Annotated in this window: 58 protein-coding genes, 2 riboswitches and 1 other annotated feature (1 of these 61 running past the window's edge); of the genes, 17 read left to right on the top strand and 41 right to left on the bottom strand. The window is 38.5% G+C overall.

All coding sequences use genetic code 11. From position 1 onward, the window contains the following. Positions 1–443: the 5' end (the start) of a 1-phosphofructokinase gene (gene pfkB / locus FRX52_RS04925; protein ID WP_146496071.1), read on the bottom strand. Its footprint begins 469 nt before the window's first position; the window shows 443 of its 912 coding nt (coding positions 1–443); its start codon is at positions 441–443; its stop codon lies off the left edge, out of view. Next, entirely contained in the window at positions 440–1,183 is a 744-nt protein-coding gene (locus tag FRX52_RS04920) for a DeoR/GlpR family DNA-binding transcription regulator (RefSeq protein WP_146496069.1), read from the bottom strand. The genes pfkB and FRX52_RS04920 overlap by 4 nt, the downstream gene beginning before the upstream one ends. A gap of 239 nt (positions 1,184–1,422) precedes the next feature. Then, positions 1,423–1,512: riboswitch (glycine riboswitch) on the top strand. A gap of 104 nt (positions 1,513–1,616) precedes the next feature. Here FRX52_RS04920 and FRX52_RS04915 point away from each other — a divergent pair. Further along, complete coding sequence (locus FRX52_RS04915) at positions 1,617–2,939, top strand: sodium:alanine symporter family protein (RefSeq protein WP_146538711.1); 1,323 nt, start codon at positions 1,617–1,619, stop codon at positions 2,937–2,939. 40 nt (positions 2,940–2,979) lie between these two features. Here the strand turns inward: FRX52_RS04915 and FRX52_RS04910 are convergent, their stop codons facing one another. Then, positions 2,980–3,564 (bottom strand): TetR/AcrR family transcriptional regulator, encoded by a 585-nt coding sequence (locus FRX52_RS04910; protein ID WP_146538710.1) that lies wholly within the window; start codon positions 3,562–3,564, stop codon positions 2,980–2,982. Between the two features lie 99 nt (positions 3,565–3,663). Between FRX52_RS04910 and FRX52_RS04905 the strand changes: the two genes are divergently transcribed. Further along, complete coding sequence (locus FRX52_RS04905) at positions 3,664–4,287, top strand: HXXEE domain-containing protein (protein WP_146538709.1); 624 nt, start codon at positions 3,664–3,666, stop codon at positions 4,285–4,287. 46 nt (positions 4,288–4,333) lie between these two features. Here the strand turns inward: FRX52_RS04905 and ftsX are convergent, their stop codons facing one another. From ftsX to FRX52_RS04875, 6 genes are all read right to left on the bottom strand, one after another. Beyond that, positions 4,334–5,245, bottom strand: a complete 912-nt coding sequence (ftsX, locus tag FRX52_RS04900; protein ID WP_146538708.1) for a permease-like cell division protein FtsX — start codon at positions 5,243–5,245, stop codon at positions 4,334–4,336. Beyond that, a complete protein-coding gene (ftsE, locus tag FRX52_RS04895) occupies positions 5,238–5,930 on the bottom strand; it encodes a cell division ATP-binding protein FtsE (RefSeq protein ID WP_146461553.1) in 693 nt (230 codons plus the stop codon). The genes ftsX and ftsE overlap by 8 nt, the downstream gene beginning before the upstream one ends. 12 nt (positions 5,931–5,942) lie before the next feature. After that, a protein-coding gene (gene prfB, locus FRX52_RS04890) for a peptide chain release factor 2 (RefSeq protein WP_146538707.1) occupies positions 5,943–7,038 on the bottom strand; the annotation gives its coding sequence in 2 pieces (ribosomal slippage) (positions 5,943–6,965 and positions 6,967–7,038; 1,095 coding nt in all). Between the two features lie 48 nt (positions 7,039–7,086). Further along, positions 7,087–8,211: a tRNA epoxyqueuosine(34) reductase QueG gene (queG, locus tag FRX52_RS04885; protein ID WP_146538706.1), complete on the bottom strand. Its 1,125-nt coding sequence runs from the start codon at positions 8,209–8,211 to the stop codon at positions 7,087–7,089. A 103-nt stretch (positions 8,212–8,314) separates the two neighbouring features. After that, complete coding sequence (locus tag FRX52_RS04880) at positions 8,315–10,999, bottom strand: cation-translocating P-type ATPase (RefSeq protein ID WP_146496057.1); 2,685 nt, start codon at positions 10,997–10,999, stop codon at positions 8,315–8,317. A 215-nt stretch (positions 11,000–11,214) separates the two neighbouring features. Further along, the gene (locus tag FRX52_RS04875) at positions 11,215–11,598 is read right to left on the bottom strand and encodes a DUF1934 domain-containing protein (RefSeq protein WP_146538705.1); all 384 of its coding nucleotides are present in this window, start codon (positions 11,596–11,598) and stop codon (positions 11,215–11,217) included. 88 nt (positions 11,599–11,686) lie between these two features. Between FRX52_RS04875 and FRX52_RS04870 the strand changes: the two genes are divergently transcribed. The 5 genes from FRX52_RS04870 (at position 11,687) to FRX52_RS04850 (ending at position 17,555) form a co-directional block, all read left to right on the top strand. Further along, positions 11,687–12,973, top strand: a complete 1,287-nt coding sequence (locus tag FRX52_RS04870; RefSeq protein ID WP_146538704.1) for an HD domain-containing protein — start codon at positions 11,687–11,689, stop codon at positions 12,971–12,973. Between the two features lie 83 nt (positions 12,974–13,056). Next, entirely contained in the window at positions 13,057–13,866 is an 810-nt protein-coding gene (gene yidA, locus FRX52_RS04865; RefSeq protein ID WP_146538703.1) for a sugar-phosphatase, read from the top strand. 1 nt (position 13,867) lies between these two features. Further along, positions 13,868–15,085, top strand: coding sequence for an aminoacyltransferase (locus tag FRX52_RS04860; RefSeq protein WP_146538731.1), 1,218 nt, complete (start codon positions 13,868–13,870; stop codon positions 15,083–15,085). Then, entirely contained in the window at positions 15,085–16,320 is a 1,236-nt protein-coding gene (locus FRX52_RS04855; protein ID WP_146538702.1) for an aminoacyltransferase, read from the top strand. Before FRX52_RS04860 ends, FRX52_RS04855 begins: the two co-directional genes overlap by 1 nt. 5 nt (positions 16,321–16,325) lie before the next feature. Next, positions 16,326–17,555, top strand: coding sequence for an aminoacyltransferase (locus FRX52_RS04850; protein ID WP_146538701.1), 1,230 nt, complete (start codon positions 16,326–16,328; stop codon positions 17,553–17,555). 31 nt (positions 17,556–17,586) lie between these two features. Here FRX52_RS04850 and tpiA read toward each other — a convergent pair whose 3' ends face one another. The 8 genes from tpiA to FRX52_RS04810 all read right to left on the bottom strand — a co-directional run bounded on the left by tpiA (position 17,587) and on the right by FRX52_RS04810 (position 23,294). Further along, positions 17,587–18,345: a triose-phosphate isomerase gene (gene tpiA, locus FRX52_RS04845; RefSeq protein ID WP_146538700.1), complete on the bottom strand. Its 759-nt coding sequence runs from the start codon at positions 18,343–18,345 to the stop codon at positions 17,587–17,589. A 94-nt stretch (positions 18,346–18,439) separates the two neighbouring features. Then, positions 18,440–19,105: an amino acid ABC transporter permease gene (locus FRX52_RS04840; protein ID WP_146538699.1), complete on the bottom strand. Its 666-nt coding sequence runs from the start codon at positions 19,103–19,105 to the stop codon at positions 18,440–18,442. A 10-nt stretch (positions 19,106–19,115) separates the two neighbouring features. Then, complete coding sequence (locus FRX52_RS04835) at positions 19,116–20,582, bottom strand: amidase (RefSeq protein WP_398586902.1); 1,467 nt, start codon at positions 20,580–20,582, stop codon at positions 19,116–19,118. 92 nt (positions 20,583–20,674) lie between these two features. Beyond that, positions 20,675–21,034, bottom strand: coding sequence for a 50S ribosomal protein L20 (rplT, locus tag FRX52_RS04830; protein ID WP_146496046.1), 360 nt, complete (start codon positions 21,032–21,034; stop codon positions 20,675–20,677). A gap of 48 nt (positions 21,035–21,082) precedes the next feature. Further along, positions 21,083–21,283 (bottom strand): 50S ribosomal protein L35, encoded by a 201-nt coding sequence (gene rpmI, locus FRX52_RS04825; RefSeq protein ID WP_003025048.1) that lies wholly within the window; start codon positions 21,281–21,283, stop codon positions 21,083–21,085. Positions 21,284–21,319: 36 nt separating this feature from the next. Beyond that, the gene (gene infC, locus FRX52_RS04820) at positions 21,320–21,850 is read right to left on the bottom strand and encodes a translation initiation factor IF-3 (protein ID WP_146461575.1); all 531 of its coding nucleotides are present in this window, start codon (positions 21,848–21,850) and stop codon (positions 21,320–21,322) included. A 14-nt stretch (positions 21,851–21,864) separates the two neighbouring features. Then, positions 21,865–21,991 (bottom strand) — a sequence feature (ribosomal protein L20 leader region). Positions 21,992–22,014: 23 nt separating this feature from the next. Further along, on the bottom strand, positions 22,015–22,695 hold the full coding sequence (gene cmk, locus FRX52_RS04815) for a (d)CMP kinase (protein WP_146538698.1): 681 nt from the start codon (positions 22,693–22,695) through the stop codon (positions 22,015–22,017). Positions 22,696–22,703: 8 nt separating this feature from the next. Continuing rightward, on the bottom strand, positions 22,704–23,294 hold the full coding sequence (locus FRX52_RS04810) for an SAG1386/EF1546 family surface-associated protein (protein ID WP_146538697.1): 591 nt from the start codon (positions 23,292–23,294) through the stop codon (positions 22,704–22,706). A 42-nt stretch (positions 23,295–23,336) separates the two neighbouring features. On the opposite strand from FRX52_RS04810, the gene FRX52_RS04805 reads away from it, so the two are divergent. Beyond that, positions 23,337–23,531, top strand: a complete 195-nt coding sequence (locus FRX52_RS04805; RefSeq protein ID WP_146496038.1) for a ferredoxin — start codon at positions 23,337–23,339, stop codon at positions 23,529–23,531. Here FRX52_RS04805 and FRX52_RS04800 read toward each other — a convergent pair. From FRX52_RS04800 to purB, 4 genes are all read right to left on the bottom strand, one after another. Continuing rightward, complete coding sequence (locus FRX52_RS04800; RefSeq protein ID WP_146496036.1) at positions 23,521–24,006, bottom strand: EbsA family protein; 486 nt, start codon at positions 24,004–24,006, stop codon at positions 23,521–23,523. The two genes, FRX52_RS04805 and FRX52_RS04800, sit on opposite strands and share 11 nt — an antisense overlap. A 39-nt stretch (positions 24,007–24,045) precedes the next feature. After that, entirely contained in the window at positions 24,046–25,284 is a 1,239-nt protein-coding gene (gene pepT / locus FRX52_RS04795) for a peptidase T (RefSeq protein ID WP_146538696.1), read from the bottom strand. A 121-nt stretch (positions 25,285–25,405) separates the two neighbouring features. Continuing rightward, positions 25,406–29,155 (bottom strand): SH3 domain-containing protein, encoded by a 3,750-nt coding sequence (locus FRX52_RS04790; RefSeq protein WP_146538695.1) that lies wholly within the window; start codon positions 29,153–29,155, stop codon positions 25,406–25,408. A 156-nt stretch (positions 29,156–29,311) separates the two neighbouring features. After that, positions 29,312–30,613, bottom strand: coding sequence for an adenylosuccinate lyase (purB, locus tag FRX52_RS04785; RefSeq protein ID WP_146496030.1), 1,302 nt, complete (start codon positions 30,611–30,613; stop codon positions 29,312–29,314). A gap of 246 nt (positions 30,614–30,859) precedes the next feature. On the opposite strand from purB, the gene FRX52_RS04780 reads away from it, so the two are divergent. After that, entirely contained in the window at positions 30,860–31,492 is a 633-nt protein-coding gene (locus tag FRX52_RS04780; protein WP_146496028.1) for a DUF3862 domain-containing protein, read from the top strand. 153 nt (positions 31,493–31,645) lie between these two features. Here FRX52_RS04780 and tuf read toward each other — a convergent pair whose 3' ends face one another. Further along, complete coding sequence (gene tuf / locus FRX52_RS04775) at positions 31,646–32,842, bottom strand: elongation factor Tu (RefSeq protein WP_146461598.1); 1,197 nt, start codon at positions 32,840–32,842, stop codon at positions 31,646–31,648. 292 nt (positions 32,843–33,134) lie between these two features. On the opposite strand from tuf, the gene FRX52_RS04770 reads away from it, so the two are divergent. After that, positions 33,135–35,321 (top strand): LTA synthase family protein, encoded by a 2,187-nt coding sequence (locus FRX52_RS04770; RefSeq protein ID WP_146538694.1) that lies wholly within the window; start codon positions 33,135–33,137, stop codon positions 35,319–35,321. Positions 35,322–35,400: 79 nt separating this feature from the next. On the opposite strand, the gene deoD is transcribed toward FRX52_RS04770, so the two are convergent. From deoD to FRX52_RS04725, 9 genes are all read right to left on the bottom strand, one after another. Next, positions 35,401–36,111 (bottom strand): purine-nucleoside phosphorylase, encoded by a 711-nt coding sequence (deoD, locus tag FRX52_RS04765; protein WP_146496024.1) that lies wholly within the window; start codon positions 36,109–36,111, stop codon positions 35,401–35,403. Between the two features lie 2 nt (positions 36,112–36,113). Next, entirely contained in the window at positions 36,114–37,349 is a 1,236-nt protein-coding gene (locus tag FRX52_RS04760) for a chloride channel protein (protein ID WP_186603353.1), read from the bottom strand. Positions 37,350–37,351: 2 nt separating this feature from the next. Then, positions 37,352–38,161, bottom strand: a complete 810-nt coding sequence (locus FRX52_RS04755; RefSeq protein WP_146496020.1) for a purine-nucleoside phosphorylase — start codon at positions 38,159–38,161, stop codon at positions 37,352–37,354. A gap of 20 nt (positions 38,162–38,181) precedes the next feature. Then, entirely contained in the window at positions 38,182–39,393 is a 1,212-nt protein-coding gene (locus FRX52_RS04750; RefSeq protein WP_146538692.1) for a phosphopentomutase, read from the bottom strand. Positions 39,394–39,410: 17 nt separating this feature from the next. Continuing rightward, complete coding sequence (gene rpiA / locus FRX52_RS04745) at positions 39,411–40,091, bottom strand: ribose-5-phosphate isomerase RpiA (protein WP_146496015.1); 681 nt, start codon at positions 40,089–40,091, stop codon at positions 39,411–39,413. Between the two features lie 99 nt (positions 40,092–40,190). After that, positions 40,191–41,486 carry a cell division peptidoglycan polymerase FtsW gene (gene ftsW / locus FRX52_RS04740; RefSeq protein WP_146538691.1) on the bottom strand — a complete coding sequence of 432 codons (1,296 nt, stop codon included), beginning with the start codon at positions 41,484–41,486 and terminating at the stop codon, positions 40,191–40,193. A gap of 104 nt (positions 41,487–41,590) precedes the next feature. Further along, complete coding sequence (ppc, locus tag FRX52_RS04735; protein ID WP_146538690.1) at positions 41,591–44,287, bottom strand: phosphoenolpyruvate carboxylase; 2,697 nt, start codon at positions 44,285–44,287, stop codon at positions 41,591–41,593. A gap of 88 nt (positions 44,288–44,375) precedes the next feature. Further along, a complete protein-coding gene (locus FRX52_RS04730) occupies positions 44,376–44,768 on the bottom strand; it encodes a DUF4430 domain-containing protein (protein ID WP_146538689.1) in 393 nt (130 codons plus the stop codon). Continuing rightward, positions 44,752–45,243 carry an ECF transporter S component gene (locus tag FRX52_RS04725; RefSeq protein WP_146538688.1) on the bottom strand — a complete coding sequence of 164 codons (492 nt, stop codon included), beginning with the start codon at positions 45,241–45,243 and terminating at the stop codon, positions 44,752–44,754. The genes FRX52_RS04730 and FRX52_RS04725 overlap by 17 nt, the downstream gene beginning before the upstream one ends. 147 nt (positions 45,244–45,390) lie before the next feature. Here FRX52_RS04725 and FRX52_RS04720 point away from each other — a divergent pair, with 147 nt between their 5' ends. The 6 genes from FRX52_RS04720 (at position 45,391) to lysS (ending at position 50,690) form a co-directional block, all read left to right on the top strand. Further along, entirely contained in the window at positions 45,391–46,239 is an 849-nt protein-coding gene (locus tag FRX52_RS04720) for a glycoside hydrolase family 25 protein (protein ID WP_146538687.1), read from the top strand. Positions 46,240–46,334: 95 nt separating this feature from the next. Next, positions 46,335–46,437, top strand: a riboswitch (TPP riboswitch). Between the two features lie 31 nt (positions 46,438–46,468). Further along, positions 46,469–47,005 carry an energy-coupled thiamine transporter ThiT gene (thiT, locus tag FRX52_RS04715; protein ID WP_146538686.1) on the top strand — a complete coding sequence of 179 codons (537 nt, stop codon included), beginning with the start codon at positions 46,469–46,471 and terminating at the stop codon, positions 47,003–47,005. A 65-nt stretch (positions 47,006–47,070) separates the two neighbouring features. Further along, on the top strand, positions 47,071–47,913 hold the full coding sequence (locus FRX52_RS04710) for a DUF368 domain-containing protein (RefSeq protein ID WP_146538685.1): 843 nt from the start codon (positions 47,071–47,073) through the stop codon (positions 47,911–47,913). After that, on the top strand, positions 47,910–48,392 hold the full coding sequence (locus FRX52_RS04705; protein WP_146538684.1) for an aminoacyl-tRNA deacylase: 483 nt from the start codon (positions 47,910–47,912) through the stop codon (positions 48,390–48,392). The genes FRX52_RS04710 and FRX52_RS04705 overlap by 4 nt, the downstream gene beginning before the upstream one ends. 25 nt (positions 48,393–48,417) lie before the next feature. Then, positions 48,418–49,065, top strand: coding sequence for a histidine phosphatase family protein (locus FRX52_RS04700; RefSeq protein ID WP_146538683.1), 648 nt, complete (start codon positions 48,418–48,420; stop codon positions 49,063–49,065). Between the two features lie 137 nt (positions 49,066–49,202). Next, on the top strand, positions 49,203–50,690 hold the full coding sequence (gene lysS / locus FRX52_RS04695) for a lysine--tRNA ligase (protein WP_146538682.1): 1,488 nt from the start codon (positions 49,203–49,205) through the stop codon (positions 50,688–50,690). A 181-nt stretch (positions 50,691–50,871) separates the two neighbouring features. On the opposite strand, the gene FRX52_RS04690 is transcribed toward lysS, so the two are convergent. Further along, positions 50,872–51,090: a YdbC family protein gene (locus FRX52_RS04690; RefSeq protein WP_146461632.1), complete on the bottom strand. Its 219-nt coding sequence runs from the start codon at positions 51,088–51,090 to the stop codon at positions 50,872–50,874. A 131-nt stretch (positions 51,091–51,221) separates the two neighbouring features. Here FRX52_RS04690 and FRX52_RS04685 point away from each other — a divergent pair, with 131 nt between their 5' ends. Then, the gene (locus FRX52_RS04685) at positions 51,222–51,509 is read left to right on the top strand and encodes a DUF3270 family protein (protein WP_146495991.1); all 288 of its coding nucleotides are present in this window, start codon (positions 51,222–51,224) and stop codon (positions 51,507–51,509) included. Positions 51,510–51,527: 18 nt separating this feature from the next. Here the strand turns inward: FRX52_RS04685 and FRX52_RS04680 are convergent, their stop codons facing one another. The 9 genes from FRX52_RS04680 to FRX52_RS05550 form a co-directional block, all read right to left on the bottom strand. Further along, positions 51,528–51,869: a YtxH domain-containing protein gene (locus FRX52_RS04680; protein WP_146538681.1), complete on the bottom strand. Its 342-nt coding sequence runs from the start codon at positions 51,867–51,869 to the stop codon at positions 51,528–51,530. A gap of 26 nt (positions 51,870–51,895) precedes the next feature. Then, on the bottom strand, positions 51,896–52,300 hold the full coding sequence (locus tag FRX52_RS04675; protein WP_146538680.1) for a DUF948 domain-containing protein: 405 nt from the start codon (positions 52,298–52,300) through the stop codon (positions 51,896–51,898). Between the two features lie 12 nt (positions 52,301–52,312). Then, positions 52,313–53,086, bottom strand: coding sequence for a prolipoprotein diacylglyceryl transferase (lgt, locus tag FRX52_RS04670; RefSeq protein WP_146538679.1), 774 nt, complete (start codon positions 53,084–53,086; stop codon positions 52,313–52,315). Then, positions 53,079–54,014, bottom strand: coding sequence for an HPr(Ser) kinase/phosphatase (hprK, locus tag FRX52_RS04665; RefSeq protein WP_146538678.1), 936 nt, complete (start codon positions 54,012–54,014; stop codon positions 53,079–53,081). Before hprK ends, lgt begins: the two co-directional genes overlap by 8 nt. Positions 54,015–54,125: 111 nt before the next feature. Then, a complete protein-coding gene (locus tag FRX52_RS04660; RefSeq protein ID WP_146495981.1) occupies positions 54,126–54,377 on the bottom strand; it encodes a PspC domain-containing protein in 252 nt (83 codons plus the stop codon). A gap of 67 nt (positions 54,378–54,444) precedes the next feature. Further along, positions 54,445–54,888 carry a SprT family protein gene (locus FRX52_RS04655; RefSeq protein ID WP_146538677.1) on the bottom strand — a complete coding sequence of 148 codons (444 nt, stop codon included), beginning with the start codon at positions 54,886–54,888 and terminating at the stop codon, positions 54,445–54,447. Beyond that, on the bottom strand, positions 54,875–57,001 hold the full coding sequence (locus FRX52_RS04650) for a Tex family protein (RefSeq protein ID WP_186603349.1): 2,127 nt from the start codon (positions 56,999–57,001) through the stop codon (positions 54,875–54,877). The genes FRX52_RS04655 and FRX52_RS04650 overlap by 14 nt, the downstream gene beginning before the upstream one ends. A 152-nt stretch (positions 57,002–57,153) precedes the next feature. Next, positions 57,154–57,390: a hypothetical protein gene (locus FRX52_RS04645; protein WP_146538675.1), complete on the bottom strand. Its 237-nt coding sequence runs from the start codon at positions 57,388–57,390 to the stop codon at positions 57,154–57,156. Positions 57,391–57,569: 179 nt separating this feature from the next. Beyond that, the coding region (locus tag FRX52_RS05550; RefSeq protein WP_146538674.1) for an LPXTG cell wall anchor domain-containing protein at positions 57,570–57,671 on the bottom strand (102 nt) is incomplete at its 5' end.

Genomic DNA, 57,671 nt, shown 5'->3' with positions numbered 1-57,671 from the left:
ATGAGTTGCTTATAGACTTCATTACCTAGATTTGCTGGTGCAGAACCAGCAAAAACAACCACATCATCAGCTGTTAATTGAGATAATTTCTCTTCTAACGCAGCCAACTGTTCTGATCTGATAACTGGCCCTGCTCCGTTAATTTCAGTTTCTTCGTCAGCCTTAACTTTGACATTGATACGAGTGTCTTGGTCAACCCAGACAAAATCCGTTTGGATTTTCTCAGACAAAAGTCCGTCTTCAACAAAGCGACCAGTGAAACCTCCGATAAAACCTGTCGCCGTATTGTCAACCCCTAAGCGTTGCAAGATGCGACTAACATTGATTCCTTTTCCTCCAGCAAATTTATCGTCACTAATCATGCGGTTCACACCACCTAATGCTAACTGTTCTAGACGAACGATAAAATCGATGGACGGGTTAAGTGTTACTGTATAAATCATGCTTCAATAACTCTTGTTTTCTCCTTTAATTTTTGTACAAACGAAACAGAACTCCGATTGGTAATCACAGTTGCTTCCTCAACTGTAGCAACCTTAACAAAATAAGTTTGATCCAACTTAGACGAATCAACCAAAATGTAACTTTCCTGACTGTTTTTAATAACCGCCGTTTTAATAGAGGCCTCTGACAAGTCTGGTGTGGTGAAATAAGAGTCATTCACCCCATTCATGCCTAAAAAAGCCTTGTCAAAATTTAGCTGATTGATTTGTTCAACCGACATGCTGCCAATATTGGCATTGGTTGTTGGTTTAACCATACCACCAATCATCATGGTTTCAATACCTTTTTCCACCAACTTACTAGCATGTTGAATGGAATTGGTCACCACGGTCAGCTTGAGTTCAGGAAGGGCTTCAATCAAACAATTTGTTGTTGTGCCAGCATCAACAAAAATAACGTCACCTTCATTCACCAAGCCGGACGCCAAAAGAGCCAACTCTTTTTTATCTTGAATGTTTTTGACAGATTTCTGTTGATTGCTTAATTCCTCTTGCAAGCTAGGTAGGCGTTCCGCTCCTCCATGAATTCGTCTGAGCAACTTATCTGCCGCTAATTCTTCCAAATCACGTCTAACTGTTGATTCAGAGGTATTAAGCAGACAAACCAAAGTTTCTAAACTAACCACACCTTCTTGGTGAATTTTGTCTATAATCAATCGTTTTCGCTCTGATTTTAAGATAAAACCACCTCCTACTGCAATCGTTTACAATTTTATTATACCCTTTTTTCTATCATTGTCAAGCAAATTCTTTCAAAAACAATCATTTTTTGAAACCTATTGACAGAAAATCTATTTTGAAGTAAAATAATTCATAAATTAAATAAACCGATTGACGAAATCAGGAAAGCAAGACTACGGTCTTCACCCAAGGAGTAAAACTCTCAGGTGTCTTACTTGTAAGATAAAGACTGATTTACTGACGGACTTCTGGAGAGACCGATTTTACGGCACCGAAGGGGCAAGGCATTGATGCTCAATCTCTCAGGTAAAAGGACAGAAGAAAAAACAAAAATGACTGTGTGAGTCTTTTTGTCTTTCTTTTTGTTGTTTCCAGAAGGCTGTCTTAACGGACAGTCTTTTTTGTCAATCACTTTAGAAAAGGAGCTTATACATGCTTGCATTTTTTACAACTATTGATGATTTGGTGTGGGGAGTCCCTCTTCTCGCCTTACTGGTTGGAACAGGCATCTACCTAACTATCCGTTTGGGCTTATTACAAATCATTCATCTGCCACACGCCTTCAAGCTAATTTTTACTGAAGATGAGGGAGAGGGAGATATTTCAAGTTTTGCCGCATTAGCAACTGCTCTTGCTGCAACGGTTGGAACTGGGAATATTGTTGGTGTTGCAACTGCTATCACTGCTGGTGGACCTGGGGCTTTATTTTGGATGTGGGTTGCTGCCTTCTTTGGCATGGCAACCAAGTATGCCGAAGGGCTACTTGCCATCAAATATCGCACAACCGACCAAAATGGCGAAATTTCCGGTGGGCCAATGTACTACATTCTTCATGGTATGGGACAAAAATGGAAACCCCTTGCTCAATTCTTTTCTCTAGCAGGTATCTTAGTGGCACTTTTTGGAACGGGAACCTTTGCACAAATTAACTCGATTACCGCTTCGTTGGAAAATAGCTTTAATTTTGCACCACAAGTGACCAGTATCGTGATTGCTATTATCACTGCTATCATTATCTTTGGTGGGATTCAATCCATTTCAAAAATTTCTGAAAAAATTGTGCCATTTATGGCGATTATCTACATTTTAGCTAGTCTTTGTGTTATTTTAATCAATATTGACAAACTCCTGCCAACCTTGACTCTCGTCTTTCAATCTGCCTTCACTTCAACAGCTGCTATTGGTGGTTTTGCTGGAGCAACCATAAAAGATGCCATTCAAAAAGGGATTGCACGTGGTGTTTTCTCAAACGAATCTGGTTTGGGATCTGCTCCGATTGCTGCAGCTGCCGCTAAGACAAATGAACCCGTCGAACAAGGTTTGATTTCAATGACAGGTACCTTTATTGATACCCTTATCATTTGTACTATGACTGGACTGGCTATCTTGGTGACAGGTCAATGGTCTGGTCAACTAAATGGTGCTGCTCTTACTCAAGCAGCTTTTGCTTCTGTTTTTGGTGTCTGGGGAAGTTACGCCTTGACTTTCTGTTTGATTCTATTTGCTTTTACAACCATTTTAGGTTGGTCTTACTATGGCGAACGTTGTTTTGAGTTTCTCTTTGGTACTAAAGGCATCCCAGCCTACCGAATCTTTTTTGTTCTAATGGTTGCTTTAGGTGGCTTTTTACAATTAGAGCTAGTCTGGGTTTTGGCAGACATTTTCAATGGTCTGATGGCCCTACCAAACCTAATCGCTCTCTTAGCCCTATCACCAGTTATTATTAAAGAAACTAAAAAATATTTCCGTAAATAAAGTAAAAAATCACTTCTAACTAATGTTTCGAAGTGGTTTTTTATTTTTCTTGCGACTTAGCCAAATCTACTAAGGTCATTATGATGGCTTTTCCAATCTTAGAATGAGACAATGTTAATAACTTAAATGGCTTGTCTTTCATCTCTTGACTTCCCAAAACAGCCACCAGACCTGTAAATATAAAATTCACTTGTAGCCTTTCTTCTATTGATAAACGCTCCTCACAAATCCCAAAAGCCTTAAACCAAGCATCTTTTAATAAGTCCTTGACCAATTGATTTAAATATAACGAGTCATTTCTAGCATAGAGCATAATGTGTTGAGAAGACGTTAAAAGTGCTTCATCCAGATTTGCAAAATTTTCTTCTTTTTTGAGAGAATCCAATAATAACATAGGAAACTGTTTGGCCACGTCATTGTTAGTTAATTTCAGAAAAATCTTTTGTGCCAAATCATAACTATCGGCATAATGATAGTAAAAAGAATTACGATTAACACCCGACTCTTGCGAGATACGAAGAACCGTTATATCTGAATAAGGCATTATTTCAAGTAAATCCAAAAAAGCTTTTTCAATTTTTGTGGTTGCTAGGTCATCTTTTTCTGATTTTTTAGGCCTTGCCATCGCTATCTCCTTTAATTAGACATTTTACTTAGCATTGTCTGTTTTATTATAGTTAAAAAACATTTATAATACAACTATCAATCATTTAGGAGAACTTTTATGAAAAAAATCGTAAACAATTGGCATTATCTTTCCGTCTATCTTTCTGGTATCAGTGCGTTAGCCTTCCTTTTTCCACTTAATACTAGTCAAGTTTGTTTAGTAACAGCTATTATTTTTCTCTTTCTACATTTCTTTGAGGAATTTGGTTTTCCAGGTGGCTTTCCTTTAATGGGGATGAAAGTCATGATGAATAGTGATGAGATGGATTATACCAAGTGGAATTGTAATAATCTTAATTCCATGTTTGGAAATTGGAGTTTTCTATTTTTAGTTTACATCCTGCCCCTGCTTTTCCCAAACTTTAGTTTTCTTACGCTGTCTGCCATGCTATTTTTATTTGCCGAAGTTATTATGCACTTTCTTATCTTTCCGATAAAATTGAAAACCATTTATAATGCTGGACTAGTGACAAGTGTTGGCATGGGAATCATCGGTATCTATTATTTTACAACTGTCTTTCAAGCAAACGTATTGACTTGGTTTGACTACGTTCTTGCAGTCGCTTGGTTTATTTTTGTCTTTCTCTTTTCTTTCCGTTCAAAACTTTATTGGCAATTAGGGCAAAAATCTGGCTATGACTTAACTGAACAAACGGCATACGGTGCCAATTTCAAGGCTTAAAATCAACACATCATCAATAATAAAAAAAGCCCTAAGGCTTTTTTTATTATTTTTTCAAATAGCGTCCCATAGCTAGTAAAGAACCAAATGAACCAATCAAGATACCAAGCAAGGTCAAGCCAAGAATCAAGCTAAGGCTAAACATGGTTGGCGGATAAAGGCTAAGACCTGAAGCTGCCAAGCCACCTTGCAAATAATTATAAACAACTTGGTATAAAAAGAAAGTCAATAAAGCTGGCAAAACACTCCCGATTAAGCCAATCCATGCTCCTTCAAAGAAAAAAGGACCACGAATGTAAGAATTTTTTGCTCCAACTAAACGCATGATTTCAATATCACGACGACGTGACATGATAGTTATTTTAATCACATTAGAAATTAAAATAATCGCTACCAGCACTAAAATACCTGCGCCAACTAAGCCCCATAAGCGAACCATCTTAGAAATACCTAGTAATTTTTCCGTATCAAGACCGCCATAGTTAACTTCATCAATACCTGAAATGCCTTGAATCTGTTCAGCAATAGACTTGAGCTGGTCTGCTGAATCAACTTCTACCACATAAACATCAGATAAGACATTGCCTTCAACGGTATCCCATTCATCACCCAAGGTCGCCTTGAGTTGTTCCAACTGCTCATCCTTACTAGAAAAGGTAACTGATTTAACTCCAGAAATAGCTGTCATCTGATTATAAACTTGATGATAGTTAGGATTGGGTTGGGTCTTGCCCTCACCGTCAGTAATATTTTCTTGGGTTTCTGTGGAATCAACTGCTAGATAGGCATTGATGGTTAGGTTATTTTGCACACCTGTTGCCAAGCGTTCTACATTGAGTAAGACTGCTAAGAAAAGTCCAACTAGGGTTAAGGTCACTGCCACTGAAGTGGTAGCAAAAAAGGTTGACCAGCCATTACGCTTCAAACTTTTCAAGGATTCAAATAAACTTTTAATCATGATAACCGTAATCTCCTTCCTCTTGATCACGGACAATGCGGCCTTCTTCAAGGGCAATAACCCGATGACGCATGGTATTAACAATCTGACTATTGTGAGTTGCCATAATCACGGTTGTCCCATGAAGATTGATTTTTTCTAGCAACTTCATGATTTCCCAAGCGATTTCTGGATCCAAGTTACCTGTTGGCTCATCAGCAATCAGAACTTTAGGGTTATTGACAATGGCGCGTGCAATCGCCACACGTTGTTGCTCACCACCTGATAACTGCCTTGGAAAAGAGCGTTGTTTATGTTTCAAACCGACCATTTCAAGTACCTCAGGGACTCGCTTTTTAATTTCCTTGCGACTCTTACCAATAACTTCCATGGCAAACGCAACATTTTCATAAACTGTTTTTTGAGATAGTAACTTATAATCTTGAAACACAACACCTAGACTGCGACGTAATACAGGGATTTCTTTTTTCTTCATCTTGGTCAAATCAAAACGAGCCACACGCAAACGCCCCTTAGTCACTTTTTCTTCCCGATAAAGCAGTTTTAAGAGGGTTGATTTTCCTGCGCCTGATGGACCCACGAGATAAACAAATTCACCCAAACCAATGGTCAAATCCAAACCTCGCAAAACGGTATTGGCACGACTGTATTTTTTCGTCACGCCTTTCATTTCAATAATTGCCATTTATTTTCCTTTCTATTCCATTCGCCATTTCAAATAGCTATCAATAAAACCATCCAAATCACCGTCCATGACCTTATCCACTTGAGCCACTTCAAAACTAGTTCGATGATCCTTAACCATGGTATAAGGCGTAAAGACATAGGAACGAATTTGACTTCCCCAAGTAATTTCTTTTTTATCACCTTTAAGGGCGTTCACTTCTTGAGCCTTTTTCTCTTGTTCAAGTTGATAGAGTTTGGCCTGCAACATTTTCATGGCACGGTCACGATTACCATACTGGGTACGGTCAACAGTTGAAGCCACAACAATTCCTGTTGGAATATGGGTTAAACGCACACCTGTTGATACCTTGTTGACATTCTGACCTCCGGCACCACCTGAGCGAAAGGTATCCATTTTTACTTCGTCATCACGGATTTCCACTTCAATGGTATCATCCAATTCTGGCATGACTTCAACTGACGCAAATGAGGTATGACGACGCTTGGCTGAATCAAAAGGAGAAATTCTTACCAAGCGATGCACACCCATTTCAGACTTGAGTAAACCATAAGCATTTGGCCCTTCAAACGATAGGGTAACACTCTTGATCCCTGCTTCCTCACCAGCTTGATAATCTAAAACATCGACCTTGAAACCTTTGGCATTACCAAAACGAGTGTACATCCTAAGTAGCATATCACCCCAATCTTGTGCTTCAGTCCCTCCAGAACCTGGGTGGATTTCCAAGATTGCATTGTTACTATCGTAAGGTTCTGATAATAAAAGCGTCATCTCATAGCTAGTCATCATCTGTTCCAGTTGTGTCAAGTTGTTGCTCAATTCTTCCAGTAAACTCTCGTCTTCTGCCACCAACTCCTGTAACACTGTCACATCATCCAGTAAACTAGCCATGTCATGATAGGTCTGATAGGTCTGTTTTAGATCATTTAGTTCTTGTGACACCTTTTGAGCAGCTAAATTATCATTCCAAAAATCTGGTGCTGACATTTGATTTTCTAGCTGAGCAATGTCTTCTTCCAAAGCCTCTAAGTCAAAGAGACCTCCCAAAGCTAGCTAGCTTTTCTTCGTAGGCTTGTATTTTTTGGCGAATTTCTGCCATATCCATCTTTCTTACCTCGCTAAATTAAAGTCTATTTATTGTATCATATTTGGTCTAAACCTGCCATTTTTTGAGCAAGAGCTCACGTTCAGTCATGATGTCTTGATTATCCGAGGATACTTCTAAAATTACCTCAATCAAATCTGGACTTGGTTTTTTAACAATCTCCCCCAAAGCCCAAATGGCTGTCGCTGCATGAATAGGATTTTGCTTTTTCTCAATAATTTCTAGCAATTTAATAATAGCAGAGCGGTCATGAGCATTGGCAAGGGCAATAATGGCATTACGTTGCAAAATATTTTTCCCTCGCCAAGCACCTGCAATCATACCAAATTTTTCCTTGAAAGTCTTATTACTCAACTCCAAAAAGGGAATCAATTCAGGGTGGGCAATGTCAGGGTCTATATCACTGGCCAAAGGATTGTTAATACCTTTATTATAAGGGCAGCAAATCTGACAAATGTCACAACCATAAATAACCGTCTTGATTTTCTTACGAAATTCCAAGTCCATCATGCCCTTGTCCTGCGTTTGAAAACTCAAACAACGCTTGGCATTCATCGTGCCGTCACCATTCAAACAAGAGGTCGGACAGGCATCCAAACAACGCCTACAATCCCCACAATCATAATCAACAGGCTGATCGGGTTCAATTTCCAAATTGGTAATCAATTCGCCCAAATACATGTAAGAACCATATTCTTTGGAAATGACCAGTCCATTTTTACCAATAAAGCCAATTCCCGCCCGTCTAGCCACTGCCGTATCTACCAAAGCTCCTGTATCCACCATAGCCCTATGTTCTAAGGGGAAGTCTGCACACAACTCCTCAATACCAGTAGCCAAACGTTTTAACTTATCCTGTAATACATGATGATAGTCCAACCCCCAACTATTGGGCGTGAACTTACCACGCTTATAATCCGATTTTTGTGGAGCAATAGGAAGTTTATTAGGATAAGCTACTGCAATCGAAATAATCGTTTTGGCACTTTCCAAAGATAATTTAGGATCCAACCGTTCTTCAATATTCTTATGTTCAAAACCAGAATTCGTACCATTTTCATAGGCCATACGGAGTGATTTTTCTAAATAAGAAAAATCATCTGCCGTCGTAAAACCAATTTTTGAAATGCCAATTTCCTTAGCTAAACGTTGAATTTCTTCCTTGATGTTCATACTATCTATCTTAAAGGAAAAAAGTAGAAGTTTCAAGACGTGATAGCTATTTTTAATAAGAAAAACCCTCGGCAAAAATGTTCGAGAGTTTTTGGGTTAATCACTAAATCGCATTTTTATCCAAACCAACTTTACGTTGATAAAACTTAACCAATTCAACAATCACAATCATCATAGAACCAGCCACCAAAACAACTAGCCATTGTGTCAAACTTAAAGTCGTCACATGGAAGTAGTTCTTAAAGCCTGGAATCACAAGAGTAGCCGCCAAAAGAAGTCCTGCGATAACAATTGACCAGTTGAAGAGACGATTCTTGAATGGACCAACAGTTAAGATTGATTGATAAACTGACTTAACATTATAAGCATGGAAGAGTTGGATTGAACCAAGTGTTGCATAAGCCATCGTTAAGGCATCTGCATGAATTTCTTGATAAGTGCTATGCTCTGGGAATTTCAAAGCAAAAGCATAGACACCAAGTACAAGGATGGTTTGTAAAATACCTTGATACAAGATTGACGTCATGACACCACCTGAGAAGAAGCTTGACTTACGTCCACGAGGTTTATGACTCATGACACCAGGTTCTGCTGGCTCAACCCCAAGGGCAATGGCTGGTAGGGTATCTGTTACCAAGTTAATCCACAATAAATGAACTGGTGCCAAGACATCCCAACCAAATAGTGTTGCAAAGAAGATGGTGAATACTTCTGCCATGTTAGCTGACAAGAGGTATTGAATGGTTTTTTGAATGTTAGAGAAGACTTTACGTCCTTCTTCAACTGCCACGATAATCGTTGCAAAGTTATCATCAGCAAGAACCATATCTGAAGCACCTTTTGATACTTCTGTTCCTGTAATCCCCATACCGATACCAATATCTGCTGTTTTCAGAGATGGCGCATCATTAACACCATCACCTGTCATGGCAACAATCTTACCATCATTTTGCCATGCCTTAACGATACGCACCTTATGTTCTGGTGACACACGCGCATAAACAGAATATTGTTTGAAGACTTTTTGGAATTCTTCATCCGTCAATTCGTTCAATTCAGCACCAGTAAAGACATGGTCTTCCTTGTCATTTGGATCAATAATTCCTAAACGTTTAGCAATGGCTTCTGCCGTATCTTGATGGTCACCTGTAATCATAATTGGGCGAATGCCTGCTTCTTTAGCGACACGAACGGCTTCTGCCGCTTCTGGACGCTCAGGGTCAATCATACCAACCAAGCCAGCAAAGACCAGGTCATTTTCAACGATACTTGTTTCAAGTGTTGGTACACTATCCACATACTTGTAAGCCATCATCAAGACACGAAGGGCTTGTTTGGCCATTGATTTATTGATAGCTAGGATAGCTTCTTTATCTTCTGCTGTAATTTCACGAACTTGACCGTTTGATTCGATATGACGAACACGTTTCAACAACTGGTCAGGAGCACCCTTAACTGCAACAAAGAATTGATTATCCGCTTGCTTATGGATGGTTGACATCAATTTACGGGTTGAGTCAAATGGTAGCTCTGCCACACGTGGTTCATCTTTTAAAATGTCACGCACATCAAAATTATGATCTAGACCAAATTGAACCAAGGCAGTTTCTGTTGGGTCACCGATTAACTTGCCATTTGGATCAACCTTGGTATCATTAGCAAAGTTCATCACACGCAAGGTGTTGTTATCAAGAGCTAAATCAGCACTTGATGGCAACAATTCACCATTAGTATAGATTTTTTCAACTGTCATCTGATTCATGGTTAAGGTACCCGTTTTATCAGAAGCAATAATTTCTGTCGCCCCAAGGGTTTCAACTGCTGGTAATTTACGAATAATCGCATTACGTTTCGCTAAAACTTGTGTACCAAGCGATAAGACCACAGTAACAATAGCTGGCAGACCTTCTGGAATAGCTGCTACAGCAAGGGCGACCGCAGTCAATAAACTTTTAAGGGGAGCTGTTCCTTGGACAAAGACCCCAACTGCAAACGTCACAACGGCAATACCAAGCACCAAATAGGTCAAGATTTTAGAAAGCTGATGAAGATTTTGTTTCAATGGTGTATCGGTTTCATCGGCATTTTGCAACATGGTCGCAATATGACCAACCTCAGTAAACATACCTGTGTTGGTAACTACACCAATCCCACGACCATAAGTGACGTTAGAGTTTTGGTAGGCCATGTTAACACGATCGCCAACACCAGCATCGTCTGCAATAATAGCTTCGTGGAATTTATCAACTGGAACAGATTCACCAGTCAATGCCGCTTCTTCAATCTTCAATGAATTTGATTCCAACAAACGCATGTCAGCAGGAACAACATCCCCTGCCTCCAACATCACCACATCTCCTGGCACCAATTTTTTAGAATCCACTTCAACAACATGACCGTCACGACGGACACGAGCAAGAGGACTCGACATCGATTTAAGGGCATTGATCGCTTCTTCCGCCTTACCTTCTTGATAGACACCAAAAGCAGCATTCAAGATAACCACAGCCATGATGATAACTGAGTCAGCCCATTCCTCACCATGTGAGGCAATTAAAGAAAGAACCGCCGCTGCAATCAAAATGATGATCATCAAATCCTTGAATTGATCAAGGAATTTAGCCAAGAAGGAACGTTTTTCTCCCTCTGCCAACTCATTACGACCATATTCTTCCAAGCGTTTTTGTGCTTCAGCATTGGTCAAACCGTCCTTGGTTACCCCCAAGGATTTCAAAACATCGTCTTGATGTTTCGTATAAAACAATTCTTTATTTTGCTCTTTAGACAAAATAAAACTCCTCTCTAGCGATCTTTTTCATAAGAAAAAGACCTGTTTGTTTTCTAAACAAGTCTTGCTGTTTAAGACAAGGCCGGAAATTTCTTTCGGCTTGACGACCTTGTCACGGTAATACCGTCGCTACTCCCTTGATTTCCCTTTTATTTTACACGAAAAAAAGAGATTTCACAAGGATTTTACGCTCATTTCCTTAAATAAACTAAGAACTAGCTCCAGCTAATCTGTAACGTGTAAGAGGCAAAGACCTGGTTTGCTTCTTCATTTGGTAATAAATCATAGGTCACACGCAAACTGTTCTCAGATCGATCAAAAGACTTGGTTAGGGTCACCAGTTGTTGTAACCCCATTGGTGTAGGAACACTTGCTAAAGCATAGGCACCATTTACAAATCGCATAATGGTATTGGGGTGACCAAAACGTGTCATAACCATTTCTTGATTCTGGCATTTAATCACCACTTTTTCTGCTTCTTCATTTTGGTAAATCAGATATAGCCAATCATTTTTTTCAGTCACAATCACGTCATGCTCCTCACGAATCAGTTCGATTTGACCATCTAAATCAATCTTATTTTTTATCTCAATCTTCATTCTTGTTCCCTTCTTCTTAGTTCATTTTATCAAGATTTTACCCATCTTTCAAGCTTAGAATAAAGGCATTTTTTGGTATAATAAAAATATGAAAGAAAAAATATTTAGAGACCCCATCCACAATCAAATTGTGGTCGATCATCCTGTTGTCTATGATCTAATTAACACACCAGAATTTCAGCGTTTAAGACGAATTAAACAACTTGGCACCACTGGTTTTACCTTTCACGGTGGGGAACATAGCCGCTTTTCTCATTGTCTTGGTGTCTATCATTTAGCCAGACAAGTGACACGCACCTTTAGTGAAAATTATACTGAGCATTGGCAGGCAGACGACAACCTGTTGACAATGGTGGCTGCCCTTCTTCATGATCTTGGTCATGGCCCCTATTCACACACTTTTGAGGGACTTTTTGCTACCGATCATGAACAATTTACTCAGGAAATCATCACTAGTCCCACCACAGCAATCAACCAAATCTTAACCAAGGTGGCACCCAATTTTCCTGATAAGGTTGCTAGTGTGATCAATCATACCTATCCAAATAAACAGGTCATTCAACTCATTTCTAGTCAGATTGACTGTGATCGTATGGATTATCTTCTTCGTGATTCTTACATGACTGGGGTTCAATACGGTCAATTCGATTTGACTAGAATTTTAAGTAGCCTACGACCTCTCGATTCTGGTCTTGTTTTTACCAAAGGTGGCTACCATGCCGTTGAAGATTATCTTATTAGTCGCTACCAAATGTACATGCAGGTCTATTTCCACCCAGCCAGTCGTGCTATGGAGGTTTTGTTAAAAAATCTACTGAAACGAGCTCAGGTGCTCTACCCTACACACCAAAATTTTTTCCGTAAAGAATCACCCAAACTCATTCCATTTTTTGATAAAACTTATACGCTTAAAGACTACCTTAAATTAGATGACAGTATTCTCAACACTTATATCCAGTCCTGGATGGACTCCACCGACCCTATCTTGTCTGATTTGTCGCAACGTTTTATCAATCGCAGAGTTCTAAAATCGGTAACCTTTGCTGAAAAAGACGAACCAGTCATCCAACAACTACGACAAGAAATCGCTGCTATTGGCTTTGATCCTGCTTATTATACTGCCATCAATAGCAGTTTTGACCTTCCCTATGACATTTATCGCCCAGAAAGTAACAAGCCAAGAACCCAGATTGACATCTTACAAGATGACAACAGCCTACTGGAATTATCACAAAAATCACCCTTGGTGGCTAGTTTAATGGGAACATTTCATGGCGATCGTCGGTTTTACTTTCCAAAAGAAATGCTTTTTGCAGAAGACCTCTTTGCTAGCCATAAAGAAAGATTTTTACAACTATTAGCTTCATTAAACTAGGCAGTTAGCTGCCAAGCATGACAAATGATGATAATTTTAGTAAGATAGTAGTTGGAATTTTTATCAATATTAAAGGAAATATTATGTCAGTCAAACTTATCGCCGTTGACATTGACGGCACGCTACTTACTAGCCAACGACAAATCACACCTGAGGTGTTTCAGGCGGTTCAAGAAGCAAAAGCTGCTGGTATCAAGGTTGTGATTACTACCGGCAGACCCATTGCTGGAGTTACTAAGCTTTTAGAAGACCTAAACCTAACCGATACTGGTGATTATGTGATTACATTTAATGGTGCCTTGGTGCAGGATGTCGCTAATGGACAAGACTTGGTCAAAGAAACCTTGAGCTATCAAGATTACTTGGCTTTGGAATACCTAGCTCGTCAGTTAGGCGTCCACATGCACGCCATTACTAAAGATGGTATCTATACTGCCAATCGAGATATTGGCAAATATACCATTCATGAAGCTCAGTTGGTCAATATGCCTGTTTTTTATCGGACACCTGAAGAGATGAAGGACAAGGAAATTGTCAAAATCATGTTTATTGATGAGCCAGAGCTACTGGATCAAGCCATTTCACAAATCCCAAGTGATTTTTATGAGCAATATACCTTGGTCAAATCGCAACCTTTCTATCTTGAAGTGGTGGCTAAAACAGTTAGCAAGGGAAATGCCATTATCCATTTGGCAGAACAATTAGGTTTTGATATGACCGAAACCATGGCGATTGGCGATGAGGAAAATGATCGTGCCATGCTAGAAGTCGTTGCTCATCCTGTTGTTATGGAAAATGGCAATCCAGAAATCAAGAAAATTGCCAAACACATTACCAAATCAAACGATGAGTCAGGCGTTGCTTACGCCATTAGAAAGTGGGCACTTAAATAATATGTTCAGCTATAAAATTGGAATTTCCCAAGACGAACACGATACCTTCGTCCAAAATCATCCCCAAGCCAATCTACTTCAAAGTTCAAAATGGGCTAAGATTAAGGACAACTGGGGCAATCAACGAGTCGGCTTTTATCGCAATCAAGAACTGGTTGCTTCTGCCTCGATTCTAATTAGAAAACTTCCTCTTGGTTTTACCATGCTCTATATTCCAAGAGGACCAATTATGGATTATAATGATGAAGAATTGGTTAGTTTTGTTTTCAAATCCCTAAAAGCATTTGGAAGCAAACAACGGGCTATTTTTATCAAATTTGATCCCAATCTTCATTTACGAACCAATCAAATTGGGCAAGATCCTCAAGAAAAAAACGATGCTCAAAAGCAAATCGCCTTATTGCAAGCCAAGGGAGCTCGATGGACTGGTTTAACCACCGACATCTCAGATAACATTCAGCCTCGTTTCCAAGCCAATCTCTATGCTGACCATTATGATTTAGCGGATTTCCATAAAAAAACAAAGCAAATCATTCGTGTGGCACAAAACAAGGGAGTGACAATTCAATTTGGTCATCTCAATTTGGTAGAAGATTTTACTGAATTGATGAAAAAAACGGAAACTCGCAAACAAATCCATTTGCGTAACAAGGATTATTACACTAAACTCCTTGAAACCTATGGTGAACAAGCCTATATCACCATGGCTTTTCTCAATCTTACTGAAAAACAAGAACAGTTCAGTTCAGAATTGGCTAAGGCTCAGGCAACCTTTGCTGAATTTACCGAAAACACTCACAAAAACAAGGTCAAAAATACTCAAAATGAAATCAATCGTCTGCAAAAAGAACTTGATTTTATTCAAACAGAACTTGAAAAAGGACGTTCAATGGCGCCGCTTGCAGCAACCTTGTCATTGAATTTTGGACCAACATCTGAAAATCTTTATGCTGGAATGGATGAGATTTTCCGTAGCTACAATGCTCCCCTACTGACTTGGCACCAAACGGCTCAACACGCCTTTGACATGGGCATCACTTGGCAGAATATGGGAGGGGTGGAAAATGATCTCTCTGGTGGCCTATATAACTTTAAATCAAAACTAAATCCAACCATTGAAGAATTTATCGGCGAGTTCAATTTACCAATCAATCCTGTTCTCTATCGACTCTTCATGTTGGCCTACGCTGGACGTAAAAAATTAAGGAAGAAAAACTAATGACACTAAAAACTCTCAGCAAAGAGCAATTTCTAGACCATGTTAGTCAAGTTAAGGAAAAATCCTTTCTTCAAAGCTCTGAAATGGCAGATTTGCTAACGAAACGAGGTTACAACACCAGTTTTATTGGTTTAGAAAAAAAAGGGCAAATTGTGGTATCTGCTCTTCTTTACAGTCTTCCAATGACTGGTGGACTGCACTTAGAAATCAATGGCGGCCCTGTCTGCAACGTAACGGATGATTTACCAGAATTTTATCAAGAACTTAAAAATTACGCTAAACAACAAGGGGCTTTAGAATTAGTTGTTAAACCCTATCAAACTTATCAAACCTTTGACAGCCAAGGTCAAGCAACTAGCCAAGAGCATACTGAGTTTATTCAACAATTAACTGATTTGGGTTATACTCATGATGGCTTAAAAACAGGCTATCCTAGTGGTGAACCTGATTGGCACTATGTCAAAGATTTAACAGGTCTCACGACAGAAAATCTAACAGCTTCTTTTAGTAAAAAAGGACGACCACTAATTAAGAAAGCTAATAGTTTTGGAATTAAAATTCGTCCACTTAAACGTGAAGAACTGCAAATCTTCAAAGATATTACTGCTTCGACGTCTGATCGACGCGAATATACTGATAAATCTTTGGACTATTATCAAGATTTCTATGATAGTTTCAAGGAAAACTGTGAATTTATGGTAGCCAGCCTCAATTTTCAAGATTATCAAGATAATCTCAATCTAGAAGCTGCAGAAATTCAAACTAGGTTAGAACGTATCGAACAAGAACTAAGTCAAAATCCTGATTCTGCTAAGAAGAAAAAAGAACGACAACAAGTCATCAAACAAGTGGATACCCTAGCCATTCGTCAACAAGAAGCTCAAGACTTCATTGATAAGTATGGTGACCAAGATGTCATCATGGCAGCCAGCCTGTTTATCTACACTCCTCAAGAAACCGTCTATCTTTTTAGCGGTTCTTATACAGAATTCAACAAATTTTATGCACCAGCAGTCCTACAAGAATATGTGATGCTGGAAAGTTTGAAACGAAACATCTCTTTCTACAATTTCCTGGGAATTACAGGTGAATTTGACCATTCAGACGGTGTCCTTCGTTTCAAACAAAATTTTAATGGCCACATTGTTCGTAAAATGGGAACCTTCCGATACTATCCAAATCCTTACAAATACAAGCTCATTCAGCTTGTCAAACGACTACTCAATAGAAAGTAATTGTCATGTATTTAGAACTGCTCACACCTCAGCAATTTGACCAGTTTCATCAAACGGTAACTGAAGCCAATTTTGAACAAAATAGCCAAATGATGTCTTTGTTAGAAAAGCGAGGCTATCAAGTAAAAGCCATTGGCTTATTTGATAACAAACAAACGATTCAAGTAGCTGCTATTTTATTTGGCTTACCGGTTGCTGGTGGCTTGCGTATGGAGATCCATTATGGGCCTATTTATAAGGAAAAAGAATTTCTTCTTCCTTTTCTCAATCAACTAAAACTATTTGCCAAAAAAGAAGGCATTATTGAATTAGAAATCAAACCCTATGATACCTATCAATATTTTGATGACCAAGGTCAGCCACTAGAAACAGCAAACGATGATTTGGTGGAGCTTTATCAAAAAGCTGGTTATCACTACGGTGGACTCACTAAGGGATTTGAAACCAGTGATTGGCACTATATTAAAAATTTAAATGGGCTAACACCTGACACACTTCTCAAATCCTTTAGCAAAAAAGGACGACCACTCGTTAAAAAAGCACAAACCTTCGGTATTAAACTACGAGCCCTCAACCGTGAAGAACTGCCACTTTTTAAGGAAATTGTCGATACGACTTCTGATCGACGTGGTTATGTCGCTAAAAGTCTTGATTATTATGAATATTTTTATGATGGCTTTGGCTCCAATTGTGAATTTATGGTCGCTAGTCTTAACTTTCAAGATTATTTAGCCAATCTCCAAGAAGATCAAGACACACTGCAAAAGAAAATTGAAAAATTAGAAAATGATTTGCTTACAAATCCTAATTCTGAGAAAAAACAAAACCAATTGCGTGAGTTAAAAAGTCAATTTGATACCTTTACCGTCCGAAAAAAGGAAGCTGCCGACTTTATTGACAAATATGGCAACCAAGATGTTCTCCTAGCTGGTAGTCTTTTTGTCTATACCCCACAAGAGTCTATCTACCTCTTTAGTGGCTCTTATACCGAATTCAACAAATTTTATGCACCTGCCCTTTTACAAGAGTATGTCATGCTCCAAAGTATCAAGCGTGGTATCACCCGTTACAATTTACTCGGTTTTTCTGGAGATTTTTCAGGTGAGGACGGTGTTCTTCGTTTCAAACAAAATTTCAACGGTCACATTGAACGTAAACCTGGAAGTTTTTACTACTACCCTCGTCCCTTGAAATATAAGTTTATCCAAATGATTAAAAAAGTTTTGAAACGCTAAAAAAAGAACTGGTTATCCAGTTCTTTTTTAATTACTTAACTGCTGCCAATAATTCAAGGAAGCTAGCTGGTTCAAGTGAGGCACCACCTACAAGAGCACCGTCAACATCTGGACAAGCCATGTACTCAGCGATGTTAGCAGGGTTTACTGAACCACCGTATTGAACACGAACCTTGTCAGCCACTTCTTGACCAAAATCAGCTGCAACCACATCACGCACTGCTTTACACATTGTTTGTGCATCATCCTTAGTAGCTGATTTACCAGTACCGATAGCCCAAATTGGCTCATAAGCAATCACTGATGCTGCAACTTGCTCTGCTGTCAAACCTTTAAGGGCTGCTGATACTTGAGCACCAACAAATTCTACCGCTTTACCTGCTTCATAGGTTTCAAGCGACTCACCACAACAGATGATTGGTGTCAAACCATTGCGGAAAATCGCATGAGCTTTTTTGTTGATGTCTTCATCTGTTTCATGGAAGTAATCACGACGCTCTGAGTGACCGATGATTACATAGTCTGCACCAAGATCAGCCAAAACTTTTGGACTTGTTTCACCAGTGAACGCACCAGCATCTTCAAAATAACAGTTTTGAGCAGCAACTTTCAATTGACTACCCATTGCTTGGAATTTAACACCGTTAAGCAAAACAGGTGAAGCTCCGATAACAGATTCTACCACTTCTTCTGATGGCAATTGATCTTTCACTTCTTCTACAAAAGCCATAGCTTCTTGAACATTCTTGTTCATTTTCCAGTTACCAGCAATAATTGGTTTACGTGACATTTCACATACCTCTTCTATTTTTATTTACATTCTCTATTTTATCATAAATTTAACAGACTTGAAAGTTTTTTCTCAAACTCTAGGTGATGAGATACTAAGAACGATCTAATTTTAATCGTTTTTCTAAAATGCCTTGACCACATTCTAATAAGAAACTCAAAGACCAGTAAATGATAGCGACTAGGATATACATAGACATATAATCCCATTTGGAACCACCGATAATCTTGGCATTTTGAAAAATATCAGGTACCGTAATCATGGCGACCAAGGAAGAACTCTTAACCATATCAATCATCACATTTCCCAACGGAGGGATGGCAATACGAATGGCTTGAGGAAGGATAATATAGCGAATCACTTTGGCTTTTGGTAAACCTAGGGCTGTTGCAGCCTCCCATTGACCTTTATTAACTGCACTAATCGCAGAGCGAAAAATTTCAGATATATAAGCAGAAGAAACCACACTGAAACCAATCAAAGAACAAATCAAAGCAGATAATTGAATATTGTAATAGGGTAACCCAAAATAGAGAACAAATAAAACCACAATCATGGGAACTCCTCGCATGATTGAAACAAATATACGAGCTGGCCATGACCAGTAAGCTTTATCTGACAAGCGCATCAAAGCAATGAAACAACCTAGGATTAAACCACAAATAAAACCAAGACCTGCAATTCCTAGAGTATAAGGTAAGCCACTAATGACAAAACTGAAACTATCTATCATCAAGGGTATATCAATAAATTTCGTCATCTATTTCTCCCTATTTTATCTCATGACTATAACGTAAAAGCTCTCGATCCTCTAACAACTGAGCTAACGCCAAAAGTAAGTCCTCTCTTCCCTTAGCAGCAGTAACCTGCACACCCAAAGGCAAACCTGAAGCTGTTCGATAAACTGGCAGACTAATCGACGGTTGTCCTGTAATATTTGCCAACTGGTTAAATGGCGTTAAGGCTAAACTAGGAGCAAACATCTCGACAATCAACTCTTCCTGTTGTTTTTGATTATAGTCAGTAATATGGTTCAAAGACTCTATTAAGCTTTCTGATAAATCTAACTGATTATGCTTAGGAGCCACATCAGCCGTTGCTGGAGAAATAATTAGATTATATTCTTGATGAAACTCTTCCATCAAATAAGTGTAGCGATCCCAAAGCTGAATCAGCTTACTATAATCTTTGGCTTTAACCCCTTTACCTGTTTGATAAATCGCCCACGTCATCAATTCCATATCAGATTGGGTCACTGAACGCCCTAATAACATTTCAATATTATCAAACATAGCTGCCGTTTCAACACTATTCATGACATAATAACTGCTAATGGCTTCAAGCCCATCAACTGGAAAATTATCCAGTTCTATTACGTCGTGACCTTGAGTAGCTAAAAAATGGGCAAGTTTATCAACTGCCTTTTTGGCAGAATCTGACACCGAACTATGAACAGGTGAGTTTTTCTGTACGGCAATTTTTAAACCTTTAGGAAATGAACTGTTCAGACTGTCTTGACTAAGAAGTGGCAAAGGAAAGGGACTATCTAATTGACAAACTTGTAAGCCAGCTAATAAACGCTTGGTATCTCTCACTGACTTGGTTAAAGCAAAATTAACAGACAAACCTTGCCAACCACGAAAAGATGATGGGCCAACAGGAATACGACCTCGACTGGTTTTCAAACCAATCAAGCCATTAAAAGACGCTGGAATCCTAATCGACCCACCACCATCACTAGCACCTGCCAACGGCACCATGCCAGAAGCCACTGCTGCCCCAGCACCACCACTAGAACCACCAGAATTGCGTGACAAATCCATAGGCAAATTAACTCGGCCATTAAATTGACTGTCACTGATATTCTTAAAACCAAATTCAGGTGTATTGGTACGACCCAGAATCACGAAACCTAGATTTTCCAATCCTTTGACGTAGTTATCTGATAGTTTAGCACGGTAATTCACAAATAATTTAGACCCTGAACTAGATGGCTCATCCGCCTGTTCCTGACCCAAATCCTTCAACAAAATAGGAACACCCGCAAATGCTTTATCCGTGAAATCTCGAGTTTCTGCTTCAAATAAAGCCTTTTCATAACGTTTACTCGTCACAGCATTAAGGCTTGGATTCAATTTTTCTATTTTATCAATCGAATACTCAACTAATTCTCTAGGTGATATTTCCTTTAATCTGACTTTTTCTGCCAAACCTGTCGCGTCCATTTTTTCCAACATAGCTACCCTCCTTACCGTTTTCATTGTCTATTATAACCTAAAAAATACAAATAAAAAAGAAGCTAGACGAGTTAGCTTCTTTTAGACTTAGATTATTTACCAAGTTTTGCTTTAGCAGCCTCTGCAAGAGCTGTGAAAGCTGCTGCATCATTAACTGCCAAATCAGCAAGCATTTTACGGTTTACTTCGATTTCAGCCAATTTCAAACCATGCATCAATTGTGAGTATGATAAACCGTTCATACGAGCAGCCGCATTGATACGAGTGATCCAAAGTTTACGGAAATCACGTTTCTTTTGACGGCGATCACGGTAAGCATAGTAGTAAGAGTTCATTACTTGTTCTTTCGCTGTGCGGAACAAGATATGCTTAGCTCCGTAATAACCTTTAGCTAATTTTAAAATACGTTTACGACGTTTGCGTGATACAACGCCACCTTTAACACGTGCCATTTATTGTTTCCTCCAAAAATTCTGTTAATCTACTTCTTAGCGACTATCTTATTTAAGACCAGTCAACATTGCTTTAATACGTTTGAAATCTCCTGAATGCACCATAGCTGCTTTACGAAGATGACGACGTTGTTTCTTAGTTTTTCCGTGGAAACGGTGAGAAGTGTATGCACGGAAGCGTTTAAGACCGCCTGAACCTGTACGTTTGAAACGTTTAGCTGATGCACGGTGTGTTTTTTGTTTTGGCATGATAAATTTCTCCTTTTGATAAACTACGGGTTTCCCCTATTTCTTTTCAGGAATTGGTGCAAGCTGCATGAACATCTGACGACCATCCATCTTTGCACGTTGCTCGATGATGGCAATGTCTTGTGTCGCTTCAGCAAAGTCTGCCAAGACCTTAGCTCCAATTTCCTTATGTGTAATCATTCGTCCTCTAAAACGAATAGATACTTTGACCTTATGCCCCTTTTCAATGAACTTACGACCATTTCTAAGTTTGGTTTCAAAATCTCCCTTGTCAATAACAGGACTCAGACGAACCTCTTTGACCGTCACAACGCTTTGTTTTTTACGTTGTTCCTTTTGTTTCTTTTGATATTCAAACTTGAATTTGCCATAATCCATGATTTTAGCAACAGGTGGTGTTGCTTGAGGTTGAATTAAAACCAAATCAACATTCGCATTATCAGCCAAAGCTTGCGCCTCTGATAACGGTTTAATTCCTAATTGTTCTCCCTCAAGACCGATGAGACGAACTTCGCGGACACGAATTTCATCGTTGATGAACAAATCCTTTTTAGCTATGTTCTTCACCTCTTTACTTTTTTAGAGAAAAACAAATGCGGACCTATCACTAAGTCCGCACTACATCTTGTATTTCATCACTGAAACTTGACATGTAGAGCCAGACAACGTTAGTCGCAAGGCGAGAAGTTCTCACTTCTGCTTTTCTCATTATTAGTATTCTATCATACTAATCATTGCTTGTCAATAATTTCAGTCGCTTTTTCTAAAATAAATGCAACAACACCATCAATTGATACACCAGTGGTATCAAAAGTAATGGCATCATCTGCCGCTTTCAAAGGAGAAACCTTACGGTGACTATCTTTATAATCACGATCTGCAATAGCTTGTTTCAAACGCTCTAAGTCTGCTTCAATGCCTTTGGCTTGGTTTTCCTTGTAACGTCGTTCTGCTCTCTCTTCAACTGAAGCATTTAAAAATATTTTCAATTCAGCATTTGGTAAAACCACTGTCCCAATATCACGACCATCCATGATAATAGCACCTGTTTTTGCAATGCGTTGTTGTTCTTTAACCAACTTTTCTCGAACTTGCGGCAGTGCTGCAACCCATGATACATTAGCCGTCACATCATTTTGACGAATGGCATCTGTAACATTTTGTTCTCCTAAAAAGACAAGCTGGCTTCCATCTTCTGCTAATGAAAAGGAAATAGGATATTGATCAATTAATTTAACCAATTCTTCTATGTCTTCCTCTGGAAGAGCATGCTGCAAAGCTAGATAAGTAACAGAACGATACATAGCTCCAGTATCAAGATAGGTGTAACCTAATTTATCAGCAACAATTTTGGCAACGGTACTTTTTCCACTTGAAGCTGGACCATCTATTGCAATAGTTATTTGTTTCATGATCACCACTAATTTACATAAACAACATCGCCAGGATTCGCATACCAATAACCACGTGTCATGTGACCTGGATTAAGTGCCTCTAGCTGAGCTACTGAAATACCTGCACGGGCAGCAATTGAACCTGCACCCTCACCAGCTAAAACAGTAATGGTTTGCGTTGCAACTTCCGATGAGCTCACATAATACTCTTCAACTTGGCTTTCTGCAACGTATTCTTGACTATAATAATCTACTTCACTTTCGATTTCACTACTTGATTCTTGCGAACTAGAGCTTGATTTAGTCTTTTTAGAACTATTTGTTGTTTCTGACGTACTTGATGAGCTTGAAGAAGTTACTTCAGTAGATGATGATTTAGATGAGCTTTCACTTGAAATTGATGACGCCCCATAAAAACCTTGCGTAGCTTTGGCTTCATCACTACCACCATTTGACGTATAAAAAACGATAAATAAAATCGCAACGACAATGAAGAAAAAGATACTAAGTAAAATAGTCAAAATTGGCGTGCTAATCAAAGCGCCCTTTTTTGAACGTGCGACTTTATCGACTTTCTTTTCATCAACTTTTTGTTCCCACGGTTTTTTCACTACCATGTCCCCCTTGTTATTTTTTAAAATTCATATTACAATAATACTATGAAAGTATCACTAATTCCAGAAAAATGTATCGCATGTGGCCTTTGCCAAACTTATTCTGACGTTTTTGACTACCATGACGATGGCATTGTTAAATTCGCCCATACTGACGAGCTAAATCAAGAGCTAGCAAATCGTTCTGATACCCTTTTGGCTGTTAAATCTTGTCCAACCAAAGCACTAATCATTGATTAAGTGCTTTTTTATCATACTTATAAAGTTCAAAGTAATCGAGATTGATAAAATTATCTACCAATTCCACCTCTCCTTGAAAATCTTCTTGAAGTGCTAATTCATCTAAAAAATATTTTTTAGGCCATTTCCGCATACTAAAACAGCGTTTTTTTTGATTTTTGAAAATCAAGGTCAAGGTTGATTTGGTCACTTGAATTTTTTCAATATCTGCAATCGCTACCCGATAAGGTCTAAAAAGATTGAGTGAAACAATCCTTAGATAAGCACCTTCTATCACAAAATAACGATGAAACCCTAGACCAACCAAAACCACAAACAAAGTAAATAAAATAAAAATGTTGCGTGGTATCCTAGTATGTTCATAAACCAAGGCCAAACTAAGAAAAATCGGTGTAATGGCAATTGACCAATAACTAATGAACCAAGACAATTCTGGCTGCCAATGATACCTATTTTTACCAAATAGTGTAATCATGTCGAACCCTCCTTAATCTTTATTTTATCACACTTTTTTCTACTTTTCTACTCTTGTCAAATCAAAACTCGCAATTCCAACAATCACTTGAACAGCTTGCAGCATGGTTTCTAAACTAACAAACTCAAATCGTCCATGCATATTCTCTCCACCAGCAAAAATATTGGGAGTCGGAATTCCCATAAAAGATATTTTAGAGCCATCTGTTCCACCACGAATTGGCTCAATAACTGGCTCAATCGCTAAATCTTCCATCACTACCTTAGCTAGATGTACCGGTGTCATATCCTTTTCAATCACTTGACGCATGTTATAATACTGATCCTTTAATTCAACCAAGACCCGTTCGCTACCTAACTGATCGTTCATCTCTTTTGCCAAAGCTAACATTAAAGCCTTACGTTCTTCAAAAATAGTGGCATCAAAATCACGAATGATATAAGAACTATGACTTTCTTCTACATTACCTGATAAATCCATGAGATGATAAAATCCCTCGTAGCCTTCTGTCAATTCTGGCCGATCACTAGCTGGTAATTTTTCATGAAAATCAATAGCTAATTGTAGCGCATTGATCATACTTCCTTTAGCTGTTCCTGGATGAACATTGCGTCCCAAAAAAGTTACTTGAGCTGCAGCAGCACTAAAGGTTTCATACTGTAATTCACCTAAAGGACCACCATCAACCGTATAAGCAAAATCGACATCAAAATCTGCCACATCAAACTTATCTGCCCCAATACCAATTTCTTCGTCTGGACCAAAACCAACACGAATTTCACCGTGGGGAATCTCGGGATGAGCTTGTAGATAAGCCATTGCTGTCATAATTTCAGCAATACCAGATTTATCATCACTACCCAATAAGGTTGTTCCATCTGTTGTGATTAACGTTTGTCCTAAATAATTAGCTAAATTAGGAAATTCTACTGGGTCAAGAGTATAACCACTCTCACCAAGAGCAATTGCTGTCCCATCATAGTTTTCAATAATTTGTGGTTTCACACCCTCAGCATTAAAATCAGCTGTGTCTATATGGGCAATGAAGCCAATTTTATACTTAAAATCTGATGAATTAGCAGGTAAAGTTCCAACAATATAGCCATTACTTTCTAAGTAATGAACATTGACCAAGCCAATTTTTTCCATCTCTGGTTTTAAAACAGTCAGAGCAAAGTCAACCTGACTTTGAGTGGAAGGAGTGGTTTGACTATCAGGATTACTTCTAGTATTATGGCTAACATAGGTTAAAAAACGATTTAATAATTCTTCCTTCATTAACAACCTCCATTTATCACTATTCCTATTATATAGCAAATCTTCTAGAAAAGATATGAAAATTTAAGTTTATTTCAAAACAAAAAGAAGTCTGACTACCAGACTTCTTTTCTTTTAGCAATTACAATCGATCGGTAATTTTCACAAATGGTTTACCAATTCCTACAATATCTGACGCAAATTTACTTTGTTGTGTGAAGATATTACTCAAAGAATGCCAACCATTTAAGCTTGGTGTATATGGATCACGAACATAAGTTTTACCATTATCGTAACCTGCCAAAAGTAACTCATGACTCAAACTACCATAAACACGAACAAACGGCGATCCTTGAACAGCTGCTAGAACATAGTGGCCCTCTTTCAAAGCTTCTTCAATATCCGCTTGTGTTTTCAAGGGCGTTGCATCCATATTCCATTTTTCAGCAGCCAAGATAATACCTGTTGCATCTGTACCTAATTCTAATTTATTGAAAGCAACTGTTTCCTTATAGAGATAGTCTGCAACTGTTGTTGGTTTAATGTCTTCACCTGTCAAACCTGAAAATACCATACTCAAGACTGTAGGCACACACCCTGTCGCATCCATATTAGACAGACCATATTGCTTATTTGCCCAACGAGCATCACGCTGTGAATAATATGGTGCGTCAAAATTATTACGTTTTACTTCTTGACTAACTGCCGACAGAAAATTCATTGTTCCAGCTTCATTTTGATAAAGATGGATTTGATAGCGACCAGTTCCAACGTGATTAGTAACGTCAAATTTAGCTTCAGCAGTAGTATTGGTTGTCGTCAAGTCATACCAACGAATGTCATCTTGGCTATTTTCTTCTGACCAAACTGCCATTTTAACAGTTCCTTTACGAGCATCAATGTTATCAATACTAACTTTGTAAACACCCGTTCCTTGATAACGAATACGTGTTGTGTAACCATTTTCTGCTTTGACAGTTTCTTTAATTTCAGCAGCCGCATTTGTCTCAGGTAAAGTATTGCTTGACGTTGAACTAGTAGCAACACTTGTTTTTTCCTCTATTTTTTCTACTGGGACATAACGACGATTACCACTGTAAGAAACATAGCTCAACCAGTTATAACCTTCTGACGACACTACCTTATCATAGTTAACCGTTTGACCTACTTCATAATAGGCTAAATTATCACTTGACAACTTCGCTTCATTTTTAACAGCTGTGCGTGTTTTAAATTCATAAGTGCCACTTGATGAGAGATTGCTTGCAGCTGATTGTGATGTTTCTACCTTAGTGGAATCTGTTTTAACCGGTGTTGTTGAAGAACTTGGTGTCGTGGCAGCAGATGGGGTAGTACTTGATGATGACACTTTCTCTACTGGAACATAGCGACGATTACCACTGTAAGAAACATAACTCAACCAGTTATAACCTTCTGATGACACTACCTTATCATAGTTAACCGTTTGACCTACTTCATAATATGCCAAATCTTCACTTGACAACTTCGCTTCATTTTTAACACCTGTGCGTGTTTTAAATTCATAAGTTCCACTTGATGATAGATTGCTTGCAGCTGATTGTGATGTTTCTACCTTAGCGGAATCCGTCTTAACCGGTGTTGTTGAACTTGGTGTCGTGGCAGCAGATGGGGTAGTACTTGATGATGACACTTTCTCTACTGGGACATAACGACGATTACCACTATAAGAAACATAACTCAACCAGTTATAACCTTCTGATGACACTACCTTATCATAGTTAACCGTTTGACCTACTTCATAATAGGCTAAATTATCACTTGATAGCTTCGCTTCATTTTTAACACCTGTGCGTGTTTTAAATTCATAAGTCCCACTTGATGATAGATTACTTGCAGCTGATTGTGATGTTTCTATCTTAGCGGAATCCGTCTTAACCGGTGTTGTTGAAGAACTTGGTGTCGTGGCAGTAGATGGGGTAGTACTTGATGATGACACTTTCTCTACTGGGACATAACGACGATTACCACTGTAAGAAACGTAGCTCAACCAGTTGTAACCTTCTGACGACACTACCTTATCGTAGTTAACCGTTTGACCTACTTCATAATATGCCAAATCTTCACTTGACAACTTCGCTTCATTTTTAACACCTGTGCGTGTTTTAAATTCATAAGTTCCACTTGATGATAGATTGCTTGCAGCTGATTGTGATGTTTCTACCTTAGCGGAATCCGTCTTAACTGGTGTTGTTGAAGAACTTGGTGTCGTGGCAGTAGATGGGCTAGTACTTGATGATGACACTTTCTCTACTGGGACATAACGACGATTACCACTATAAGAAACATAGCTCAACCAGTTATAACCTTCTGATGACACTACCTTATCATAATTAACTGTTTGACCTACTTCATAATATGCCAAATCTTCACTTGACAACTTCGCTTCATTTTTAACACCTGTGCGTGTTTTAAATTCATAAGTTCCACTTGATGATAGATTACTTGTAGCTGATTGTGATGTTTCTACCTTAGCAGAATCCGTCTTAACCGGTGTTGTTGAAGAACTTGGTGTCGTTGCAGTAGATGGGCTAGTACTTGATGATGACACTTTCTCTACTGGGACATAACGACGATTACCACTATAAGAAACATAGCTCAACCAGTTATAACCTTCTGATGACACTACCTTATCATAATTAACTGTTTGACCTACTTCATAATATGCCAAATCTTCACTTGACAACTTCGCTTCATTTTTAACACCTGTGCGTGTTTTAAATTCATAAGTCCCACTTGATGAGAGACTACTTGATGGAACTTTTGTTGGTGTCGTATTGGTGACATTAGATGTCGAACTATTTGAGACGTTTTTAGATGACGTCGCTGCTTGACCACCTTGATTATAATTTTGATAATAATTCAGAATTCCTTCCACAATAGCAGAAGCTACTTCTTGTTGATAAGAATCGGTAACCAATTTAGCACGTTCAGAAGGATTTGACAAATAGCCCACTTCAACGAGAACTGCCGGTGCTGTTGTTTCTCTTAAAACCGCAAAGGTTTCTCTTTGCACACCACGATCATTAGCCCCTGTTTTAGAAACAGTCGCCGCTTGAATAGATTCAGCTAAATAGGCACTTCGTTTCAAACGCTCAACATCAACATGATAACGAGAATTCATCTGAGATGGATAATTAGAATCTGGAGCATACCAGTAAGTTTCCACTCCCGCAGTTGATGGAGTTGCCGAAGCATTGATATGAATACTAACAAAGATATCTGAATTCGTATCATTAGCATCTGCAGAACGTTCCAACAGACCAACAGATGCAGCTGAGGTTCTTGACGATTCCACAACATAACCTGCATCTTCTAATTGATTTTTAACTAATTGATAAATGGATAAGGTTAAATCAGCTTCCTTAGTTCCATTATAAACTGCCCCTGGATCTACACCACCATGACCTGCGTCCAAGTAAACAACCTTATTAGTCACAGCATAATTCCCTTGTGACGCAGAAGCAGTTTCTTCAACTGTTGTCATCGTTGGAGTCGTGTTTTCACTAGCTGGATTACTAACGATGGTAGGACTTACTGAAGTATCAATGGTCGACTCTTTTTCTACTGCTTCAGAAGTTGTCGTTTCGACTTGAACAGTTGTCGTTGATTCAACTTCGATACTTGTCACAACTGAGTCACTTTGTGAGCTATCCAATGCCTGAGTACTTGCTTCTACACTTTGTGAAGCTTCAGATTGGACATTCAAGGTTTCTCCACTAGACACCGTTTCTGTGTCAGCTTGAGCAGTGCCTGTAAAAGAGGCAAAAACCACACCGATTAAAACAGATGCCGCACCAAATTTAAATTTTTTAATACTGAACTTTTGGCTAGTTTCTTGACGGTTTCTCATTAAAATCTCCTATATTTAAATATTTGTTTGAAATTTTACCAAAAAATAATTACAATTTTGATACAAAGATTTAACATGCTTGTTAAATCAACTTCTATCTATTTATTCGTAATATTTTTCAAATCAATGGCGCCACTTCTAAAAAATTTGACAATATTATTTACTAGTCAAACCTAAACGCTCAAAAATGGCATTGACACGTTTCGTGTAGTAACTCGGATCAAACAAGTCATCTAATGTTTGCTGATTTAATAGACTAGTAATCTTGTTATCTGATTCCAATAACGACTTAAATGACACTTGATGATCCCAAGCGTAAGCAGTCTTGGGTTGGACTAAATCATAAGCTTCCTCTCTAGTCATTCCTTTATCAATCAAGGCTAATAAAACACGCTGACTATAAATTAAACCAAAAGTTGACTCCATATTACGTTTCATATTATCTGGGAAAACTGTCAAGTTTTTAACAATATTCGCAAAACGATTAAGCATATAGTTGATTAAAATGGTTGTATCTGGAGCAATAATACGCTCAGCTGACGAGTGAGAAATATCTCGTTCATGCCACAAAACAACATTTTCATAGGCTGTCATCATGTGACCACGAACAACTCGTGCCAAACCTGTCATGTTTTCCGAACCAATCGGATTACGTTTGTGGGGCATGGCAGAGCTACCTTTTTGTCCCTTAGCAAAAAATTCCTCCACTTCACGTTGTTCAGACTTTTGAAGACCTCGAATTTCCGTTGCCATACGCTCAATCGAGGTCGCAATACCTGCTAAAGCAGCAAAATAATCAGCATGCAAATCACGAGGTAGCACTTGAGTCGAAATGTCTTGTGGTTGAATTCCTAATTTTTGGCACACATAATCCTCAACAAACATGGGAATATTAGCAAAATTACCCACAGCTCCTGAAATCTTCCCCGCTTCAATCCCTCTAGCCGCTCGTTCAAAACGCGCTTGCTGACGTTTCATCTCACTGTACCAAGTTGCAAGTTTTAGACCAAAAGTTGTTGGTTCCGCATGGACTCCATGAGTACGTCCCATCATAATGGTGAATTTATGCTCGCGTGCCTTATCTGCAATAATATCAATAAAGTTAATTAAATCTTTACGAATAATGTCATTAGCTTGTTTATAAAGATAACCATAAGCCGTGTCAACGACATCAGTTGATGTTAAACCATAATGAATCCACTTACTTTCTTCTCCCAAACTTTCTGACACAGCTCGTGTAAAAGCAACCACGTCATGACGTGTTTCTTCTTCAATTTCTAAAATACGTTTTATATCAAATGTTGCCTTTTGTCTGAGTTGCTTGATATCTTCTTTAGGAATCTCTCCTAATTCTGCCCAAGCTTCTGCCGCCAAAAGTTCAACTTCTAGCCAAGCTTGATATTTATTTTCCTCACTCCAAATCATTTTCATCTCTGAACGAGTATAACGGTCTAACATCTTCTCTTACCTTTCTGATTAGTTCCTCTCATTTTATCATATCACTGCTAAAAATTCTAATCTCACAAAATAATATATAATTCTGAATTATAATGAACTGGCAACAGTTTATTACTAGGCATTAAAAGTCAGTATCTTTACTAGCTAGACCGTCAAATGTCCAGAATTTATGATATACTAGTCTATAAAGAAAATGACTAACTTTAAATAGTCATCTTATCTTATTTAGAAAGTGTAACAGTAACTATGAAAAAAATATCTCTGTTAGGTCTGACACTCTTATCCATGATCAGCCTAGCTGCTTGTCGCCAACAATCAAGCAATAGCCAAACACCTATCGTTGAAACCATTAGCTCTTCTGAACAACCAACAAGCTCTAGTCAAGAACTCGTTGTCAATACTGAACTGCGTCAAAAATTTGACAGCATCCTGGTGGGAGACTCTTCTAATGCTGGCGATGGGGGACAAAGTCTTGAAGAAGTAAAAAACTTACTTGGTGAAGCCAAAGCTACGAATACTACTGAAATAAATGGTGTCACTGCTGAAAACCTAACTTGGACAGATGGTGATGTCACAATTTCTGTTGCCTTTGTTGATGGAAAAGTCGTTAATAAAGCTATTACTGGATTTCTTTTCAAACGTGACAGCAATATCGGGCTGACTAATTTCAACGAATTAGCTTTAGGAACTAGCTATGCTGATGTTGTTGCAGTATGGGGAGAACCAGATATTTATACCGAATCTAAAGTCCTTGGTTCTAAAAGTGTTGGAGCCACTTGGTTCTCAAATATCAAGGGGAGTGATCCTGCCGCTAATGCCTTTCTCGTCTTTACTGATGATAGTGTTGCTCAAAAAGAACAGACAGATATGACTGATTAATATCATTTATTCAGCTCCTAGAGAACTTTTCTCTAGGAGTTTTTGTATTCTGATGCCAATAAAATCATCTGTGATAAACAAAAAACCAGCAGAATAATCTGCTGGTTACAATTATAGTTGTCTGACTCTAATTGTCTTTGGGAACTTAATTTCTTAAGCTTCGATTTCTGAAACGATACCTGAACCAACAGTACGTCCACCCTCACGGATAGAGAATGTAGTACCTTGTTCTACGGCGATTGGGTGGATCAACTCAACGTCGATTGTCACGTTATCACCTGGCATAACCATTTCTGTACCTGCTGGAAGTTCGATAGAACCTGTTACGTCAGTTGTACGGAAGTAGAATTGTGGACGGTAGTTGTTGAAGAATGGCGTATGACGTCCACCTTCTTCTTTAGTAAGGATGTAAACTTCACCCTTAAATTTAGTATGTGGGTTGATTGAACCTGGTTTAGAGATAACTTGTCCACGTTCAATTTCATCACGTTGAACACCACGAAGAAGAACACCAACGTTATCTCCTGCAAGACCTTCGTCAAGTTGTTTACGGAACATTTCAACACCAGTAACAACTGCTTTAGTCGTTTCTTCTTTGATACCAACGATTTCGATTTCATCGTTGACACGAACAGTACCACGGTCGATACGTCCTGAAGCTACTGTACCACGACCAGTGATTGAGAATACGTCCTCGACTGGAAGAAGAAGTGGTTTGTCAGTATCACGTTCTGGTTCTGGAATGTACTCATCAACAGTGTTCATCAATTCCATGATGATATCTTCAAATGCTGAGTCACCTTCAAGAGCTTTAAGAGCTGAACCTTGGATAACTGGTAGATCATCACCTGGGAAGTCGTATTCTGAAAGAAGATCACGGATTTCCATTTCAACCAACTCAAGCAATTCTTCATCATCAACAAGGTCAACTTTGTTCATGAAGACGATAAGGTGTTTAACACCTACTTGGCGTGAAAGAAGGATGTGCTCACGAGTTTGTGGCATTGGTCCATCAGTAGAAGCTACTACAAGGATAGCTCCGTCCATTTGAGCCGCACCAGTGATCATGTTTTTAACGTAGTCAGCATGTCCTGGGGCATCAATATGCGCATAGTGACGAGACTCAGTTTCATACTCAACGTGTGCAGTGTTGATTGTGATTCCGCGCTCGCGCTCTTCTGGAGCAGCATCGATAGACGCATAGTCTTTTGGTTGGTTAACTGAACTTGGCAAGCGACGTGCAAGAACAGTTGTGATAGCTGCTGTCAAAGTAGTTTTACCGTGGTCAACGTGTCCAATTGTACCAATGTTAACGTGGGGTTTACTACGATCGTATTTTTCTTTTGCCATTTTAGGAAAAGCCTCCAATAAAATATATTTTATAGATAGACGGTACAATACAGTCTAACTTTACTCCACTATTTTATCAAATTGTAGCAGAATTGCAAGTATTTTATACTATTTTTATTGATTTTTTAGCCCTTTGGTCTTTTAATAGAAAAGCCTAGCCTTATCTGGCCTTTTTCTCACTGAAGAATACTCTATTTAGCTTATCTGTTTAGGATTAGTATGAAATTATGGTATAATGATGAGAAAGAGATTTACTTATAAGATTAGGAAATTATAACGAGGACGTCTTGTTGTGAAGAAACAATTACAAACACTTTTGAAAATTATTAGTACCCGTCTCGGATTTGTCTTAACCCTCTTAATCTTTTATTGGATTAAAAGCATGTGGGCCTATCAGATTGATTTTAACTTGGGATTGGAAAACTTCTACCAACTCTTTTTAACCTTTATCAATCCGATTCCTGTTGGTCTGCTATTTTTAGGACTAGCACTTTATATAAAAAATACTAAACTTTTTTATACTCTTGAATACCTACTTTATGCCATCTTGAACATGATCTTGATTGCTAATGCTATTTATTTTCGAGAGTTTTCTGATTTTATTACCATTACAACTGCCATGGCCAGTTCCAAGGTTTCTGCTGGACTAGGAAGTTCAGCCATCAACCTACTTCGCCCTTGGGATTTGTTTTATGTCTTAGATATTTTCATTTTAGTTTATTTATTTAGAAAACAACTAATTAAAAAAGATACTAGGCCTTTTGCTAAACAGGCGAGTTTTGCGGTTACCTCACTCTCTGTTATGCTTTTTTCTGTCAATCTTTTTTTGGCTGAAATTGATCGTCCTGAACTACTCTCACGTGGCTTTTCTAACACCTATGTTGTTCGTGCTTTAGGATTGCCTGCTTTCTTAGGTTATGATGGCAATCAGACTTATCAAACTCAAAAGGTTCGTTCGGAAGCTAAACCTGAAAAAATTGAAGAAGTTAAAGAATATGTTAATCAACATGCCGTTGCAGCCAATCCTGATTATTATGGGATTGCCCAAGGACGTAATGTGATTGTGATTCATTTAGAAAGTTTTCAACAATTTCTTATCAACTATCAGCTAAAAGTTGACGAGAAAGAGTATGAAGTCACTCCTTTTATTAACTCACTTTACAACTCTAATCAGACCTTTTCTTTTGCTAATTTTTTCCATCAGGTTAAAGCTGGTAAAACATCTGATTCAGAAACGCTAATCGAAACCTCACTTTTCGGACTTAATCAAGGTTCCTTCTTTGTCCAATATGGTGGCGACAATACACAACAAGCTGCACCACAAATTTTAGCTGACTTGGAAGGTTATACCAGTGCTGTCTTCCATGGTAATAATGGAACGTTCTGGAATCGAAATAATGTTTATAAACAACTGGGCTACAACTACTTCTTCGACCAGTCTTATATGTCCAAACCTACAAAAGATAATTCTTTCCAATACGGACTCAACGACAAGGTTATGTTTGCCGATTCAATCAAATATCTCGAACGAATGCAGCAACCATTTTATACTAAATTTATCACAGTATCTAACCATTACCCATATCAAAATCTAACTGGTGATGAAAAGGGATTTCCACTTGCTAAGACAGATGATGAAACCATAAATGGCTATTTTGCTACTGCGAATTATTTAGATTCTGCCTTAGAAGCGTTCTTCAACTATCTGAAAGCATCTGGACTTTATGATAATTCCATTATTGTCATGTATGGCGATCATTATGGGATTTCAAATTCAAGAAATCCAGACTTAGCTCCATTGTTAGACAAAAATTCAGAAACTTGGACAGACTATGATAATGCCATGTTGCAACGTGTGCCATATATGATTCATATTCCCGGGATGGACAAAGGCTTTGTCAGTTCCACTTTCGGTGGAGAAATTGACGCCCTTCCCACTCTCTTACATGTTTTAGGAATTGACAGTCGTAACTTTATCCAACTAGGACAAGATTTACTCTCACCAGATAACCAACAAATTGTGACCTTCCGTACTTCAGGTAATTTTGTTACACCAGACTACACCAGCTATTCTGGTAAATTGTACAAAACAGAAACGGGAGAAGAAATTACTAATCCTGACGAAAGCACCTTGGAAGCTGTTAATGCGATTAAAGAAGCCACTAAGCTACAACTCAGCATCAGCGACAGCATTCAGACCGGTGACCTACTTCGTTTCTATAAAGATAGTGGTATCGAACCTGTTGATACATCAACTATTTCTTATACAAAATCTTTAGATGCTTTGAAAGCTATTGAGAAGAGTATGGGGAATAAATCGACTAGCCTTTATAGTACCAACGGTAATAAATCAACTACTTCGCTTTATCAGGCACCAAGCTATCTCAAAATTCAAGAAACCTTAGCTAGTCTCACGGCAACTTCTTCAACCGAACTAATTGAAGAAAGTAGCATAGATACTCAAGTGGAGAGTCCTTAATTACGTTAATAAAATATCCCATCACTTAAAGTGAATGGGATATTTTATTAAAAAAGAGCTTATTTTAGCTCTTTTTTATTTACTCTGCAATTAAGGTTTCTAGCCCAACTGTCATCATATCAGTAAAGCTAGTTTGGCGTTCTTCTGCTGTGGTATCTTGAGATGGATCAATCAAGCTATCAGAAATCGTCATCAAAGCTAAGGTTTGTACATTATGTTTGGCACCTAAGTAGTAGAGCGCGGCCGCTTCCATCTCAACAGCCTTAACACCCATACTGCCTAATTTAAGATTTTTCTCACCCAAATCAGAATAGAACAAATCAGCAGACAAGACGCTACCGACATGAGTTGTCATGCCCAAATCTTTAGCAATATGATAAGCCTTATCCAACAAATCAAAATCTGCAATTTGTGGGAAATCATACTCTGGCCAATCATTACGAATAATAGCAGATGTCGTTGCAGCAGCTTGAGCCAATACTAAATCACGCACACGCACATCCTTATTCAAAGAACCTGCAGTACCCACACGAATCAATTTCTTAACGTCATAGAAAGAAATCAACTCATTGGCGTAAATAGAAATTGAAGGCATCCCCATACCTGTCCCCATAACGCTGACACGATGGCCTTTATAAGTTCCTGTATAACCTAGCATACCACGAATTTCATTGAAACACACCGCATCTTCCAAAAAATTCTCTGCAATAAATTTAGCACGCAAAGGATCTCCTGGCAACAAAATTTTATCTGCAATTTCACCCTTTTGGGCACCAATATGAATTGACATACTTATCTCCTTATTTTTTTATTATTTATTATTTTTGTTATCACATAAGCCAAGCCAACGGATAAGAAAACCGGTGGCAAGGTTAGAAAAGTTTGACCTGTAAAAGTCATGGTTAGAAAAATAGCTGTTAAAGGGGTTGCCATTGAAACAGATAAAAAAGTACCTGCACCAATAATACTGGCTTCAGCCAAAGAAAGATTAGGCAACCAAGAAAAGAATAATAAACCAATTAACAGACCCATCAGAGAACCCATGGCAAACCCTGGGGTTAGAGTACCACCGTAAGCTCCTGCTTTCAAAGCTAGAAGTACTAGACTTCCTTTAACGATTAACAAGGACAAAGCATAGGGCCAACTTAAACCAAGAAAAGCTGCTTGTACAGTATCACGACCATTGCCAAGAATTTCTGGAAAAAAGATACTAGCAAATGCAACCAAAATCATGCTAAGAGGTAACCACCATAAAATGCTAACCTTTTTAATTCTTTCTTGTTCCATTTTCTGAACCAAGTTACGAAAAATAAGCCCAAAAGGTGGCAAACACAGACCTAAAACAAGAGCTAATAACCAAGTTGATGAGCTATTGGTTAGTTGAGTCACTTGATAAGTCGGCTTAGGGGCAATTCCTAGACGAGCTGTATAGGTCGCCACCAAAATCATCAGCACACCCAACTGGACACTTGACCAGTTTTTTTTAGCCTTCATCCCTTCGAAAAGAAAGAAGAAACTAGCAATCGGAGTTTGATAGACAGCAGATAGACCTGCTGCCGCGGCTGACGCAATCATTAATTCTCTCTTTTCAGTCGATAATTGAAAACGACTGGTTAACTGACCACTAATTAAAGCTCCTAATTCCCTAGGCGCAACTTCCTTGCCAACAGGGCCACCCATACCTACCAATAAAATTTGAGTCAAGGCGTGAGTAAGATGTTGAAAAAAGGAGGGGCGCTTACCTAAAGTTGCTTGCTTTAGTTGTCCTTTAATCGAAACCAAGGGTTGTTTTTTCTGCAACAAATACCAAGCCAAAGCTGCTAATAAACCACCTAAGCTAACTGATACCACTCGTCGCCAAATGGGAACTGACCTTGACAAGACTAAAAATTGACCATCCACATAGCCATAAGCTAGTTTTTGAATAATCTTTAAGAGGTCATGTAAACCGATGGCAATAAGGCCTGTTAATACACCAATGAGTATGGTCAAGCCAAGCAAGAAAATATCATCTCGTTTAAGACTCAAAATTATAGCTCCGCTAAGATTGCCTTAATTAAATCCTTGAAATTCCCCTTAATTTGTTGAGTCACTTCAACCACTTCTTCATGATTTAGTTCTGATTGGAAACCAGCAGCAAAATTTGTAATCGCTGAAATACCTAGGACCTTCAAACCAGAATGTGCTGCCACAATAACCTCTGGAACAGTTGACATGCCAACAGCATGAGCTCCCATATTCTTATAAGCTAAAATCTCAGCTGGTGTTTCATAACATGGACCTGTTACCCCTAAATAAACACCTGTATCCAATTTGACACCCAAGTTTTCTGCCACACGATGAGCTACCTGACGGTATTCAGCGGTATAGGCATTAGACATGTCTGGGAAACGTGGGCCAAACTCATCTAAGTTTTCACCAATGAGTGGATTTTGACCTGTCATATTGATATGGTCAGAAATTGTCATCAAGGTTCCTGGACCATAGCCAATACCACCTGCAGCATTAGTGACAAGAACTCCTGTACATCCTAAAGCTTTCATGACACGAACTGGGAAAGTCACCACATCAAGAGCATTGCCCTCGTAGAAATGGAAGCGACCTTGTAGTGCCAAAACTTTGCGACCAGCTAAATCGCCATAAACTAATTTCCCTGCATGACCAACGACTGTTGATTGACCCCAGTTAGGAATCTCTGCATAATCAAGTACGATTGAGTTCGTAATTTCTTCTGCTAATTCTCCCAAGCCTGAACCCAAAATCAAACCAAATTCTGGGGCTGTCATGCCTTTTTCTTTCAAGAAAGCTGCTGTTTCTTTAATTTTAACCATTAAGCTCATTTTCTTTCTCCTTATTTTTATTAAACTAATTTATCCAAGAAGCTCTCACCAATCATAGCTTTATCAACACCGAAATTATCAGCTACAGTTGCTGAAATATCCGCAAAATGTCCAACTGGCAAGACACCGTTTCCTGTGAATGACTTACTGTAAGCCAATAATGGCACATACTCACGCGTATGATCAGTTCCCGCATAAGTTGGATCATTACCATGGTCAGCCGTAATCAAGAGCAAATCATTTTCACGCATATTTTCCATAATTTCTGGCAAGCGAGCATCAAACTCTTCCAGGCAATCACGATAGCCTTCGACATCACGACGGTGACCATAAACGGCATCAAAGTCAACTAGATTGGTAAATGAGAAACCACGATCAAATTCTTTTAATTTCAAGGTTTCAATCAAGACATCCACACCATGCATATTAGATTTAGTATGACCCATGTCATTGGTAATGCCTGACGCATTAAAAATGTCACTGATTTTACCAACAGAATAAGTTGGCACACCTGCGTCAGCCAGTTTATTCAACACTGTTGGTTCAAATGGTGATACAGCATAGTCATGACGGTTAGCTGTTCGTGTGAAATGACCTGGTGTTCCGACATAAGGACGAGCAATAATACGACCAAGAAGGGTTGGACGCTCCAAAGTAATTGAGCGAGCGTATTCACAAATACGATACAACTCATCTAATGGAATCACATCTTCGTGAGCCGCAATCTGCAAAACTGGGTCTGCTGACGTGTAAACAATCAACTCGCCTGTTTCCATCTGACGTGGTCCAAAATCATCAATAACCGCTGTTCCTGAATAAGGTTTATTCGCTTCACGAATGACCTTACGACCAGAAAATTCTTCAATCTTAACTAGAATATCTTCTGGAAAACCATCCCAGAACGTATCAAATGGTTCTGTGATATTTAGTCCCATGATTTCCCAGTGACCTGTCATGGTATCCTTACCTAAAGACACCTCTTCTAGTTTGGTAACATAACCACTTGGATTTGCTTCTGTGGAAACAGTGGCCAAGGCTTCCTCACGTGGAATATTCCCTAAACCAATCTTAGCCATGTGTGGTAGATTAAGACCTGATTGTTCTGAAATATGTCCTAGAGTGTCTGATTCGGTATCTGGTGTACCAGCGTTAAAAAACTTATCTGCATCTGGAGCAGCACCAATACCAACTGAATCCATGACGACTAGATGAATGCGATCAAATTTTGACATGTTTATTCTCCTATAATTTATTTCTTATTAGCTTCTAAAATCGTTAAGCCTGATTGACCGGCCACAATAACCAAATCAACCATGCCATTGAACAGACCATGCTCAACCACACCTACTGTATGGTCTAATTCTTCTCCAAAAGCAACTGGATCTGAAATCAAACCTAAATCAAGATCGATGATGTAGTTGCCCATATCGGTCAGATGACGTTGATCTCCATTTTGACGAAATGACGGTTTATAACCAGCTCGCTCAAAACGACGAAAAACCTGCTCCGCTCCATATCGAACAACTTCAACAGGCAGCTTGAAAGCTCCTAGATGATCAACTAATTTGGTTTCATCAACTACCCAAATATAGTACTTAGTTGGTGTAGCAACCACCTTTTCCATCAAAAGAGCGGCTCCACCACCTTTGATGCCATTAAAAGCACGATCAACTTCGTCAGCCCCATCAACAGTCACATCAACTTGATCCACTTCATCAATCGATTTTAGTGGAATACCGAGTTGTTTAGCCTGTTCACTCGTCCGACTAGACGTTGTCACACCTGTAATTTGTAAGCCTTCTTCTTTGACGCGACGACCAAGCTCTTCCACAAAATAATAGGCCGTTGAACCAGTACCCAGACCAACAATCATGCCATCATGGACATAATCTGCTGCTTTAATACCAGCCATCTTTTTAAGCGCTTCCATTATTCGCTATCCTTTCTTTTTATCTTTATAAATTATATCATTTTTTTCCTTGATTGACATCTATTTATGAAAAATAAAAAGTCTAGGCTTTTATAAAACCTAGACCTCTTTATCTTCTTCTCTTAATTTAATAATTTTAGCTTGCTCTTTCATGTACTCATCAGACATTCTACTATGATAGTTCTCTTCTGCTTCTTGGAAAATTCTCTCTCTTTTCTCACTGGCATCAATATTAAGAACAAACCCAATCGCTACTGAAAGCACTAGGACACTATTTCCCCCTTGTGATAAGAACGGAAACGTCACCCCTGTTGAAGGAATTAAACCAGAAATCCCACCAATATTGATAAAGACCTGCATCAAGAGCATACTGCCAACTCCCAAGGAAATCATAGCATTGAAAGCATTGTTAGACTTCATCCCCACCAATAAAATTCTCAAAATCAAAAAGAATACAATAGCTAGAATTAAACCGGCACCAATCAAGCCCAACTCTTCAATAACAATAGAAAACACAAAGTCTGTCTGGGCTTCTGGCAGGTAACCTTTTTTCTCAATAGAATTTCCTAACCCTAGACCAAACCAGCCACCATTACTCATGGCATAATAAGAATTAGCTAGTTGATGTCCTGAATTGGTCAAATCTTTGAAGGGATTGAAAAAGGCACTAAACCGTTTAGCAACATAACCAAAAACTGGGACTTTAGAAATCGTTTCTACCCCCACCAGCGAAATCAAACCTAGAAAAAGGGTGGATGTTGCGACAATCACACTCAGCAAGGCAGAAAACCATCGGTAACCAATACCACTAATCGAAAACATGACAATACTGGTCAAAACGATGATGGTTGCATTACCCAAATCGGGTTGGGAAGCTACTAGTAAAATCATAACTAACGAGTAAAATCGCCAATCCTTTAAATCAGACAATTGGCGTGGCCACCAGCGTCGCTTGGTTAGGGCTTGATAATCGTAACGTTCGATTAGTTTTTGACGTTTGGCAAAAGTAAAAGCCAAAAACCAAATCATGATAATTTTTAAGTATTCTGCTGGCTGAAAACTAATTGGACCAAGTACAATCCAACCATGAGCGCCATTGACCTGCTTGGTAAAAAAACGCGCAATCAGCAACAAACCCATCTCAATCAGCATAACAAGGCTTAAAACACGAGAATTTTTCAAAAAATTCAACTTCAACTTATAAATAAAGGTAATGGCAAGCAGGCTGATGATCCAAAACACGCCTTGGTTAATGACTGACTTAAAAGGATTCAGACCATATTGAATCAAGGTTGCACTGGTTGTTGAATACACCACAATCAATCCTATAATAGACAAAATCAAATAGGGGATTAAAATGGAATAATTCAAGAGGTGTTTTTTGTCAATTTTCATAGTTCTCTCCGTTTACGACTAAACTGCAGTTTCGATTATATCATCTTTACCTAGAAAAAACAAAGAAGATTAGGCAAGCCTTAATCTTCTTAATGTCTATTAACCTAACCTGAATTACGTAAACCTGTCGCAATTCCGTTTATGGTAATATGAATTAAATGATCTTCTCCTTTTGCTAGATCCCCTTGACGCGAACGTTTAATCAGTTCCAATTGAATATAATTTAAAACATTAAAGTAAGGCAAGCGAAAAGCCAAGCTTGCTCTTAAATATGGATTTTCAGCCAAGAGGTCTTCTTCTTGTTCAATTGCCAAAATCATCATCTTCGTCAATTCCCACTCTTTAAGCAGGAGTTGATAAACCTCCTTCACTGACTCATCCTGACAAAGCTGTGCGTACTGATAAGCAATGGTCATGTTAGATTTGGAAAGCACCATATCAACATTAGACAATAAGCTCTTGAAAAACGGCCAGTTTTGATACATCTTTTGTAGTTTGCCAAGATTTTCTGTGTCTTGATCAATAAATTTTTTAAAACTTGAGCCAACACCGTACCAACCTGGCAGCATGACACGATTTTGTGACCAAGAAAACACCCAAGGAATCGCTCTTAAACCAGAAATATCAGTAATGGTTTTACGAGCTGCTGGACGAGAACCAATGTTCAAACTTGACACCTCACGAATTGGGCTAGCCGCAAAAAAATAATCGTAAAAATGTGGGTGGTCAAAGATGAGATGGCGATAAGTCTGATAACTATCTGCAACAATCTCATCCATGATTTGCCGGTAGCCAACCAAATCTTCTGGCTTGGTTTGCCTTTCCTTAATCATACGGTTTAGGGTCGCTGACAACAACATTTCCAAGTGATAATAAGCTGCATCTTGATTACCATATTTATTACCAATGACCTCTCCTTGTTCTGTCAAACGAAGACGATTTTTAATCGTACCTGCCGGCTGTGAGGTAATCGCATCATAAGACGGACCTCCCCCACGACCAACTGTCCCTCCACGACCATGGAAGAAGGTGACCTTGATACCATGCTGTTCACCAAGATTGGTTAAATCCTGCTGAGCCTTATATAAAGTCCAACCAGACGCTAGATAGCCTCCATCTTTATTACTATCCGAATAGCCCAGCATGATTTCTTGGTCATGCTGATTGTCCTTTAGCCAAGTTTTAACAATCGGTAAATTGAAGTAAGCCTCCATAATGTCATAAGCATTATTCAAATCATCAATGGTTTCAAAAAGAGGTACAATTCTAACTCTGGCAGTTTGCTTATCAACCAAGCCAACTTCCTTTAAGAGAATAGCCAATTCTAACAAATCTGACACACTTTCTGAATGAGAAATGATGTGTTGACGAACAATCTCTTCTCCCATCCTATCTTTAAGCTGTCTTGCCATGTCAAAAATAGCCAATTCCGTTTTCAACTGCTCAGACTTAGGTAAAAGACTTGAAGATAAGCTTCGTGGATCTTGGGTTAAGGTAGTTAATAACAATTGACATTTGTCGGTTTCTGATAAGGCTTTATAATTTTCTTCAATGCCTGCTGTTTGTAAAAGTTCAGCTACACAAGACTCATGAACACTCGAATCCTGTCTTAAGTCGATACTGGCTAAATAAAAACCAAAGACATCTACTGCTTGCAATAATTCTGAAAACTCACCCGTCAAAAGATGTTGTCCCTTATGCTCTAATAAAGAGGATTGAATCAGCAGCAAATCTTTCTTAAAATCGCTAGCCTTGGCATAGTAAGGAGTAACCTTTTGATCTTGACTAATATATCCCAACGTATGACGCAGACTGTTTTTGATATAAGATAAGGCTTGGCGATAGAGTTCTTTTTCACGAAATTCAGACGTGTGTTGAGATTTTTTAGCTAACTCTACTACTGCTGAACTGGCTGGAATCAGATTAGTTGAGATGGAAAAGGCGTCATAAAGCTTATCCACCATGGTCATATAATAGGTCAAAATGACTTCTGCCTGTGTCAAAGCAGATAATTTTAAGGTGTCTGCAGTTACAAAAGGATTTCCATCACGGTCACCACCAATCCACATGCCCATGCTAATCGGATTAGCTTTTTCAAGTAATAAGCCCTTATCCTTTGCTAAATCTTGATAGGTTTTGACCAACTTGGTAATAGCAGGAATCAAGGAACGATTGTAATACTCTGTGACATTACTAATCTCATTTTTAACCTTAAGTTTCTTCTCACGGATAATATCAGACTGCATCATCAACTCAATCTGACGGCGTAAATCTTGCTGCCATTTTTCTTGATTAAGGCTTCCTTCTCTCAAATCACGTCGCTGACGTAAAAGAAGATAAATTTGATTGGTCAAGCCCAACATGGTACGACGTTGAACTTGTGTTGGATGGGCCGTTAAGACAGGTACGACGTTGACAGCTTCTAAGATGGCCTGACCGTCTTGATGATGAGCAACTTCGTCCATAATCAAGGATAATTTCCCTTGATAATCTTGCCCCACATTATTACAGTAATTGACCTCATAGGCCAACTCCACATCTTCAGAAATATTGATTAAAAGTGGCAAGATTGAAAAATAGCGAGCCACCATGATCATCTCTTGGTTATCAATTTGCTGAATCAGTTTTTCAAGCTGATCATAGTTCTCTGTTATTGATAAATCTGTTAAACGTTGGATTAACTGAAAAATTCGCTCACTGACCAAGTCCTTAGTAACTTCTTGTAGCAAGCGAGTTAACAGCTCCACTTCTTCATTAACGGTTTCTTTACTATTCAAATTTTCTAATTTGGGAATGTTCACAGTTGCCTCCTTTATTGGCTAAACCTACTGACTATCTTACCATTTTTTCAATTAAAATACCATCTTAACAATACTAGCACAAGGCACACTAAAAGCTTTCTTGATAAAACTCAATCACATCGCCATCTTTTACTACCATCTGATCAGCACCCTTAGGGGCCATTTGACCATTAACCTTGAATAACCAGTATCTTTTGGCCGCCTCATCTTGTTCAACCCCATCAATAGCAGTAATAAAACCATTAACTTCCTTGACATCATAATTAGCTTTCAAGATCATCATGATCGTTTCTTCTTTTTCAAGTGTCAGAGTTTTTTCCTGACTTGATTGGTCAAATTTCACAATTAACTGAACCCTCACTTGTTCTGAAACAAGACTGGACTGTGGATTGGGCTCTTCAACTGATTGCTCTGTTAGCTGCCTGCATGCCACCAATAAAAAGCTAAATAACACCAATACAAAACTAAATAATTTTTTCATCTTCAAATCTCCTAAACATCTGAATAACAAGCGGATAACACACTAGAGTTGATAAAGCATGGACTAGATTAAAACTTGTCCCTGCTATCATATGCAACCAAGGGTTACTTCCATAAAAAAGTGCCATCAAGCCATCAATCATCATCCCATAAAAAAAAGCCAAACTCGCTGCCCCAAGAGCTTGTAGTACCATCGCCTGCTTGGCCCATGGAAAAATCAAAAACTGCCAAAACAAAATGACCAGAGTAAATGAGACTATTTGCCAAAAGACCCATGGACCAAATAGGAAAAAAAAACTACTGACCAAAAGCGAAATGACCATGACACCCAAGCTTTCTGCTAGACCATTCACACTAGCCAAAACTAGAAAAATTGCCGTTAATGGTTGAACATTTGGTAATGGGGCAAACAAGTAACGTAAGACTACACAAAGAGCTGATAAAACAGCCACTCGACTTAATTGTTTCAAAGACATGTCAATACCTCTTTTTCTATTTTATCAAATCAAGTTAACTTTGTAAGCTCTGATTCATCTTAAATGAAATGCCTGGAGTAAGTTTAAATCAGGCTTTCGAGATAAGTGCTTTGATTTTTTTAATGAATTAAGCTATAATAAATAATGATGAGAAGAAAAATTAAACCAATTGTTGTCTTTCTTTTCTTCGGCTTGATCACCCTAATCCTGTTAATTGGCAAAATCCATTCTACTCTAGTACAGAAAGAAACCTTAAAATTAGCCAAACAAACCATTCCAACAGCGACTAGTCGTTCAAGCGATGAAGAAGAAACTGATTCGTCTGAGGATGATCTTGTTCTAAATCCAATTATTGACGTTTCTGGTTGGCAACTACCTGAAGAAATAAATTATGATGTGCTTTCGAAAAATATTTCAGGGGCCATTGTCCGTGTTTTTGGTGGGTCACAAATTACTACCAGTAATAATGCCGCCTACACTACTGGGGTTGACAAATCCTTTAAGAAACATATCCAAGAATTCCAAAAGCGTAATGTTCCTGTTGCCGTCTATAGTTACGCCTTAGGACGAAGCGTTAAGGAAATGAAGGAAGAAGCTCAAATCTTCTATAAAAATGCCTCGCCTTATAACCCTACTTTCTACTGGATTGATGTGGAAGAAGTGACCATGAAAGATATGGACGCTGGTGTTGAAGCTTTTCGTAAAGAGCTAAAACGCCTTGGTGCTAAAAATGTTGGCATCTATATTGGGACTTACTTCATGCAAGAACAATCTATCTCAATTGATAAGTTTGATGCTGTCTGGTTCCCAGCCTATGGAACAGACTCCGGTTATTTTGAAGCACTACCTGAAACCAACCTTGGCTACGATCTACATCAATACACCTCTCAAGGTTATCTTAATGGATTTGATAAGGCACTTGATCTCAATCAGATTCCTAGTAGCAAAAACCAAAGAGCGATTTATGAAAAACTCTTTGGCAAACTCAACAACTAAGCTAGTATTTTCTTGCTTAGTTGTTTTTATTTTTGGCAAACCCTTGCTAAAAAAGGGCTTTCATGATAGACTTTTAACTAATAAATTAAATCATGATTGACACATAGGAGTGCATTTTGCTGAGATCGTCTAGCATAGACGAAATCCTCAACACCTGATCTAGTTAACACTAGCGTAGGGATTGTGACTAAAAGTTAAAACTCCTGACTGTCACAGAAAGGAGTTTTTTATGTCATCATTAGCATCTACCAAAGTGACCGAACGTGCCTTACTACTTGCCCTTGCTCTAATTTTAGATAAGCTCATCTTATTTCAACTACCACAAGGAGGTAATATCTCACTTGGAATGCTTCCTCTTATCATTTTTGCCCTACGCCATGGCCTAGCTGCAGGCTTATTCTTAGGAGGCTTGGCTGGAGGGCTACAACTCTTTTTAGGAGGCTATTTTCTCAGTCCTTTGCAATTTTTGCTCGACTATCCAATCGCTTATGCCATGATTGGACTAGCTGGTATTGTCAACCTTAAACATACAGGTAAACTAAGCACTGGTAGGCTCCTACTTGGAGTGAGTTTGGCTAGCCTAGCGAGATTATTTGCCCATACCCTAGCCGGTATTGTGTTTTATAGTGCTTATGCGCCAAAAGGCACACCTGTTTGGCTCTATTCTCTAAGTTACAATGCCAGCTACATGTTGCCGTCTGCTATCCTAGTCAGTGTCGTGCTATTACTTTTATCCAAGAAAAACCCTAAACTATTCTCTGTTTAACTCAACCAAATAAGCTAAAAAATGGTATAATGAAATAAATGCCATTTTTTATTTTGGAGGTTACTATGCTATCTTGGTTGACAAGACTCATTAAGGGAATTATTATCGCTCTTGGCTTTATTTTACCTGGTGTTTCAGGTGGGGTGTTGGCTTCAATTTTAGGGCTTTATGAAAAAATTATTTCTTTTCTTGCTCATATCTCTAAAGATTTTGTCAACAATCTCCTCTTTTTCCTACCTGTTGGAATTGGGGGGATTCTTGGAATCGCACTCTTTTCAGCACCGTTAGAGTATCTTCTAAGTCATTATCAAGTTCCTGTTCTTTGGGCCTTTACTGGAGCAATTATTGGTACTCTACCTAGTCTTTGGCAAGAAGCCAGCTCAAAAAGCCCACGCCAGCAAACGGATTGGCTAATTCTACTGGTCACCTTTGTCCTATCTGGTTTCTTACTCTATAATCTAAATAATCTCATCGGTACTCTTCCTGCCAACTTCTTGAGCTTTATATTGGCTGGTAGCTTGATTGCCCTTGGTATTTTAGTACCTGGCCTTAGCCCGTCTAACTTACTACTCATTCTTGGTTTATATAGCCCAATGCTTAATGGCTTCAAACGTTTGGATTTGACAGGCGTCTTTCTTCCCATTGCTATCGGTGGTGGTTTAGCTGTATTACTATTTTCCAAAGCCATGGATTATGCCTTAGCCAACTATCATTCCAAAGTGTATCATTTCATCATCGGTCTTGTTCTCTCTAGCACCCTTTTGATTATCATTCCAGTGCCAAATAGCAAAGAAGCTATTTCTTACGCTGGTATCAACTGGTTCACAATCTTGCTCTCACTGCTTCTATTTCTAGCAGGAGTAGGACTTGGAGCTTGGATGAGTAAATTAGAAGCAAAATACAAATGAGTAAAAAACAAAAATTAAAGAAAACCCTCGTTGAGCAAATTTTAGACAAGCAAAAAATCAGCTACCAAAGTCTAGCACTTAATACCCTAACCGAGCAAGTACCAAAAGAAATTCAAAAAGAACGGATTTTCAAAACCTTAGCTCTAACAGGTGACAAGACAGGAACCTTGATTGCTCTTGTGCCGCTAACGACTCAGGTATCCGAAAAGAAATTAGCTAAATTATCCCAAAATAAAAAGGTTCAGATGATTCCACAGAAGGACTTGGAAAAGACAACGGGTTACATTCACGGTGCTAACAATCCCATTGGCATTCGTCAACGACACCCTTTCCCAATCTTTATTGATCAAACGGCTCTAAATTTAGGGCAAATCATTGTATCTGCTGGTGAACTTGGTCGTTCTATCCAAATCGATAGTCAAGATTTGGCTGACTTTGTTCAAGCAGCATTTGCAGACTTAATACACGACATTAACTAATATCAAGAAATAGGAGATTTCCCACATGAAGATATACTTTGTTCGTCACGGTCAAACCATTTGGAACCGTCAAGGTATCTTTCAAGGCACTAGCCTCAATCCTAGCCTACTAGAAGATGGTAAAGAAGATATTATCGCTCTTGGTCAACACCTAAGAGCTATTGATTTTGATGCTATTTTTTCTAGTGATTTGACTCGAGCCCTTGAAACTGCCCAACTTATTAACCAAGAAAACCATCAACCAAAATCGATTGAAATTAGTCCCCAATTACGCGAATGGGGATTGGGAAACCTAGAAGGTAAAAAAATTAGTCTAATGCAGGCGATTTATCCTCGACAAATTTATGCCTTCACCCACAATCTTTCGTGTTTCAACAACGACATTTTCGATGCTGAAAGTGTCTATCAAGTCACTCAGCGTATCGCTAATTTTGTCACCCAACTTGACCCTGAAAAATACGACACCGTTCTAATCGTTGGTCATGGCGCCTCATTAGCTGCTGGTATCGGCCATCTACTTGGTTATAGCACAGCTCAACTTCGACGCCATGGTAGATTGGACAATGCTAGCCTAACAATCCTTGAAAGTCAAGACATGGTCAATTTCCAACTCCTAAGTTGGAATGACACCTCACATTTTCAAGTAAAGGAAGAATTGGCCTTAACCAACTAATCTCCTCTAAAAGAGGAGATTTTTTACTAGAGTTAAAATAATACTAGCCTCTACAACATATAAACTTAGCTATCCTACTGTGAAATTTTGCTCAATTTATGATAGAATAGAAAGGAAAGAAACTTTTGGAGGAAGACATGTCCACAGAACACATTGAAGAACTAAACGACCAACAATTAGTCCGTCGTGACAAAATGAATGAACTAAGTCAACAAGGTATCGACCCTTTTGGTAAACGATTTGAACGTACTGCTGATTCAGCTAGCTTAAAAGCACAATATGCTGATAAAAGTAAGGAAGACCTACTAGAACTTAATCAAACGGCAATCATCGCTGGACGCCTGATGACCAAGCGAGGCAAGGGAAAAGCTGGCTTTGCCCATATCCAAGACCGTGAGGGGCAATTACAAATCTATGTTCGTAAAGACATGGTTGGAGAAGAAAATTATGATATTTTCAAAAAAGCTGACCTTGGTGATTTCCTTGGTGTTGAAGGACAAATCATGCGTACTGACATGGGGGAACTCTCTATCAAGGCAACCAAACTAACACATTTGTCTAAGGCGCTTCGTCCCCTACCTGAGAAATTCCACGGCTTGACTGACATCGAAACCATCTATCGTAAACGTTATTTGGATTTAATCTCTAATCGTGAGAGTTTTGATCGTTTTACCACACGTAGTCGTGTGATTTCAGAAATCCGTCGTTACCTTGATGGTCTTGGTTATCTAGAAGTTGAAACTCCTGTTCTTCACAATGAAGCTGGTGGAGCTGCTGCAAGGCCATTCAATACCCATCACAATGCACTGAGCATGGATATGGTGCTGCGCATTGCCCTTGAACTTCATCTCAAGCGCTTGATTGTCGGTGGTATGGAAAAAGTTTATGAAATCGGTCGTGTCTTTCGTAACGAAGGGGTTGACCAAACCCATAATCCAGAATTTACCATGCTAGAACTTTACACAGCCTATCATGACTACACAGACGTGATGGACTTGACTGAGGGAATTATCCAACACGTTGCTCAAAAGGTCAAGGGAGATGGCCCAATCAAGTATCAAGATACTGAACTCAATATTCATCAAGCCTTCAAACGTGTTCATATGGTAGATGCCATTAAGGAACAAACTGGCGTTGATTTCTGGCAAGAAATGAGTTTAGAAGACGCCATTGCTCTTGCCAAAGAACACAAGGTGGCTGTTGAGAAACACTTTACCGTCGGCCACATCATCAATGCCTTCTTTGAAGAATTTGTAGAAAAAACCTTAATTCAACCAACCTTTGTCTATGGACATCCCGTTGAAATTTCACCACTGGCTAAGATGAATGACCAAGATAAACGCTTTACCGATCGTTTTGAACTCTTTATCATGACTAAAGAATATGGAAATGCCTTCACAGAACTTAATGACCCACTTGATCAATTAGAACGCTTTAAAGCACAAGCTAAAGCCAAAGAATTGGGGGATGATGAGGCAACTGGTATTGACTATGATTATGTCGAAGCCCTTGAATACGGTATGCCACCAACAGGTGGTTTAGGAATCGGTATCGACCGTCTATGTATGCTACTCACTGATACCACGTCAATTCGTGATGTTCTCTTATTCCCAACCATGAAATAATCATTGCCTATGAAAACTAATCGAACAATAACCAATTTATCTGCCCTTATTTTCATCACTTATGGCTTGCTATCACAATCAAAAAATAAAATGATGTTTATCTATTTAGGCATTACCTTTCTCATGATTAGCTTAGCTGATTGGTTAAGAAAACGAAAAAAATAGTCTAGAAAATCCTAGACTATTTTTTTGAACGAAAGGCTTCTAATAATGTATTAAATTCCTCATTTGTCAGAGTAATCCCTTTTCCCATCTTAGTATGATCTGCATTCCAAGAACGAATATCATACTTTGGCTCAGCACCATTAAAGCTGACGCGATTCAGCTCCTTGCTCCAGCCCTTATCATTGGTTGACAAAACCAATAATTCTTCAACAATTTCAAATTTGAACTCTGCCATGTAAACCTCCTTTTAGCATTTATTCGTAACCTATTATAACAAAAATTCATGATAAGCAAATTTTTTTTGATTTAATATGACAAATTTTCGATACTATGGTATAATGAAAAAGATTAACAAAGGAGATTAGAATGCCAGCAAACTTGAAACGGCAGAGAATTGAAGAATTTGAAGAAGACTTACAAATTTCTTACTCGCCAAAATACAGAGAATTTCAAGAATTAAATAGCAACAGCGCTAAATTTCGTGAGCTGGTCTTTTTTGCACGCGTTACAATCTTTTCTATTTTATCTGTGTTATCTTGCTTTGTTCTACTCTCACTTGAAATTGGAGTTGGTTGGGCCTTTCTACTAGCTATCTTAATTAGTACCGCCCTAACTTCTACCCTATCTTATTTTATTTTTTCAATGAAACATTAAAAGTAGCGAAATCTTTCGCTACTTTTTTTTGTTAATCACATCATCATAGTCAAGGACAATATCATCAATATAGGCACTTACTTCTGGTAGCTTTTCTGCTTGCTCCGTCAATTCAGCGTCTTTATCTAAGGTTGTTTGCAAATCCTCTTGATAAGATTGAACTTTTTTGATCATCTGTTGACGATAATAATCAATTTTTTCTTTAACCAATTCATGATAGGCTTCTGGATTTTCTTGATAAGCTACAATGAAATCCTTGGCTTTACTTTGTAAGACCTTGCCTTCCTTACTCGTTAAAAGATAAGCTGTCGTTATCCCAGTTAGACTACCAAATAAGACAGATTTGAAAAATTTACTCATTGTCTTAACTCCTTATTCTAGATCAATTAGGCTTTTTTATCTTTTTTACGCAATAATTTACTTGCCATACGCGTTGCCCCACTCGCCATACCAGCTTTGACTAAATTAGACGTTGAACTATTAGCTTTTTGACTGAATTGACGTGCCTGCATGTTTAAATCTGACACGCTGACAGATAAATCAGCCACAGCTTCAAACAAGGGATCAATGGTAGCTACTTTACCATTGACATCTTCAACCAAGACATTAGCCTTGGCCATTAAACCATTAGTTAAATTCAACGTCACGTCCAAATCAGACGTTAAAACATTGATAGTTTTAGTCACTTCTTCGACAGTTTGGGACACTTTTTTCAATAAGATAATCAAATAAACTACCAAAGCTACTACTGCCAAGGCAATAATCAATAATGCAATTCCACCTAAATTCATTTGTTACTCCTTTTAATAATCTTCAATTTCCAATCTTAAGCGACGATAAATCAATAAGGTCAAACCAAGTAAGACCAACACTAGTGATAAAAGCTGAGAAACACGAAAACCTAGCCACATCAAACTATCTGTCCGCATGCCTTCAATGACAAAACGCCCCAAACCATACCACATCAGATAGAAAAAGGTTGGTTCTCCCCTTTTCAAAAATCCTTTTTGACGACGCCCAATCATAATCAAGATGAAACCCAAAAGATTCCATAGAGACTCGTACAAGAAAGTTGGTAATCGATAACTTCCATCAATATACATCTGTTGACGAATAAAGTCTGGTAGGCCTGTTAGCTTCTCAACGGCCTTACCATAAGCTTCTTGGTTAAAAAAATTTCCCCAACGACCAAGACTCTGTGCTAAAAGTACTCCAGGAGCTGCAATATCTAAAAAATCAAAAAAATTGATAAAACGCTGACGAGTAAAAACATAGACACATAAAAGTCCCGTCAAAAGTCCACCGTAGATGGCAATGCCACCATTCCAAATGGCAGGAATTTCACTTAAATGTTGGCGGTAATAATCCCACTGAAAAGCAACATAATAAAGTCTAGCCCCTATAATAGATACAGGAAAAGCAAACAGAATAAAATCTAAAACATCATCTGGCTTAATCTGCTTATAGGGAGCTTCTTTCATCGCTAAATGAACGGCCAAAACTAAGCCAACAACAATACAAACAGCATACCAACGTACTATAAACGGACCCCACTCAAAAATAATCGGACTAATCATGACTCGCTCCATTTTGGCTAATCAATTGAGTTAGGCGATTTTCAAAGGTTTCTGTGGCATCATACCCCATCTGTTTGGCTCTATAATTCATAGCTGCTGCCTCGATAACAATGGAAATATTACGACCTGTCTTAACTGGAATACGAATAAATGGGATTTTTACCCCTGACAGTTCAATTTCTTCTTTTTTATTACCCAAGCGATCAAAAACCTTATTCGGTTCAAAGGTTTCAAGATAAACAGCCAGTTGCACTTGGGAAGAATTTCGAACAGCACTAGCACCATAGAGACTCATGACATCAATAATCCCGACCCCTCTAATCTCTAGCAAGTGACGCAAAATCTCTGCTGGTTCACCCCAAAGCGTATCTTCATCCTTGGCGTAAATGTCAACTCGGTCATCAGCTACTAGACGATGACCACGCTTAACCAATTCCAGACCTGTCTCACTCTTACCAATCCCGCTATCACCTTGAATCAAGACACCCATGCCATAGATATCCATGAGAACACCGTGAACACTGGTTCGTTCAGCCAAGCAAGAATTCAAATACCAAGACATTTCACCTGAAATCGTACTTGTTGGCAAGTGACTACGCAAAAGAGCTACCCCTTCTTCCTTGGCTGCTTGTAGCATTTCTTTAGGAATCTCTAATTTACGAGAAACAACCATGGCTGGTGTTTGCTCTTGAAACATGTTTTGCAAAACCGCATAGCGATTGCCAGAAGTCATAGCATTCATATAAGACCATTCCTTCATGCCGATGAGCTGAATACGTTCTGGCGAGTAATAATCAAAATAACCCGTCATCTCAAGGCCTGGTCTTGAAATATCCGAGGTGATAATAGACTTGCTGAGCTCTGCTTCTGTTCCTGAAATCACTTCAAGTTTGAGCTTGTTAACTAACATCTGTACCGTAACTGTCATAGCATCTCCTTTATCTTACCCTTATTTTATCATATTTTAGACAAAAGAAAAAATGAAAGCCTAGTCAGCCACATACAGCTACCTACACTTTCATTTTAAGTTAATAAGCATTTAATCATCTTCAACTGGTTTAGCCTCTTTACGCTGACGCGATCCTTGCCAATACATTTCTTCTTTTTCTTGCTTATAAGGAAGGGTTAAAGCTAAAAGAATATAAATCAGCCAACCAAAACCAGTAAAGTAGATAAATAAACCAATTAAGAGACGTGCCCAGGTTAAATCCCAGCCAAATTTATCAGCTAGACCTGCAACTACCCCTGCAACCAACTTACCTTGCCTTAGGCGATAAAATTCAGATGTCATCTTAAATCCTCCTGTTATGGATTTTCATCTTTTAATAAGTTTATTATAGGCTATTTTGATGATAAAATCATCCGTCATAAGACTGATTTTTTAAAAATAATCGACCACGACAAGAGCCACAACGGTAACGCTCTAAGTTGAAGCGTCGCCTACGATGATACGTCTGCCCACAAACATCACAACAATAGGAAAACAATAATTTTGGTGTCAGTCTTGGCGTATAACGTAAACCATCGACAGATCGTAACAATTGTTTAAAATCATCATCTTGATGACGGTAACCCTTACCTTGAAAATAGAGATGGTAATGACAAAGCTCGTGGCGAACAATCTGACGAAAAATACTTAACTCATAGGCTTCATAAATTTTAGGGTTAAAATCTAAGTGACCATCTGTTAAGAAAAAACGACCACCGGTTGTTCTTAGACGAGAATTCCACTTGGCTTCGTGCTTAAAAGGCAAACCAAAATCCTCCTCAGATACTCGCTTCACATAATCAGTTAGGTTCATCTAAAGCTACCAAACTTAAATTGAGTTTTTCACGCTTATCATCAATGCTCTTAATCCAAACCGTCACGATGTCACCTACCGAAACCACTTGGCTTGGATGTTTAATAAAGGACTGACTCATATCAGAAATATGGATTAAACCATCATCGTGTAAACCAATATCAACGAAGGCACCAAAATCCACGATATTACGAACAGTTCCTTCTAGTCTTTGCCCAATTTTTAAATCTTTCAATTCCAAAATATCTTGACGTAAGACAGGACTGGCAAAATCATCTCGCAAATCGCGTCCTGGTTTTAACAGATCAGCAATAATATCTTGTAAGGTTAAAACACCCACATTCAATTTTTCTGCTGTAACATCAATGTCTAATTGAGCTAATTTAGTTTTTGCCAACTCATCCAATTGTTCAATTCCCAAATAATCAAGCAGTTTTGTTACCGTAGTATAAGATTCTGGATGAACACCTGTGTTATCCAAAAAATTATCACCATTAGGGATACGCAAAAAGCCTGCCGCCTGTTCAAAAGCCTTGGCACCCAAGCGAGGGACTTTTTTAATATCATGACGGTTACGTAAACGACCATGTTCTTCACGGTATTTCACAATATTGTCAGAAATGGTTTTATTCAAACCTGCTACATGAGCAAGTAGGGCTGAACTGGCGGTATTAACATTGACACCAACCTGATTGACCACCGTTTCAACGACAAAGTCTAATTGCTCAGATAATTTCTTCTGTCCCACATCATGTTGATATTGCCCCACACCAATTGATTTAGGATCAATCTTAACCAACTCGGCTAATGGATCTTGCAAGCGACGGGCAATAGAAATGGCTGATCGTTTTTCGACTGTCAAGTCTGGAAACTCTGCTCTAGCTAACTCACTGGCAGAATAAACGGATGCTCCACTTTCATTGACAATCACATAAGACGTTGTTGGATGATTTTGGAGTACTTGGGCTACAAAAGCCTCACTTTCTCGGCTGGCTGTCCCATTACCAATAGCAATAATATCTACTTGATAAGTCTCAATTAACTGAGAAAGACGCTCTTTGGCTTGTTCAATTTTACTAGCTGCAGCTGGTTGAACAGGATAGATAACCTCTGTTGCTAAAAGCTTTCCTGTTTGATCAACAACAGCTAATTTAGCACCTGTTCTAAAGGCTGGATCAAAGCCAAGAACAATCTTATCCTTGAGTGGTGACACCAATAATAACTGACGTAAATTGGTCGAAAACAAGCTAATGGCACCATCTTCAGCTTTCTCTGTCAACTCCGAACGAATTCGTCTTTCCATAGCTGGAATAATCTTACTTTTGGCAGCCTTAACTACAGCTTCTTCAATATAACGATTTAAAACCTTAAAACGAGATTGGTAAAAACGATAAATTTTCTCTAAATGGTGCTCAAATTTAACCGTTAAAACACCTAATTTCTCACCACGATTGATGGCCAAAACACGATAGCCCTTGAGCTCTGCTAATTTTTCACTAAAATCATAATAAATATGAAAAATCTGCTTATCATCCAAACTTTCATCTTTCAGACTTGTTTTTAGAAAACTGTAAGTGAAAATTTCATTATAAGTCCAAGAACGTAAACGGCTGTCTTCGGACAAAGCTTCAATCAAGATATGCACCGCACCTTCAAGAGCTGCATCTACCGTAGGAACTTGCTCGGAAACAAAGTCTTCAGCTTTTGTCATGAGTTGTGGATCATTTAATAAAATCAAACGTGTCAAGTCTGCCAAACCTTGTTCTCGAGCAATGGTTGCCTTAGTTCGACGTTTTTCTTTATAAGGTAAATAAAGCTCTTCCACATCTGCCAGTTTTTCAGCCTCTTCAATGGCCTGTTGCAAGGCAGGAGTTAATTTTCCCTGCTCTGCAATCTTGGCTAAAACCGTCGCTTTACGTTCAGCTAAGTTGGTCAAGGTCTTATCCAAATCAAGAATCGCCTTAATCTGAACTTCATCCAAATTACCAGTGGCTTCTTTTCGATAACGAGCAATAAAAGGAATGGTATTTCCCTCACTTGCCAAACTCAAAACCTGACTAATCTGACCTTCTTTAATAGCCAGTTGCTCTGCAATTTTCATTATATTTTCCATGAAAATATTATATAATTTATCTTCAAATCATTCAATCTAAAACAAAAATTAAGTGCCTTTATTATTATGTTTTCAAATAAGTCATCTTCCTCAATATTAGATTTATCTCCCAATATAGAAAAGCAAGTTATTATGAACTTGCTTTTTTCTCATTACTTATTTAAAACACGAACGGTCATGGCAATCATTGGAAATAAAAGAAAAGCTGTCAATATATCCCATAAATCTGATCCTAGATTTTCCAAAGATGGTGGCAATAAAATTGGAATAAGGTAAGTCACTGCCAAAAGAAGCAACGTAATTACGAGACATATTAGTAACTCTTTCCATGAACTCTTTCCTGAAAATACGAGGGATTTTTTCCAATAGTTTTTATAGATATTCATCATCTAGGCACCTCCATTTGTCTTTTATTATATCAAAAAATAAAAAAACAATCTTAATCTGGCCATTATAGTATAAATTAGATGTAGCAATAATTAAAACACCCCTTCCTAAAATAGAAAGGGGTGTTTGTCTAACCAAGCTAAACTAGATAAGTAATTAACTTAGATTAGAAGCCTTAAGCTTAGTCTTCTTTACGACGACGTTTACCTGCAAAGCCAAGAGCTGCAAGAATCATACCAATACCTGCTGCAGTTGCTGATGCATTGCTTTCAGTACCTGTATT

It is taken from the genome of Streptococcus sp. sy018 (genome assembly GCF_007859185.1).
Taxonomy (GTDB): domain Bacteria; phylum Bacillota; class Bacilli; order Lactobacillales; family Streptococcaceae; genus Streptococcus.
This window is presented reverse-complemented; position numbering and strand designations above follow the sequence as displayed.

Bases quoted from the DNA above. Each gene is read 5' to 3' on its own strand.
- ftsE (WP_146461553.1), bottom strand. From the start codon at position 5,930: ATGGCAATTATTGAAATGAAAGGCGTGACGAAAAAATACAGTCGTGCC.
- cmk (WP_146538698.1), bottom strand. From the start codon at position 22,695: ATGAAACAAATAACTATTGCAATAGATGGTCCAGCTTCAAGTGGAAAA.
- FRX52_RS04915 (WP_146538711.1), top strand. From the start codon at position 1,617: ATGCTTGCATTTTTTACAACTATTGATGATTTGGTGTGGGGAGTCCCT.
- ftsW (WP_146538691.1), bottom strand. From the start codon at position 41,486: ATGAAAATTGACAAAAAACACCTCTTGAATTATTCCATTTTAATCCCC.
- FRX52_RS04710 (WP_146538685.1), top strand. From the start codon at position 47,071: ATGCTATCTTGGTTGACAAGACTCATTAAGGGAATTATTATCGCTCTT.
- FRX52_RS04660 (WP_146495981.1), bottom strand. From the start codon at position 54,377: ATGACATCTGAATTTTATCGCCTAAGGCAAGGTAAGTTGGTTGCAGGG.
- FRX52_RS04910 (WP_146538710.1), bottom strand. From the start codon at position 3,564: ATGGCAAGGCCTAAAAAATCAGAAAAAGATGACCTAGCAACCACAAAA.
- FRX52_RS04870 (WP_146538704.1), top strand. From the start codon at position 11,687: ATGAAAGAAAAAATATTTAGAGACCCCATCCACAATCAAATTGTGGTC.
- rpmI (WP_003025048.1), bottom strand. From the start codon at position 21,283: ATGCCAAAACAAAAAACACACCGTGCATCAGCTAAACGTTTCAAACGT.
- FRX52_RS04730 (WP_146538689.1), bottom strand. From the start codon at position 44,768: ATGAAAAAATTATTTAGTTTTGTATTGGTGTTATTTAGCTTTTTATTG.
- FRX52_RS04705 (WP_146538684.1), top strand. From the start codon at position 47,910: ATGAGTAAAAAACAAAAATTAAAGAAAACCCTCGTTGAGCAAATTTTA.
- deoD (WP_146496024.1), bottom strand. From the start codon at position 36,111: ATGTCAATTCATATTGGTGCCCAAAAGGGTGAAATTGCAGATAAAATT.
- hprK (WP_146538678.1), bottom strand. From the start codon at position 54,014: ATGACAGTTACGGTACAGATGTTAGTTAACAAGCTCAAACTTGAAGTG.
- FRX52_RS04725 (WP_146538688.1), bottom strand. From the start codon at position 45,243: ATGTCTTTGAAACAATTAAGTCGAGTGGCTGTTTTATCAGCTCTTTGT.
- FRX52_RS04860 (WP_146538731.1), top strand. From the start codon at position 13,868: ATGTTCAGCTATAAAATTGGAATTTCCCAAGACGAACACGATACCTTC.
- tuf (WP_146461598.1), bottom strand. From the start codon at position 32,842: ATGGCAAAAGAAAAATACGATCGTAGTAAACCCCACGTTAACATTGGT.
- FRX52_RS04755 (WP_146496020.1), bottom strand. From the start codon at position 38,161: ATGAGCTTAATGGTTAAAATTAAAGAAACAGCAGCTTTCTTGAAAGAA.
- purB (WP_146496030.1), bottom strand. From the start codon at position 30,613: ATGTTAGACCGTTATACTCGTTCAGAGATGAAAATGATTTGGAGTGAG.
- ftsX (WP_146538708.1), bottom strand. From the start codon at position 5,245: ATGATTAAAAGTTTATTTGAATCCTTGAAAAGTTTGAAGCGTAATGGC.
- FRX52_RS04645 (WP_146538675.1), bottom strand. From the start codon at position 57,390: ATGATGAATATCTATAAAAACTATTGGAAAAAATCCCTCGTATTTTCA.
- lysS (WP_146538682.1), top strand. From the start codon at position 49,203: ATGTCCACAGAACACATTGAAGAACTAAACGACCAACAATTAGTCCGT.
- rpiA (WP_146496015.1), bottom strand. From the start codon at position 40,091: ATGGAAGCGCTTAAAAAGATGGCTGGTATTAAAGCAGCAGATTATGTC.
- FRX52_RS04810 (WP_146538697.1), bottom strand. From the start codon at position 23,294: ATGGTAGTGAAAAAACCGTGGGAACAAAAAGTTGATGAAAAGAAAGTC.
- FRX52_RS04840 (WP_146538699.1), bottom strand. From the start codon at position 19,105: ATGACGAAATTTATTGATATACCCTTGATGATAGATAGTTTCAGTTTT.
- thiT (WP_146538686.1), top strand. From the start codon at position 46,469: ATGTCATCATTAGCATCTACCAAAGTGACCGAACGTGCCTTACTACTT.
- FRX52_RS04675 (WP_146538680.1), bottom strand. From the start codon at position 52,300: ATGAATTTAGGTGGAATTGCATTATTGATTATTGCCTTGGCAGTAGTA.
- pepT (WP_146538696.1), bottom strand. From the start codon at position 25,284: ATGAAGGAAGAATTATTAAATCGTTTTTTAACCTATGTTAGCCATAAT.
- yidA (WP_146538703.1), top strand. From the start codon at position 13,057: ATGTCAGTCAAACTTATCGCCGTTGACATTGACGGCACGCTACTTACT.
- lgt (WP_146538679.1), bottom strand. From the start codon at position 53,086: ATGATTAGTCCGATTATTTTTGAGTGGGGTCCGTTTATAGTACGTTGG.
- tpiA (WP_146538700.1), bottom strand. From the start codon at position 18,345: ATGTCACGTAAACCAATTATTGCTGGTAACTGGAAAATGAACAAGAAT.
- FRX52_RS04905 (WP_146538709.1), top strand. From the start codon at position 3,664: ATGAAAAAAATCGTAAACAATTGGCATTATCTTTCCGTCTATCTTTCT.
- FRX52_RS04850 (WP_146538701.1), top strand. From the start codon at position 16,326: ATGTATTTAGAACTGCTCACACCTCAGCAATTTGACCAGTTTCATCAA.
- FRX52_RS04700 (WP_146538683.1), top strand. From the start codon at position 48,418: ATGAAGATATACTTTGTTCGTCACGGTCAAACCATTTGGAACCGTCAA.
- FRX52_RS04805 (WP_146496038.1), top strand. From the start codon at position 23,337: ATGAAAGTATCACTAATTCCAGAAAAATGTATCGCATGTGGCCTTTGC.
- FRX52_RS04685 (WP_146495991.1), top strand. From the start codon at position 51,222: ATGCCAGCAAACTTGAAACGGCAGAGAATTGAAGAATTTGAAGAAGAC.
- FRX52_RS04750 (WP_146538692.1), bottom strand. From the start codon at position 39,393: ATGTCAAAATTTGATCGCATTCATCTAGTCGTCATGGATTCAGTTGGT.
- FRX52_RS04855 (WP_146538702.1), top strand. From the start codon at position 15,085: ATGACACTAAAAACTCTCAGCAAAGAGCAATTTCTAGACCATGTTAGT.
- FRX52_RS04690 (WP_146461632.1), bottom strand. From the start codon at position 51,090: ATGGCAGAGTTCAAATTTGAAATTGTTGAAGAATTATTGGTTTTGTCA.
- FRX52_RS04650 (WP_186603349.1), bottom strand. From the start codon at position 57,001: ATGGAAAATATAATGAAAATTGCAGAGCAACTGGCTATTAAAGAAGGT.
- rplT (WP_146496046.1), bottom strand. From the start codon at position 21,034: ATGGCACGTGTTAAAGGTGGCGTTGTATCACGCAAACGTCGTAAACGT.
- FRX52_RS04780 (WP_146496028.1), top strand. From the start codon at position 30,860: ATGAAAAAAATATCTCTGTTAGGTCTGACACTCTTATCCATGATCAGC.
- queG (WP_146538706.1), bottom strand. From the start codon at position 8,211: ATGAACATCAAGGAAGAAATTCAACGTTTAGCTAAGGAAATTGGCATT.
- FRX52_RS04720 (WP_146538687.1), top strand. From the start codon at position 45,391: ATGAGAAGAAAAATTAAACCAATTGTTGTCTTTCTTTTCTTCGGCTTG.
- FRX52_RS04680 (WP_146538681.1), bottom strand. From the start codon at position 51,869: ATGAGTAAATTTTTCAAATCTGTCTTATTTGGTAGTCTAACTGGGATA.
- FRX52_RS04835 (WP_398586902.1), bottom strand. From the start codon at position 20,582: ATGTTGGAAAAAATGGACGCGACAGGTTTGGCAGAAAAAGTCAGATTA.
- FRX52_RS04875 (WP_146538705.1), bottom strand. From the start codon at position 11,598: ATGAAGATTGAGATAAAAAATAAGATTGATTTAGATGGTCAAATCGAA.
- FRX52_RS04790 (WP_146538695.1), bottom strand. From the start codon at position 29,155: ATGAGAAACCGTCAAGAAACTAGCCAAAAGTTCAGTATTAAAAAATTT.
- FRX52_RS04655 (WP_146538677.1), bottom strand. From the start codon at position 54,888: ATGAACCTAACTGATTATGTGAAGCGAGTATCTGAGGAGGATTTTGGT.
- FRX52_RS04800 (WP_146496036.1), bottom strand. From the start codon at position 24,006: ATGATTACACTATTTGGTAAAAATAGGTATCATTGGCAGCCAGAATTG.